Genomic DNA, 57,671 nt, shown 5'->3' with positions numbered 1-57,671 from the left:
TTTTCTTTCGCATAATCTGCGACGTGGCTCCAGACCTGAGTAATGATTTCAGCCTCTGCCTCCGTTAAAGGATCTCCTGAGAAAACACCGATTCCGCCGTGCAGAACACCGCTCAGGAAATCGGTTTCCAGTTCGGAAGTTTTATCGACCGCCTGCTTTATCAGACTTTCAGCGGTTTCCGGATAGAATGCAATATGTGCTTCTTTAGGAAGGTTCAGTGAGCAAACTACGTCAAGCTGATTGTTTTTAAGCTGCTGCTTTACTTCTTTGGTATTAAATTCCATGGAAGGCGGAAGCAGAATCTCAATAAGGTCGAATCCTGCATTTGCCGTTTTTTCAATGGCGTATTTTCCGGCCTCGGGATTCCACACCGGTGTCATCCAGGAAAGTAGTGATGCTCCAAATTTTATCTTCATATCTTCAATTATTTATTCTAAAATACCCACCATTCTGCTCTTACGCCGAGATAAGTTCCGAACCTTTTGGCTCCGGACTGCTGCAGGAAGGGCGAATACAGGCTGTTCATGGCATGATCGTTATATCTTGAAACCTCTGCAATAAACCGGATGTGCGGCCTTGCCCAGACACTTCTTTCCGCTGTCGGAACAATCGTAGGAGCCAGTACCAGCTTTACCATGGAAGAAGGATCCTGGTTCCCGTCTTTTCGCTGGGCATAATGTAGTTCGGTAACGATATGGAACCAGTTGTTGAAATAATAAGTAGCTCTTACCCCGGTATTAAACTCAGACTTTTTATTAAAAATTTCCCTTTTATAGTAGTCCATGGCTTTATCGCTGTCTGCTCCGCCTTTACTCCGGGTATACACGGCATAACCGTTTAAAGACCAGCGGCCGGAAAGGTTCAGTAAAATATGTTCAACTGCTGTCAGGGAATAAGCGCCGTTATAAGTTCCTTTCGATTCATGTGGAGCACCATAGGTTCTCCAGGTCTGGGTATTTCCGCTGTCCCCGCCATTGGCAATCCCTGATCCGTAGCGGAGGGAAATCTGGTTAAAAGAACCGGGCAATCCGGTCTTAAGTGTTGAACTTAATTTTGCGCCCAGCACCCAACCGTGATCCGCAGGGTACCGCTCTATCGAATTTTTCCCGGATTTATCTACGGTATGGAATTCAGCCAGCAATTTTACCTTATGATTAGTGTTCTTAAATGGAATGGTCTGTTCCAGTACGAATACTTCCCGTTGCCTGTAAATCAGGTTTTTTCCTCCGCTGATAACGTTGGTATAAGAATAAGGGGTTGAATTGCTCGCTGCCGTATCGATGGCTGCTGGAAAAAACATGGAAAACCGGGTGTTCTTATGACGTACGCCCCAGCCTGTTGCCGAATGGTCGTCAAAATAAAAATAGTCTGCAATATGCACATCATCGAAGCGAAGCCAGCGTGATCCTGCCCACACGTCCCAGTCGCTGCCCATAATATTCCGGGCTTCTACAAAAGCTTCAGGCAAAGCCACGATCATGCCCTGATTCGATTTGGTATCCACATTCCCCAGGAATGTACCGCCAGAGTAGAAGCTCAGCCTGGCCTGCATATCAATCCTGGTCTTTTTAGCACTGTCGCCTATCACCGGTGTAAAATGAAATGCCGGCAGGAAGTCTACATAATCGCCCTGATCCATCCGTCCGCCTAATGAACCCTGGTTATTCAGATTTAATTGCCTACCTGTTCTGCCGTCTGCATTCGGGGAATAGCCTGCCCCGATTCTCCCTGTGGTCCCGAATGAAAACTTCTGGTTGGTAATGACAATCTGTGCAAAGGCTGCTTTACCGAACATCATCATCACAAGCAGGCAGCCTTTTAAATATATTTTTCTGATCATTTAATTTTACTTTAAAGTTTTAGGCTTGTAAAATTTCACGGCGAATGAAATAATGATGGCATAGCAGATAATCGGTAAGAGATACGCATGGGCAACATCCGTTTCGGCAATCTTACCCATGATCGGCGTGAAAAATGCACCGCCGAACATCGCCATCACAAGGAATGAAGAAGCCTGATGCACCTTCCCGCCCAGTTTTTTTAAACCTAAGCTGAAAATGGTAGGATACATCACACTCAGGAATAAATTAAGCAGGATTAAACTGATGAAGGAAACCCATCCGAAACTTTGGGAAATAATCAGGCAGAGTACGATATTACAGGCCGTAAAAATAGCAAGGACTTTATTCGGAGCGATATACCGCATCAGAAAGGTCCCGATGAATCTTCCTACCATCATCATGGCCATACTCAGTGAGAAGTAATAAGAAGCCTGTGTTTCCTGGAGATGCATTTTTTCCACTCCGTAATTGATGAAGAATGCCCACGTACCGCCTTGCGCCGCAATATTGAAAAACTGTGCGATTACGGCAAATACAAAATGTCTCTGCTTCCAAAGCGGTGCATTCGTGTTTACCTGGTCATCATGATGGTCTTCGCCGGTGGCATGTTCAAGGATTTCCGTTTCTTCGGCATGCGGGTCTTTCAGGTCCGGCACCTTGATGAATGCGAAAACAACCACCAATACCAGCACCACAATTCCGATCCAGGTATAAAGGGTTTTTACAGAATCCAGCGACTGATCTCCTCCGGTTCCGCTGAAGATGAAAAACCCGCCCAGTAAAGGTCCCATAATGGCACCCAGACCATTGAAAGACTGAGCAAAGTTTACCCGTTGGTCGCTTGTTCTTTCGTCACCTAATGACGCAACAAAAGGGTGTGCTACGGTTTCCAAAGTGGCCATTCCTAAAGCAAGAATGAATAAAGCGACTCTGAAAAAGCCAAAGGAAGCGGTATCGGCTGCCGGAACAAACAGGAAGCATCCTGCTGCAAATAAAGCAAGGCCCAGAATAACGCCCATTTTATACCCGAACTTTTTCATGAAAAGCCCTGCGGGAATTCCCATTAGCGCATAAGCTCCGAAAATGGAAAGCTGTACCAATCCTGATTCGGATTTGGAGATATGCAGGACATTCTGGAAATGTTTGTTCAGAACGTCCCCCATCGTAAGGGCGATGGCCCAGAAAAAAAACAATGAAGTTACAAAAGCCAGTACCACAAGGTATTTCTTTTCGGTAAATTTTGCCGATTGCATAAGTATGTTTTTACAGATTAAATTATAATTATTATAGATAATAAGGTTCCGGTAAAGCATAAGATGACCTGTCCCTGCTTTTGCAGGAAGCAGGAAAGATGAAAACTGAAATTTTTCTTATGCGGATGCTACCGCTTATTAAACGGTATGCTGAAGTTTGAAATCATTAAATTCAGACGGTTCATAATCCGGGCATGCCCCGGATTTGGAAGTGATGAATGCACCTAAGGAGATAGCCTGGTTCATGATTTCCAGAGGAGTTTCCCCTTTTATTCTCTTCGAAATAAACCCTGAAAGAAAAGCATCTCCGCTTCCTACCGTATCCGCAATGGTAATGGGAACTGCCGAAAATCCGTAATTCTGGTTTCCGACAAAATACCGGGCTCCTTTGCTTCCTTTGGTCAGTACAATTTCCCCGATATTAAAATGATCCTGAATAAATGCTGCACTTTCGTCTTCGCTTCTGTACTCTTCACCGAAATAAGCCATAATCTCCCGCATTTCCGCTTTATTCATCTTCACGATATCTGCTTTGTGCAGAAGGGTTTTAATTAATTCAACATCAATAAAAGGCGGTCTGAAATTCACATCAAAAACCTTCAATTTTGCATATTCCAGCAATTGGAGAAGCGTCTCTCTGGTTCTATTGTTTCTTGCAGAGAGGCTTCCAAAAACAAATGCTTCAGCATTAGAGACCAATTCTTTATGTTCCGGCAGCAGTTCGATATAATCCCACGCCACATGATTGATGATCTCATATGTCGCTTCATTATGCTGATCGATTTTTGCCAACACGGTACCGGTTGGTTTTTCGTCATCAGTCTGGATATACTCCGTAGTAATGCCCCAGCTTCTGATCTGATCATCAAGTTTACGTCCGAGTTCATCGTTTCCTATCCTGCTCAGCATTTTCACATCGGTACCCATTTTATGGATATTGTAAGCAGCATTGAAGGGTGCTCCTCCTGCCCTGGAACCTTCGGGAAAAATATCCCAAAGTACTTCTCCGAAACACACGACATACGGTTCTTTATTATTTATCATAAGGTTAAACGTTTAATTAAAGTTTTAAAATTTTTTTATTGTACGGAATTGCGCTCCATGTATTTTGCCTGGAGCGTAATTCTTTCTCCGTTGGGCCTGTAATGATTGATCTGATTGTCCAGCAGCTTCACCGCTTCTTTCGCCATATCGATCAGTGGCTGTTGTACGAAACTGATATCAGTCGGAAACAGATGATAGGCTTCTGTTTCATCAAATGCAATTACAGAAACCTGTTCAGGGACACGGATCTGATGATCGTTCAGGTATCGCAGTCCGGCAATCCCGAGCTTATTGCTGGAAAAATAAATGGCGGTCCTTTTTGTCAGGTCGAGGCTGTTGTTGAGCTTTTCATTTACTTCTTCCGTAATATCCTGGATGCCAATCAGAACTCTTTTTATGGGAGTTCTGGATTTTTTTATTCTCTTTTCAAAGCCTTCCTGCCGATCGAGCAAATGCGGAAGTTCGGTTTCGTAGCCTACATAAATAATTTCATGAAACTTCTTTACGGTCAGCTGATCACAGACGTGGGCCGAAATTTCAGCATTGTTGATCATCACACCGGGAAGGCTTACGTTTTTCAGGTAACGGTCGATGGTGATGATCGGATATTCTTCGGCAATCAGCTTTTTGATGGCTTCATCGGAATTCACTACCGGGGCAACGATCATTCCGTCTACCTGCTGTTCGGAAAAAAGTTCCGTCAATTTTTTAAATTTTTCAGGATTTTCATCACAGCTCCCGATAAGAAGGGTGTAACCGAGCTTCATCGCCTCGTCTTCGATGTTACGGGCAATGTTGGAGTAAAAATCATTGGAAATATCTGCAACGATAAGACCGATCAGTTTACTCTTGCTCATTTTTAGGCTTTTGGCAATTTTGTTGGGCGTATAGTTGATGGACTTGGCGACTTCAAGAATTTTCTCTTTAGTAGCGTCGCTGATCCGGCTTCCTTCTTTTTTGTTCAGGACATAGGATACGGTTGCCACGGAAACACCGGCAATTCTGGCTATGTCTTTTATAGAAGCTCTTTTCATACAGTTATTTTCAGCAACAAAAATATTTCATAAAAACCTTATAAAACAATAGCCGGATTTTTTGGGCTGATATGAAAATTATTGTATTTTCGCACATTTTTAAATTGATGTTAAAATAATATTTAAAATATTAATTACCAAACACTTAAATAAATTTAATTTGCTGATTTAAATATAGTGTTAATTTAATATGAACAAGCAATCAACATTTATGGCATATTTTGGTTAAACGTTTATCCTTAAATATTTTAATAATTTTTAAAATAAATCGAATATTGATCTCCTATTGTTTGAGATAATGGTAGAAAACTGATATTTTTGATTTTTTGACTGACTGAATATGACCCTTGACAAAATTCTTGACCGCATCTGCCCTCTTCCCGATTCATCGAAAGCAAGCCTTAAACGATCGATTGAGGAAGTTTCATTTCCCAGGAACTTCTGCCTGATGGAAGCTGATAAAGTGATCCCATTTGTTTACTTTATTAAAAAAGGAATTGTCCGTGCTTATGCTTCCGGGGAAGATAAAGATATTACGTTCTGGTTCGGAAGTGAAGGCGAACCGGTTGTTTCTATGAAAAGTTATGTGGAGAACAACCCGGGTTATGAAAACATAGAATTGCTGGAGCCCTGCGAATTGTATAAGCTGAAAACCGCAGATCTGAAACGGTTGTATAACGAAGATATCCATATAGCCAACTGGGGCAGGAAATTTGCCGAACGTGAACTCGTGAAAACGGAGGAACTGATTATTTCAAGACAGTTTAAAACCGCACTGGAACGGTATAAAGATCTGATGCGCGAAAAACCCGACCTTCTAAAGCGGGTTCAGCTGGGACATATTGCTTCTTATCTCGGAATTGCACAGGTGAGCCTGAGCAGGATCCGGGCGGAGATCAAATGAATTGAAAGATGTGAGGATATAATGGATTTTATGCTGGTCTCTTTTCTTTTTTAACAATTGTAAAATTTTAATCTTTTTTAAATCCTGAACTTTGCCGGAGAAATATCAGTAAAAATGAATTGGATCATCCTGGTTATTGCAGGTTTATTTGAGGTCGCTTTTGCGTCATGTCTTGGAAAGGTAAAAGAAACCAACGGAACCGCCATGTATTTCTGGTTTGCCGGATTTCTGATTTCCCTGACGGTGAGTATGCTTCTCCTGATCAAAGCGACCCAGACCTTGCCAATCGGAACCGCCTATGCGGTATGGACAGGAATCGGTGCGGTAGGAACAGCGCTGATCGGAATCTTTTTTTTCAAAGATCCCGTAACTTTCTGGAGAATCTTTTTCATCATTACGCTGATCGGTTCGGTAATCGGGCTGAAAGCGGTTTCTCCACATTAAACAAAACGGATAAATACCGTTATTACCTCTTAATTTAATCTTGTTAAATGCTTTATAGCGAGGCCGTTTTTCACCTGCTGAGAAACGGTTTTTTGTTTGTCTTAAATTCATATATTTATGAAAAATTAAAACCGTGGAAAAATTTCTATTTTTTTTATTTTCAGGAAGCATTTTATCAGCCCAGAGCCCAGAACTTTTCAGCAATAGTTGGTATATTTCCAAGATGGTAGTCAGTGGTCAAACCATTACCACTCCGCCAATGCAATTGGTTATAGGTACTTCTGTATTCACTGGCTCAGGACCAGCTTATGAATTACAGTCCAGATATTATAATTCAGTTGGTTCTACCATAACGTTTTCTCCCGCAGCAAACAATTTTACGAGACAGGGAGGCGGATGTACGCTGGCAGTTTACAGCGGCACCAATGCAGCGGCGGCGCAGGCCTATGATCAGAAAAACTGTGATTTTTATTTCAACTCTTCTACAAGCACTGTATTTGATTACGAGATTCTTACATCCGGCATGCTGAAGACGCTTATGATTACCAATTCCGCTACCGGTGACCAGATCTTTTACAACAATTCCGGCTTTCTCGGAATGAGTGAAAGCATCATCAAAAAACCGTTTTCCATCTACCCGAATCCTGTAAAAGACGAATTGAATCTGGAAGGGATACCGAGAGGGGTAAAGGTAAATATTTCCGATCTCTCCGGGAAAATTGTTCTGGAAGCTTACACTGAAAGTATAGAGCTGAAAATGAATGTGAGCTGGCTGACGAAAGGTATTTATATTATTCAACCCGAAAATATGCCGGCACAGAAGTTTATTAAAGAATAAACAATGAGCTTTTTATGCTTTTTATAGTTACGAAAGGCTTAAAGCATACAAGATCTATTAAATTTCAGACTCCTGCTCTGCGCATCTTTCTGTCGGGTTGCTGAACGGAGTCAAAGCTAGGGAAAAAAAGTTATAGTACATAAAAGATGCCTTCGATCTGAAAGCATCTTTTTTATTTTTTATATATCACAGGAAGGATTTCATTTTTCCTGAGACCGTATTTTTTGATTTCTTCTTCAGAAAAAGTCTGGGAATAAAAATTAATATCTGTTTTGAATCCCGCATTTTCCAGGCGTTCAAAGTAATCCATTCCGTACCAGCGGACATGGTCGTACTGCCCGAAATGTTTCTGGCGTTCTTTAGGATCCCGGATGGTAAAATCTTCATAGGTTTTTTCCAGCGAATTTTTCATCGGAACCTGTACAATCCCCCAGCCTCCCGGTCTCAGGATCCTGTACAGTTCGCTCATAGCCCTTGCATCATCTTCTATATGTTCCAGCACATGGTTGCAGAAAACCACATCAAAACTTTCGTCGGCAAAAGGAAGGTCCAGAATATCCGCTTTTACATCCACAATCGGCGAATACAGATCGGCGGAAATATAATCAAGATTCCTCATCCTTTTGAATTTACGTAAGAATTCCTGTTCAGGAGCGATGTGTAAAACTTTGTAATTTTTTATAAAAAAGTCGGTTTCGTTCTGGAGATACAGCCACATCTGGCGATGCCTTTCCAGGCTTAACGTTCCCGGAGACAGAGCATTTTCCCTCTGGCTGCCGTACCCATAAGGAAGAAATTTCCGGTAAGATTTTCCATCGATCGGATCAATAAATTTATTACCTTTAAAAAACTGGTAAATAAGCGGCCGCGCCCAGATGCTCATTTTGATCAGCATAGGACGGGGAATTTTATTGAGTAAAAGCTTGGTAACTTTTTTCATTTAAAAATCCAATTGGAACGCTTTTTCTTCATCGCTTGTAATCCCCAATGCCTCATAGACATACTGGAACGTTGAAAGGAGGACCGGTTTTCCGTTGATGACCGCCACATCATGCTCAAAATGGGCGGAAGGCTGATCATCCAGTGTTGTTACCGTCCATCCGTCATTATGGAATTTCACCTTTTCGGTACCCAGGTTGATCATCGGTTCGATGGCAATTGTCAGACCGTCTTTGATCACTTTTCCGCTTCCCTGTCTTCCGTAGTTGGGAACCTGCGGGTCTTCATGCATCTGTCGGCCTACGCCATGGCCTACGAGTTCTTTCACAACCCCGTATCCTTCTTTTTCGCAGTGCGACTGAATAGCATATGAGATATCACCGATTCTTTTTCCTCTTACACATTGCTCAATGCCCTTGTATAAAGATTCTTTGGCAACTTTCAGCAGTTTTTTGGTTGCCGGTTTTACTTCACCGATCTCGAAAGTATAGGCGTGGTCTCCGACAAAGCCGTTTAAGATCGCACCACAGTCAACAGAAAGAACATCGCCTTCCTTAATTTCTTCTTTGCTCGGAAAACCGTGTACTACCTGTTCATTCGGAGAAATACACAGGGAATATGGAAAACCTCCGTATCCCAGGAAGGCAGGTTCGGCACCGTGATCTTTGATGAAGTCGTGTGCCAATTTATCTAAATACAAAGTGGTGATCCCCGGCTTGATTTCCTTCGCCAACATTCCCAATGTTCTGGAAACCAATTGGGCACTCTGCTTCATAAGACGCAATTCGTCTATTGTTTTTAACTGAATCATAAAATAATATAACCATTTATAAATCTAGCAATGCAGCAATAACGAATTAAAAAATTGATATATTGTTACACCGATACATTATCAGACTATTCTTACCAGAACAATCCTTTTTTCTTTTCTTTCTTTAGCTTGGAATAGGCAAGGACTTCTTTTCCTTCAACCCTGAATTCGATCCTATCCTGAATGATATTATAGATTTCACCCCATCCCGGAAAGCCGCCCAGGTTTCTGTCGTCGATGAACCAATCCGCATCCAGCTTTCTCGACTGGGTTGCAGAATCAAAAACTTCTCCTTCAAAGCTTGAATTAACGGCATAAAATTCAATCCCGTTTTTTTTGCAGAATTCTACTGCTTCATCCAGGGTTTTGCCATGTCTGTACGTCCATAGAATTAGCCGGTATCCTTCGGACTGAAGTCTTTTTAATGTTTCAAAGGCGAAAATTTTCGGTTTGCCGATCGACGGATAAGCATCGTCAACAATTGTCCCATCAAAGTCTACAGCAATTTTCTTATTATTCATCATATTGAATATTTTTGAAATGCAAAGATACAAAAATAAAAGAGTGCTAAAATACTCAGCACTCCTAACTTTTTAGATAATTATATTTTAAAATCAGCTCTTCACCCAATTGAACTGGAACTGCAGATCGGGTGTCGAAATCCTGTCTGTAATTTTCTGAAGTCTTGCGGGAAGTTTCATCAGGTATTCCTGTGCTTTTTCCGCTTTTTCATTTAGTCCTTTTACGTGCTCGATCTTCCATTCATCCAGGAGCTCTTTCATAATGTTGATGTAATCCTGTCCGGTATATACCATGCAACGTTGTGCTGCATCCGAGAAATGCCCCCAAAGCTCTCCTGCTTTCTGCCCGGATTGTCTCATCATGTGAGCCGGCATAACGATTTTCTTACGCATCATGTCTTCAAAGGCAAGAATCATTTCCGAAGGATCGATTTCCAGAATTTTAGCTACGAAATGTTTGTATGCTTTTGCGTGTCTGGCTTCATCGGCAGCAATAACCCCGCACATTTTAGCCAGTTTTCCGTTTCCACACTGCTTGGCCAGGGTACCTACCCTTCTATGAGAGATATTGGTGGCCGTTTCCTGGAAGCTGGTATATACAAAGTTACGATACGGGTCCATGCTGGTCCCCAGATCGAAACCGTCGTTGATCAGATACTGGGTAGTAACTTCAACTTCACGCATGTTCACTCTTCCACACAGATAAAGGTATTTGCTTAAAAGATCTCCATGCCGGTTTTCTTCGGCCGTCCAGGCTCTTACCCAGTTGGCCCAGCCGATTTCTTTCTGCTCCTGGTCTACTCCGTCTACGCCCATTAACCATGATTCGTAAGAAGGTAAAGCTTCTTCCGTGATACAGTCGCCGATAAGGGTGACGAAAAGATCATAAGGCATTTCTCTTGCGAAAGTCTGGATTTCTTCTAAATCGTATTTGAAGTTCTCGCTGGAAGGATCCGGAAGATAATCGGAAGGCTGCCAGATTTTTTCGATCGGCGTTAAAAATTTATCCAGAAAAGAACCGACTTCCTTTTCCAAAATTCCCATTACTTCTTTTCTTACGAGCTGCTGATACATTTTTAGAATTTAGATTAAATGACAAAGTTAAAGTTTTCTTTACTATTTGAAACATAATATTATGTTAATTCTTCTGATATTCGTCATAAAAATTGCCGCTGTGAAAATCATAACGGCAACTGTGGTATTATTCTATTAAATTCTTAGCTAATTAAAACATCTCCTGTCATAACTTCAGGAATTTCAACCCCCATTACTTTAAGAATTGTCGGAGCGACGTCTCCCAGTTTCCCGGGTTTCAGATTCCAGGTCTGATCTTTATCCATCACAATAAAAGGAACCAGGTTTGTAGAATGCTGCGTATTCGGCGACCCGTCCGGGTTAACCATTACATCGGAGTTTCCGTGGTCGGCCAGGATAAAAACGGCATATCCGTGTTCATAAGCGGTTTCCGCTACTTTTTGAATACATTGATCTACAGTTTCCGCTGCTTTTACCGCTGCTTCAAAAACACCTGTATGTCCTACCATATCGGTATTGGCAAAATTCAGGCAGATGAAATCTGCCGTTTCATGCTCCAGTTCCGGTATAATGGCATTTGTAATATCGTATGCAGACATTTCAGGCTTCAGGTCATAAGTAGGAACGTCCTTCGGACTAGGACAAAGCAATCTCTTTTCTCCATTGAAAGGTTCTTCCCTTCCTCCGGAAAAGAAGAAGGTAACGTGAGGATATTTTTCCGTTTCCGCAATCCTGATCTGCGTCTTATGGTTTCTTTCCAGAATTTCTCCCATGGTCTCGTGAAGAACTTCTTCATCAAAAACCACATGGATATTTTCAAAGGTTTTATCATAATTGGTAAGCGTAATATAATACAACGGTAATTTTCTCATGAAATACTCTGGATTGTCATGCTGGGTAAGCACTTCAGTAATTTCACGGCCTCTGTCCGTACGGAAATTGAAGCAGATGACCACATCATGATCATTTATTTTTGCTACCGGAACTACATTCCCGATGGCCGTAGAATCAATCATAATAATCGGCTTCATAAACTCATCGGTTATATTCTCATCATATGACTTCTGAATTTCCAGCAACGCGTTTGTAGTCTGTGCACCTACGCCTTCCACCATTGCATCAAAAGCAATTTTTACCCGTTCCCATCTTTTGTCACGATCCATCGCATAGTATCTTCCGACTACTGAGGCCAGTTTTCCAACGGTTTTCTCCATGTGCTCCTGAAGGTCTTCAATGAATCCCTTCCCCGAACGCGGATCACAGTCGCGGCCGTCCGTAAAAGCATGAACAAAAACATTTTCGTTAAGCCCGGATTCATGAGCGGCTGTTAAAAGCCCCTTTAAATGATTGATATGGGAATGTACGCCCCCATCAGAAACCAAGCCGATAAAATGTACTTTTTTATTTTCTTTTTTAGCATAAGCAAAAGCATCCTGAATGACTTTCTGCTGGCCTAAAGACCCGTTTTCCACCGCCATATTCAGCTTTACCAGGTTCTGGTACACCACTCTTCCCGCTCCGAGGTTCATGTGCCCCACCTCGGAATTTCCCATTTGTCCGGCGGGAAGTCCTACTGCAAGCCCGCTGGCTTCCAGCGTGGTGTTCGGAAAATTTTTAAGGCAGCTATCTATAAAAGGAGTGTTTGCTTTATCCAGTGCTGAAACATTAGGATTGATGCCCAATCCCCATCCGTCAAGGATCGCCAATATTGCTTTTTTCGACATTTTGTATAAACTTTTGTATTACAAATTTATTTATTTTGAAATAAAACGAAGAACCTGCCGGCTTAAAATTTATTTAAATTTGCTTTATTTGCAGGGATTGCCTGTATTTTCTGATTGCCTACATGTATTTACCATCAGAAATATCTGATGATTATGTTTAACTAAAAAAGGATAAACGAAAATTTCATTTATCCTTTGATCTCATATAAAAACAATGTTCTTATTATCCTCCGTAGTTGTTCAGGTAATCTTCCTGAGAAGCCTGGATTACTTTTTTAGCATGTTCTGCGCCATACACTTCCTGGATTCTGCATTTTGCAGGTTCATCCGGCAGGTTTTTGTATGTCAGGAAATAATGCATTAATCGTTTCACTTCCGCTTCCGGCAATTCTGAGATATCCCTGAAATGTCCGAAAGCATGATCACCGATCATCACTGCCACAATTTTATCGTCCGCTTCTCCTCCGTCGATCATTTTAAAGCCCCCGATCGGAATAGCCTCCATCAGTAAACCACCGGCGTGGATATTGTGTGAGCTCAGTACGCAAATATCCAACGGATCATGGTCTCCCATGCTAACGTCTGTTGCACCTCTTTCAATAGCAAGGTTCATCACAGCGGTATCACAATAGGTTCTTGGAACAAAACCGTATAATGCGGGGATGATATTGGAAAATTTCTGCGGGCGGTCTACTTTCAAAAATCCCGTTTCTTTATCTACTTCGTATTTAATAGTGTCTGAAGGAACGATCTCCACGAAAACATTTACAACATTCGGCGCATCTTCTCCTGCAGAAATTCCGTGCCATGGATGTGCTTTAAAATTTGGAATCATTTATTTAAATTTTTATTTTTTTAGTTAAGCTATTATTATAATTTCTTTTCTCAGATCTTCGATGGTTATAGAAATATAATCTTCTCCTTCCATATAATTCATCAGGAGAATGGTTTTGAATTCGTCAAGATTAATATTTCCATTGCTCTCGTTATAGGTTTTATGAAGAAGCGCAATCACAGCATTTTTAGAATCAACGATATTCTGCCAGGAACTTTTGGTAATGTACAGCTGTTGGGAAGCATTGTAGTCGAATTCTTCGTTGATGGATTTTTCAGTAAGGAAGATAAATTCATGTACAGCAAGGCCTTTATCGAATCGCTGGATCAGGTTGGAAGGTTTCAGCCTTTCCATAAACAACGTCATCCTTTCATAAGACTGGGTTTTATTTTCTGAATTCGATTTTACGGAAAGCAGCCGGATTTCCTGTTCTTTAAGTCTAATGTATGTAAATACAAATTGCCGGAGCAACACCAAAAAAGGAATCGCAATAATCAATGCAAAAGCATAGGGTAAATATCCTGAAAAACTAGCCATAATTTGAGGTAGCAAAATTACTAATATTTTCTTAATTTATCTATGAAAATTCGACAATAAAACTTTAAGTTCAGTTAAAAGAATTTTTTCAATATTTTATTTTCCCAAACCGGATATTCATTGAGCTCTGCACCAAAACTTTTAAAGAAAACCTCTATACCACGTATATTGCTTCCCATAAAATTAAATTTCTTTTCGTGGATGTAGAGGCTAAGGATTTTGTCAATGAGAAAAGACGATCCGTTTTCATCTTTATAACTCTCGTCATTGATAAGTCCCAGCAGAGAAAGCTGATTGTTTTCATTTATCAATACAGTGATATTGATCAACCTGTCTTCCAAGTAGGCACCTGCCAGTTTCAGGGCATTCCTTTTAGCGAGAAAACTTATATAATTTTTGTATTTCTCCACATCCCCCTCCTTACTTAAACCTTTGAAGTTCTTCTGCATGAACAAAAAATGCTCATCATTAAATTCGAGTTCTTTATAAATGAGGTGCTGAGCACATTTGGCAGTGGACTTTCTTCCTTTGAAATATTTTCTTCTTCTCAGAATGGTATAGTCAGAAACCGGAATAATGTAATTTTTCCTTTTTATTAAATTCTCAGAAAAGGAATTCTTATGATTGAATGCATACGAAAAAACAACATATCTTTTTTTGAGAAAATTTAAAAATCGGTCATTAATTGTTGCATGATCTTCTTTTGAAAAAATACCCAATTGCTGACAGAAAAGCGGCATCACCACCAGACTCAAACCGTATTTCTGCCTGATGGAAATTGGCATTACCGCCTCATAATCTCCATCTAGCAGAATATGCCAGTTCCCGGAAAGCTGGTCCAGTACCTCTTTACGGGCATACCAGTTCTTCTGCTCCGAATTTTCAAGACATGCCGTATATTTATCGAAATCGATTTCATGATATTTCAATCTTCTAATCATAACAATCCGTCGTCTGAGAAACTAAAATAGGAATTTTGTGTAACAATGAGATGGTCCAGAAGCTGAATATTCAGCATTTTTCCGGCTTCTTTAATTCTCTGGGTAATGTCGAGGTCTTCCTTACTGGGCTTAAGATTTCCGGAAGGATGGTTATGTGCGATAATAATTGCAGTAGCATAATGATCCAATGCCGTTTTAAACAAAACCCTGATATCCACAATCGATTGATTGATCCCACCCTGCGTAAGCTGCGAAAAATGGAGCACCTTGTTGCTTTGATTCAGGAATATGGCCCAGAATTCTTCGGTCCTTAAATCCGACAAATATTTCCTGAGGATCTGATACCCGTCATTGCTGCTCGTAATGAGTGATTTTTCCGGTACCTCCTGAGCTGCCCGCCGCCTGCCTATTTCGAGCGCTGTGGCAATAGCAATGGCTTTTACCTCGCCTACTCCTTTGAATTTCATCAGATCCTTTACGGAAAGCAGACTCAGCTGATGCCAGCTGTGATTTACCGAATTCAGGATTTTCCGTGCCAGCTCGATGGCCGTTTCTTCCCGGCTGCCGCTTCTCAGAATGATGGCCAGCAATTCGGAGTCTGAAAGTGAATTGATCCCTTTCAGTAAAAACTTTTCCCTGGGTCTGTCGTCTTCAGCTAAAAATTTAATGGCCATAGCAGTAAGAAATTAAATTTTGATCATGGTTTAGTAAAATGCATACAACAGAATGGTCTTCGGTGAATGGTCGATGTATTTTGCCGTTTCGTTAAATGCCTTCTTTGAAAGCATCGGACACCCGAAACTCAGACACACTGGCTGCACAGATTCTTTATCCGGGATACAATAATAGGAATGAAGAACAATCGCTCTCGATCGGGCATTGCTGTTGGTTTTGTCCAGACCGTCCAGCCGATAAGCTTTTCCAAACTTTCCGGAATAGCTTTCCTTAATTTCATATTTTCCTAAAGACGACTGATGTGAACCATCAACATTGCTGAAGCTTAAGGCTGATGAATTTTTAGTGACCGAACCGTCACCATGGGCAACAATGGCTTTCTGTAGTATTTTATTGTTTTTCAGGTCATACAAAAAATACCTGTATTTTCCGGAATGGATTCTGAAATTAATAAAAACCGCAAGGTCCTGATTGTAATTTTTAGCTTTAATGAAATCTTTAATTTCCGAAATTTTCGATTTTGGCAAATCAATACCTGAATCCGAACTCTGAGATTCAAATTTGGAGCATGAAATAAAAAGCAAAAGAAAAAAAATAAAGGGTTTCATCATTTGTGCTGTTTTTATTCGATAATCAATCCGTCTTTCATTACTAATTTACGGTCTGTGATTTCTGCGAGATTGGGGTTATGCGTTACAATCACAAAAGTCTGGTTGTATTTATCCCTGAGGTCAAAGAACAGCCGGTGAAGATCATCTGCATTTTTGGAATCTAGGTTTCCCGTCGGCTCATCCGCAAAAATAATTTTAGGGGAATTGATTAAAGCCCTGGCCACAGCCACCCGTTGCGCCTCCCCGCCAGAAAGCTGATTGGGCTTATGATGAAGCCTTTGTTCGATTTTCAGGTCTTCAAATAATGAGTAGGCTTTTTCAACCGCTTCCTTTTCATTCGCTCCTGCGATTTTAGTCGGAAGCAAAACATTTTCCAGTGCGGTGAATTCAGGGAGCAGCTGATGAAACTGAAATACGAAACCGATATTCTGGTTTCTGAATTTGGAAAGCTGTTTATCATTCATATTGATAAAGGATTCTCCCGCAATGGAAATTTCCGTATCGAATTTACCGGAAGTCGTGGGCTGATCCAGAGTTCCCAGAATCTGCAGAAGCGTGGATTTACCTGCTCCGGATTCCCCTACAATGGATACCACTTCACCCATTTTGATATGGATATTAACCCCTTTCAGTACTTCTAAATTCCCATAAAATTTATGGATATTTCTCGCTTTAATCATGATTCAAAAATAGTGAATTGATTTAAATCTGAAAAGCAATCAATAGGTATTTTCAAGGATTATATTTCTGCAGTGCGCGAATGTTTCTCGATCCTGTTAGCCAGCCAGCTTACATAGAACAGCTGGAAACTGTGGTAGATCATCACCGGCAGCAGAAAAAGCACCTTCTGATCTTCAGGAATTCCGAGGACCATGACAAAGAGGCTTCCGTGAACCAATGATTTTTTGGAGCCGCAAAACGTTGTGGTAATGACATCTTCTCTTTTAAAGTGTAATTTTTTAGAGATCATCTTTAAAATTTCGTACACTAAAAAAAACAGGCCGATAACACTAACAGCAATAATAAAAAAAACCGTTGGCGGAACCGATGCAAAAACATTCTGTACAAAAGCGTCCGAGAAACTTTCGTAAACAATGAGTAGGATAATCAGCTTGTCGAATTCTGCAATCACCTTGCTGTATCTGGCGACTAAATTTTTGAAAACAGGATTTAAAAGCAGTCCTAAAATAATCGGCAGCAGTACTTTCAGCAACAGCTGCTGGATAATCTCGGTATTGTTGACATTTCCCTGATCCGGCTGAATAAAAAAGCTCATGAGCAGAGGCGTCATAACAATACCGATGATTCCTGAAATCGAAGCATTGAAAATCGCAGAAGTAACGTTTCCTTTGGCAATGGAAACCATGACCACCGAAGAGGATACCGTGGAAGGAAGACTGGCCAGAAAGAATATCGAAAGCCAGGTGATAAAATAAGCCGAATCCTTTACAAAACCATAAAAAGGAATGACCAGCAAAGGAAAAATCACGAATGTTCCCAGCTGGACCAGGAGGTGAAGCTTCCAGTTGGAAATGTCCTTTACAATTTCTTTAATGTTCAGCTTTAATCCATACAACAGGAAAATGGCAGCAATTCCCCAGTCTATAAATGCGGACAGATTGATATATTGATTGTATTCTTCCTTAAACGGGATCAGTTTGCCGGCAATAACCATTGTGACCAGTAACAGCAGAAAGATATTCTGCTTATCCATTTTCAGTGTTCCTATCTTCATCATTTAAAGATAAGAAGGATTTCCCGATTATTCGTTATTCTATGGCCAAAATCAGTTGTAAACAACAATAAGAAACAAAAAAGTTTACCGGAATCCGGTAAACTTTTTTATTGGTTAAAACGTTGATCAGAAATTACAGTAACAAAGTTAACGGGCTTTCCAGATACGTTTTTAAAGTCTGTAAGAACTGGGCACCGGTAGCACCGTCCACTACCCTGTGGTCACACGCCAGGGAAAGCTTCATGATGTTTCCGACTACGATCTGTCCGTTTTTCACTACCGGCTTCTCAATTATGGCTCCTACTGAAAGAATAGCCGCATTAGGCTGATTGATGATGCTGGTAAAGGTTTCGATTCCGAACATTCCCAGGTTGGAAATAGAGAATGTAGAACCTTCCATTTCATTGGCTTTAAGACCTTTGTTTTTCGCTCTTCCGGCCATATCTTTCACCGCTGCAGAAATCTGGGTATAGTTCATCTGGTCTGTATTCTTAAGTACAGGAACAACCAGTCCGTCAGGAATAGCTACTGCCACCCCGATGTTGATATTCCCTCTGTGGATGATCTTATCACCTGCCCAGCTTGAATTCACCTGCGGGTGTTTTCTCAATGCAACAGCCGTTGCCTTGATGATCATATCGTTGAAAGAAATTCGGGTATCCGGTAAAGAGTTGATTTCTTTTCTCGCCTCGATGGCCTTATCCATATTGATCTCTACCATCAGATAGTAGTGAGGCGCAGAGAATTTGCTCTCGGAAAGACGTTTGGCAATTACATTTCTTACCTGAGAGTTCTGGGTTTCCGTATCCTCTCTTTGTACGAAGCTTAAAGCTGCCTGAGCTGCCGCAGGACTTGCCGACGGAGCCGAAGCTTCCTGCTTCGCAACAGAAGGCTGATAATTTTCAATATCTTTTTTAACGATTCTTCCGTTCTCTCCTGAACCCTGGATGCTGTTGATATCTACACCTTTATCCTGGGCCATTTTCTTAGCCAGCGGAGAAATTGCTATCCGGTCTGAAGATGAAGCATCAATTGCAGGAGCTGCTTTTTCCTCTTCTTTTTTAGGTTCGGATTTTTGTTCGGGCTGTTTTTCTGAAGATGAGCCTGTTGCCTTTGGAACACCTACGGCGGAAATATCGGTACCTTGAGGGCCGATAATGGCTAAAACAGAATCAACCGGAGCAGCACCGCCTTCTTCAACGCCTTGCTTCAGAAGCACGCCGTTGAATTCAGATTCAAAATCCTGAACGGCTTTATCGGTTTCGATTTCTGCCAGAAGATCTCCTTCTTTTACGGTATCCCCTACATTTTTGTGCCATTTCGCCACCTTCCCTTCCGTCATCGTGTCGGAAAGTCTAGGCATGGTAATTACCTCCACGCCTGCCGGAACTTCGGCATCAGCCTGTTCTATGCTTGTCGCGTTATTTTCCGTTTTATGGTCTTCCTCAGATTTTTTCTCTTCGGAATCGTTGGATTTAGGAGCTTCACCGCCGGTTAATCCGGAAATATCCTCGCCTTCTTTCCCGATAATCGCCAATACAGAATCTACTGCAGCAGCATTGCCTTCCTCTACTCCTACGTATAAAAGGGTTCCTTCTATTTCAGATTCGAAGTCCTGAACGGCTTTATCGGTTTCAATTTCTGCTAAAATATCACCTTCCTTTACTTTATCTCCTACTTTTTTATGCCATTTAGCCACTTTCCCTTCCGTCATTGTATCGGAAAGACGTGGCATTGTAATTACTTCTGCCATAATTTATTTTAATTTGAAAATTTGGTAATTTGTTAATTTGAAAATTAAAAAAGGATGTATGGATCTCATTTTCAAATTTTCAGATTCCCAAATTGACTCATTATTTTTTTAGTTTTCTAATTTGTCTAAGAACGGATAATCTTCCTGAGCATACACATACTCGTAGATTTTCTCCGGATCAGGATATGGGGAATTTTCCATGAACTCGATGCACTCTTCCACAAAATCCCTTGATTTGTTGTCCATTGCTTCCAATTCTTCTTCAGTTGCCCAGCTGTTTGCCAGAATTCTCTGTTTGATCAGCTCGATCGGGTCATCGTTTTTGTGGATGGCCACTTCTTCCTTAGACCGGTAAGGTTCTGCATCAGACATGGAGTGTCCTCTGTAACGGTAAGTTCTGGCTTCAATGAAGGTAGGCCCGTCGCCTCTTCTTGCTCTTTCGATCGCTTCGTAAGCAGCTTCAGCCACTTTTTCAGGATCCATGGCATCTACGGCAAGACAAGGCATTTCATAACCTAATCCCAGCTTATAGATGTCTTCGTGGTTGGCGGTTCTTTTTACAGAAGTTCCCATGGCGTACTGGTTGTTTTCCACTACGAAAATTACCGGAAGTTTCCAGTTCATCGCCATGTTAAACGTTTCATGTAATGAACCCTGTCTTGCAGCACCGTCTCCGAAGAAACAGATATTTACGGCTTTTCTATCGTAATATTTATCTGCAAAGGCAATCCCGGCTCCTAAAGGAATCTGTCCTCCTACAATACCGTGACCTCCGTAAAATCTGTGCTCCTTGCTGAAAATGTGCATAGATCCACCCATACCTCCTGACGTTCCTGTAGCTTTGCCACAAAGTTCGGCCATAATTCTTTTCGGATCTACTCCCATCGCCATCGGATGGATGTGGCATCTGTAAGCGGTGATCATACTATCTTTGGTTAAATCCATTGCATGGGTAAACCCTGCAGGAATCGCTTCCTGACCGTTGTACAAATGTAAAAAACCTCTGATTTTTTGTTTTAGATAAAGAGAACGGCATTTGTCTTCAAACCTTCTCCACATTGTCATATCTTCATACCACTTCAGGTATACCTCTTTAGAAAATTCTTTCATGTGTTAGCCTTTGCTTAATTATGATGAAATAGTTGAGCAAAATTATAAAAAAAACTTTGTTTTTATTGTATACCTACCCATTGTTTTTTTAGTTATAATATTATATTTACACCGTCAAACTTAAATATGGAAGAAAATCAGTCTCCGTTACTCCGGAAAATATCAAAAATCATCTCCGATTTTTTCAATCCTTTGCTTTCTTTATTCCTCTTTTTCGTTTATATGAGTTTTATGAAATACTCGCTGAAGAATTCAGCAATATACTTCCTTCCCATCCTGCTGATCATCATTGCTCCGGTAATGGCCTGGCTGGTTTGGAATGTAAAAACCGGACGGTATACGAATATGGATGTTTCCGACAGGATACAACGGAAAAGCCTGTATGTATTCATCGCTACGTGCGTGGTTTTTTATATTGCTTATAATTATTTTAAAAACGGCTACGTAGATCTGGTGATGCTTTTTATATTGATTCTGCTTTTTGCCCTGCAGATCAGTAATTTTTACATTAAAAGTTCCATGCATACGGCTTTTAATGTATTTGTGGCAGCTTTATTTTTTGCGCTAAGTCCAGCAATGGGATTGTTATGGCTGGCTATTGCCATCTTGGTAGGAATTACCCGCATTATCCTGAAGCGGCACACCCCAAAGGAAGTATTCATGGGCGCCGGAATTGCTTTTATGGTATCTTTTCTTTACCTTTATTGCAATATTCAATTTCAACATTAAGCATTCACTATGAAAATCAACCATCTTACCTCTGCGGAAGAAAATTTAATGAGGCTGTTCTGGAAGTTGGAATCCTTTTACCTGAAGGATGTTATGGAACAGCATCCTGAGCCTAAACCGCATCAGAATACCGTTTCTACCTATCTTAAAATATTAGTTGAAAAAGGATATCTCGCTACCGAAAAAGAAGGGAGAATCTTCAGATACAGGGTAGTTTTGCCTATGGATGAATACCGGAAATTCCTGCTGAAGGAGCTGGTGCATCATTTTTTCCATGATTCGGGGAAGGAAATTGTGAACTTTTTACTTCATGAACAAATCATCTCCAAGGAAGACCTGAAAGAGTTTAATCCGGTGGTTGAAATCAAGCCTTTAAAAGTAATTGAAGAATTTAAATACGCCGAAGAAATCCTGAATCCGAAAAAGGATAAAAAGAAAAATAAGGATAAGGACAAAGAGAAAAAGAAGAAAAAGAAGAAGGAAAAATAGAATAATTTATAGAAGATCAGGTGGATAGGACAGAACGAGGGATGCCGGAAGTTTTCTGTCATTATTATTGCTGATAATTTTAAATATCAAATCATATTTGTTAACCAATTTAAGAAAATACTCTGCATATTGGTTTCTATACGCTATTTTTTAAATTACCGGAATAAATTAAATATCACCTAATTCATTAACTCAAATTAAAGAAATGAAAGCCTGTCTCTCACGACAGGCTTTATTCTTGACGACTTTCAGTAGTATGACCTATCCTGAAAGTCATAAAAAAAGCGGCTCTAAAGAGCCGCCGTATTTTTTACCAACGTTTTCCACCGCCGCCGTTTCCGCCACGATCTCCACCGCCGTAGCCTCCACTACCGCCGCCGCTTCTGTTTCCGCCGCCGTAGCCACCGCCACCGCTTCTGTTTCCGCCGCCGTAACCACCGCCACCGGTTCTTCCACCTCCTGCGCTGTTACCGAAAGTTCTTCTTGGTTTTTCTTCTCTTGGCTTAGCTTCTGAAACATTAAGGGTTTTCCCGTTGAAATCTTTCTGATTAAGAGCCTCAATAGCTTGCTGTCCTTCTGCGTCCTCCATTTCGACAAATCCGAAACCTCTTGAACGTCCGGTTTCTTTATCTGTAATGATTTTTACAGAAGAAACCTCTCCAAATTCTGAAAATAAATCCTGCAACTCATAATCTTTAGTTGCGTAGTTGATGTTTGAAACAAAAATGTTCATCTTGATTAATAAAATTAAATAAGTTAAAAATGATTTGGTTTATAAAGGAAAAACAACATAAAGAATGAACAAATATTGATTCCAGCTATAATACAGGTGCAAGATACGATTATTAATTTCATGACCAAGTTTTTTTTGAAATTATTTTAATAAAATTTTCAACTAAAATATTATTTCGTTAAAAAGTATTAATTTATCGTTAAATATCGATGAATAATTACTAAAACAGTGGTATGTGTAAATTTATCAGGCAAAATTACACCTCGATTTAAAGAAATTATTTAAAGTTTCAAGCAAAAATAAGATAATGTGCGATTCGTAATTCCTAAAATCAGCGCAGTAAATAGTAGTAAATACCAGACATTTTATAATTTTAAATGGATTATTGAACATATAAATAATGCTTTTTTATATTACCCGGTCACGATTTTTTGAGAAACAGGATTTTAAAGTTAAATTTGCAGCATAAAATTTCAACAATGAATTATCATACCAGAAAATGGGTAAAACCTGAAGACCTCAATCCCAACCAATCTCTTTTCGGAGGCCGGCTGCTCCAGTGGATCGACGAAGAAGCGGCCTTGTATGCTGTTATTCAGCTTGAAAATAAAAAAGTAGTTACTAAATTCATTTCCGAAATCAATTTTGTCAGTTCGGCGAAGCAGGGCGACATCATTGAAATCGGTATCGAAGTTTCAGCTTTCGGATCCACTTCTATTACCTTAAGATGCGAAGTGCGGAACAAAATGACCCATCAGACCATCATTACCGTAGACAAAATTGTCATGGTAAATCTGGATGAAAGCGGAAATCCGGCCTCTCACGGTAAAACAAAGGTGGAATTCGTAAAAGACCGGTTAAGCAACCAAGGCCCTTTATGAAGATTTTCATCAAAAATATGGTTTGCGGCAGATGCATTTCTGCAGTGCAGGCCATTTTTAATGAGGCCGGCATTCCGTTGAAATCCGTTATCCTGGGTGAAACGGAAACCGGATCTGAACTTTCCGGAAAACAACTGGAGATGCTGGAGCAGAAGCTGAAAGAAACAGGTTTTGAAAGGATAAAAGATTCGGCCCGTCAGCAGACTGAAAAAATCAAAAACCTGATCATCGCTGAAATCAGCGCACTGGATATTGCAGAAGACTTTCTGCTGTCTGAGTTTTTAGTCTCGGTATTCCATAAAGATTACAGTGCGCTCTCCAAAGCATTTTCACAAAATGAAAATATTACGCTTGAACAGTTTTTTATCCTTCAGAAAATTGAAAAAGTAAAGGAACTGCTCCTTTATAATGAATTCACACTAACGGAAATTGCGGGAAAACTGGGCTATAAAAGCGTCCAGCATCTGTCTTCCCAATTCAGAAATGTTACAGGCTTCACTCCTACCGAATTTAAAAAGCTGAAAGTCCATAACCGGAAACCACTGGATCAGGTTTGAGGGTTTTAGGATTTTAGCGTTGCAGAGTATAAGAGTTTGAGGGTTTATAAATGAGAGAGCATTTTTTAATCAAAATTTGAGTTTATCTGAACCTAGTTAGTCTCTTAAATCATAAAAGATTATAGTTAGAGTATCAGACGCCATATGCTATTATTTCCAATCCTGATACTCTAATATTGTACTATTATCCAACCCTTAACACTATCACCTCCCACCCTATAACTCTCCAACTCACCCGCACTTGTTGCCCCAAAACTTAGAAAAGACACTTAATTTTATACATATTATCCTTAAATTTATAACAGGCTTCCGGCCATGTACCGGAAATTTGTACGATAAATCAGAAGGATCATGAAAAAGCAATATACCGTTACCGGAATGAGCTGCTCAGGCTGTCAGAAAAAGATTTCTGAGAAGCTGAACAGGATAGAAGGCATAGAAGCCGACGTCAATCTGGAAACCCATACCGCAACCATTACCTCCGGTCAGCAGCCAGACCTCAATACTTTAAATAAAGCCCTTGAAGAAGCCGGGAATTACAGGCTTGAAGACCCGGATCTTCCCCAAAGAGAATTTGTAAAACCCCAGGACCGCATTTCTCCGTCTTCGGTATATTACTGCCCGATGGAATGTGAAGGCGATAAAGTGTATTTCCAGCAGGGAAAAAGATGCCCGGTCTGTAATATGTACCTGGTTCCTATTGAGGAAAAACAGGCAAAAGATCCGAATTTCAAACCGGCTTATTCCAAAACCCATCTTCCCGAAAATTTTAAGGATCATATCGGAGGCTATTACTGCCCGATGTTTTGTGAAGGAGATGAAGTATATCAGGAAAAAGGAGATTGCCCGGTCTGCCACATGCATCTGGAAGAAATTACGGAAGAGCTGCTCAGCAGTTTCGGAATGCATACCCATCAGCACCAACCTCATCAGGAAATACCAAAAGTCAGCGATGAAATGGCGGGAAAATACTATTGCCCAATGTATTGTGAAGGGAACAAAGTGTATGACAGCAATGTAGGCTGTCCGGTCTGCGGAATGGATCTGGTAAAATATCCGGAAAAGAAAGCAGCCCAATATACCTGCCCGATGCATCCTGAAATCATCCGGGATGAACCGGGCGACTGCCCGATCTGCGGGATGGACCTGGTAAAAATGCCGGATAAAGAGCAGAATGAACATGATGAAACCTACAATATTCTGAAAAGAAAGCTGATTATCTCACTGGCTTTTACTATTCCGGTGTTTATCCTTTCCATGGGTGGAATGCTGATTGATTTTCCGTTTTCCCATCAGAGCCAGGGCCTTGTCGAGCTGATCCTTTCGCTGCCCGTTATTTTTTACTCCGGCTGGTTCCTGATGAAAAGAGGCTGGGTTTCATTTAAAACCCGGAACTTAAATATGTTCAGCCTCATCGTGCTTGGGGTTGCGGCAGCATTTCTTTTCAGTCTTACCGCTTTAATTTTCCCTGATCTTATTCCTCATGAAATCAGGGGGCATAATCATGAAATTCCCCTGTACTTTGAGGCGGTATGTGTCATCTTAACGCTGGTAATCCTGGGACAGCTGATGGAAGCTGCCGCTCATAAGAAAACGGGAAATGCCATCCGTGAGCTGATGAACCTCTCCCCTGACGAAGCCCATCTCATCGTCGGCGGACAGGAAAAGAAAGTCCTGCTTTCACAGGTAAAGGAAGGTGATTTCCTTAGGGTAAAACCTGGTGAAAAAATTCCGGTGGACGGAAAGATCACGGAAGGAAATTCGGTGGTCGATGAAAGCATGATTACAGGCGAACCGGTTCCTGTTGAAAAAAAGGTTGATGATCAGGTAACGTCCGGAACCATTAACGGAAACCAGACCTTCGTCATGAAAGCGGAAAAAGTAGGCGATCAAACCCTTCTGTCCCAGATCATCAAGATGGTGAATGAAGCCAGCCGCAGCAAAGCCCCGATCCAGAAGCTGACGGATCAAGTTTCTAAAGTCTTTGTTCCGACGGTAATCGGTATTGCGGTTCTTACTTTTGTCTTATGGCAACTATTCGGTCCGGAAGGCCAGCGGACCTTATTTGCTTTCGTCAATGCCGTTGCCGTTTTAATTGTTGCCTGTCCGTGTGCATTGGGCCTTGCTACACCAATGTCACTGATGGTAGGAATCGGGAAAGGCGCTAAAAACGGGATTTTAATTAAAAATGCAGAAGCCCTTGAACATATGAATAAAGTGAATGTCCTGATTACCGATAAAACAGGAACCTTAACAGAAGGGAAACCATCGGTTGAACATATTGAAGCTTTGGACAATAATCAGGATCAGATAATAAAGCTGGCTTACTCACTGAACCAGAATTCGGAACACCCTTTGTCGAATGCCGTTATTCAAAAAGCAAAAGACCAAAATATTTCCGCAGAAAAGATACAGGATTTTGAGAATATTTCCGGGAAGGGTGTGAAAGGAAATTACAATGGAAAAATAATCTACCTTGGAAATGAAAGCCTGCTGACGTCATACCAGATTCAGATCCCGGAAAGCCTGAAGCGCAAAGCCGTTGATGTTCAGTCTAAAGCACACACGATTTCCTATGTTGCCCAGGATCAGGAAGTGCTAGGTTTCATAAGCTTTACCGATAAGATCAAAGAAAGTTCCAAAAGAGCGGTTCAGCAGCTGATGGCCGAAGGGATTGATATAATTATGATGACAGGCGATAATGAACATGCCGCCAAAGCCGTAGCTGATGCATTGGGAATTAAGCGTTTTAGAGCCAGCTGCCTGCCGGAAGATAAATTAAATGAAGTAAATAAACTGCAGCAGCAGGGAAAAGTCGTCGCAATGACCGGCGACGGTATCAACGATGCTCCTGCCCTGGCCCAGGCCAACATCGGAATTGCGATGGGAACCGGGACGGATGCTGCTATTGAAAGCGCGGAAATTACCTTGCTGAAAGGCGATATCCTCGGTGTGGCCAAAGCGAAACTTCTTAGTGAAAATCTGCTGAAAAATATTAAAGAAAATCTATTCTTTGCCTTTATTTACAACGTGCTGGGCGTGCCCGTTGCGGCAGGATTATTGTACCCGTTTTTCGGGATCCTGTTATCACCGATGATTGCAGCTGCGGCCATGAGCTTCAGTTCTTTATCGGTAATCTTAAATTCCTTAAGGCTAAATTCGGTTGATTTAAGTATTAAATCCATTAGATAAATGGCATACATTTTTATTTAACCCCTTTGCGCATAAGTCACATCAAATTTAGATATTCCCATAATGCGCGTATTTTAGATTACAAAAGAAAAGAATCGATAAATTTTGGATACCGTCAGGTAAACGCTGTATTTGTCATTTGCATGGATTTTAACTTACAGAAATATTCATCGTCATTTTGAACATACGTGGAAATCAATGGAAGAATTTAAACATTAAAAAAGAAAAATATGGAAAAAGAAAATCTTTATATCGGCTGTTCGGGGTTCTATAACAATGACTGGAAGGGTTCGCTGTATCCTGAGGATGCCAAGAGCAAGGACTTTCTTACACTGTATTCCCAAGCTTTTAACTGTGTGGAAATCAATTCGACGTTTTACAGGAAACCCACGGCCAAAACCTTACAGAAATGGACAGATGAGACAGCGGAGGATTTCAGGTTTTTTATTAAAATCCCAAAGACTATTTCACACGAAAAAAGGCTGAAAGATTGCCGGGAGGAAATCTCCGAATTTTGTCAACATATTCAAAATAATTTAAAGGAAAAACTCTCAGGATTTCTGTACCAGTTCCCGCCATCGTTTAAAAACAGCCCTGAAAATATTGATTTGATTTTGAACAATCTGGATTTCAGCCATGTCAACGTCATTGAATTTCGTCACGAATCCTGGTGGCGGGATGAAATATTCAAACTGCTCAAAGAAAATCATGTCATTTTTTCCGGTGTGAGTTTTCCGGGAAATCTGCCGGAAGATGTTATTGTCAGTCATGCGGACATTCTCTACTACAGGCTCCATGGAAAACCCGTTCTTTACAAATCGGAATACAGTGAAGAATTCATTAAAAATCTGGCTGAAAAAATCCGGAATTTTAAACATAAATCGTTTATCTTTTTCAATAATACCTGGGGAACGGCGGCAATCAAAAATTCTCTGTATTTAAAAGAACTGCTGGAAAAATAACAGTCTGAAAATAAATTATTAAAATCACCTTAAAAGTAATTTCAAAGCTAAAATCGGCATGTTTTTTGTTAAGAAATATTTGGAAAAATTAACAATTTTTAACAACAAAAATTCCATTAAACTTTATGACAAAAACTTTTGCGGAAAGGTCTCTAAAAAAGACTTTTCTGGGGATGTTTGCATTGATGAGTGCAACTTCAATTTTATTTAACAGCTGTAATCAGAAAAAAGACAAAAAAGAATCATTAAACACGGTTCCTGAAGACCATCCCGTCGCAAAAATTGTCCCCAAACCCGATGATGAAAAAGTTCCTGCCGGCAAAAGGGTAATTTACCTTACCTTCGACGACGGCCCCAACCGCGGAACGGAAAATCTCCTGAAAATTCTACATAAAAGAAACGTTTGTGCTACGGCTTTCCTGGTCGGCAAACATGTGTACGGGAGCAAGAAACAACAGCAGGATCTTGAACTCCTTAGAAAAGACCGGTTGGTAGAACTGGCTAACCACAGCTTTACGCATGCCCACAACAAGTACACCGGTTTTTATAAAAATCCGGCAGCCGTAGTTCATGATTTTGATACCGCAAAAGACAGCTTACGGCTGTACGACCAGATCGCCAGAACTCCGGGAAGGAATATCTGGAGGCTGAACAACATCACCGTAACCGACCTTAAAAGTTCCAAGGAAGCCGCGGACCAGCTGAAACAGGCCGGCTATAAGGTGGTTGGCTGGGACCTGGAATGGAAACCCACCCACACAATGGCACTGAAAGGAAAACATGAGGAAATGCTGAAAAAAGTAGACAGTATATTCTTCAATGATCTTGAAAAAACATCCAGACACCTTGTTTTTCTTACGCATGACCAATATTTAACCGATGGAGATTCCATCAACGAACTGGATCTTTTCATTGAAAAACTTCAGAAAAGCAACCGGTTTGTATTCAGGAAAATTTCTGAATATCCGAAGATCAATGAGGTGCTGAATTAAATGTTTTTTAGCCGGGAATCTGAATACTGCAATAAAAAACAGCTGTCCGAAAGTTTGGACAGCTGTTTTTTTAGCAAAACCTATGAGGTTTACTGGTCTTTTTAAAAGAGAATCAATTAATACATCAAAGTAATTCCGGCGCCCCAGCCCGTTTCATTATCATAATTGCCGGACAATGAAAACCATTTCTGAACAATGTAGCGGAGGCCGGTTGAAAATTCCCCGTCGGAGTTCAGTGTGAAATTCCCCCTTAATCTTCTTGAGATCGGGATATCTTCTCTCTGAAACTCCAGCAGGACTTTCCCGTGCTGGTCGATGCTTGCATCAGCGGTAATCAACATCGGCAACACATATTGTACTCCGACGATCAAGGCGCCTTTGGTCTTTGAAGCTTTCTGCTGACCGAACCATGTTTTCCTGCCGTGAAAATCCATACCCACTGCTTCTGCCATCTGCCGTTCCATGATCTCATGGTTGTTCCGGATCCTGAATCCTGCATAAGGCAGCGCCCACTGGAATTTTCCTAAAAATCTTCCTGCTTTGAAATTTCCGTCAAAGTGGTTGAAATCCCAGTTGGAGTGGAACTCATTCAGGCTGACCCATCTCGGTCCGAACATCGTCATGGTTTCCGCGTGAAGCTTATTTGAATTGACGTCCAGCATGGCCATGGAGCTGATCATCCGGTTGTCTTTCATAAAGCTTTTCCAGGCCAGCTTCCTATTCGGCAGTTCCGGATTGGGCTTTGAATCTTTATAGCTGAACACCCTTCCCATTCCGGCCATCATGTGGTACAGGATGTGGCAGTGGAAGAACCAATCACCATCCTGGTTGGCGGCAAACTCAATGGTATCGGTTTCCATCGGCATAATATCCACGACATTTTTCAATGGCGAATATTCCCCTTTTGCATTAACCAGACGGAAATCATGGCCATGAAGGTGCATCGGATGGCGCATCATCGAATTGTTGTACACCGTAATTCTCAGAATTTCCCCTTTCTTCACCAGAATCTTATCGGTTTCAGTAACGGTTTTATTATCCAGTGTCCACAAATAATGGTTCATATTCCCTTCCAGCGTAAATTTCAGCTCCCGTACATTTTCTGAAGGCAGGATTGTTTTCTCTGGAGATTTCAGCATGTTATAGGATAATCTTTTAATGGATTTTTCTTCGGACATATCCATTTGCTGATGCTGTGAATGTCTTTCATCTTCACTCTCCTTTTCTTGGCCTATCATTTCGTTCATATGCTTCATAGTCATTTCCCTCTGGTTTTCGGAAAGTTCGGGATACATCACTTCATTCATGTCCATCATCTGGTTGCCCATCGTCATGTTCATCGGTTTCATGTTTCCGCTGATGCTCATCATGGCGTTCATCATTTTCATTCCTTCAAAGAGCATGAGCCGTGGCAGATCAGGAGCATTCACTTTGTGTCCCGATCCGAGCCAGAGCGAAGCATGTCCGACCCGGTCTTCAGACGTAGCGCGGAATTCAAAGCTTTTATTTTCAGGAATGGTGACCTCAATATCGTAGGTTTCAGAAACCCCGACGATCAGACGGTCGACCTCTACCGGAACTACTTCATTACCATCATTCGCCACCACTTTTATTTTCCCGCCTCCGAAATTCAGCCAGAAATAGGTAGAAGAGCCGCCGTTGGCAACCCTTAACAGCACTTTATCCCCTGCTTTTAAGTCTGCATAATCTGAACCCGGCTGCCCGTTGATAAGAAACCGGTCGTAATAAACATCACTTACATCCATGGCTTCCATTCTTTTCCATTCGTTCAGCAGCTTGGTACCGAAATTTCCTGACTTAAAAGCTTCACCATAACTCTGTACCGTATTTTTCCGGATGGCATACCAGTCGGTGTTGGCCATATGGAGCCGCCGCGCAATCTGCTTCGGATTTTCATCAGTCCATTCTCCCAGCAATACAGGGATTTCACGGGTGTAATTCGTCCCGGGATTCCCTTCTCTTTTCCTGAAAACCAGAATCCCATTCATGCCGATCTGCTCCTGAAGGCTTTCATGGGAATGGTACCAATAGGTTCCATTCTGAGAAACCCTGAATTTATACAGATGGGTTTCTCCCGGTTTTACCGGTTTGGTGGTCAGGTAAGGGACACCGTCGAATTCATTCGGTAAAATAACTCCGTGCCAATGGAAACCCGTATTTTCTTTCAGTCTGTTGTGAAGGTAAATTTCAGCGGTATCGCCTTCCGTAAAATACAACGTCGGGGCCTGAAGCTTTCCGTTGACTGCAATGGCGCGACGGTTTTTTCCGGTAAAATTGACGATGGTATCTTTTACATATAAATCATAACGGACCGTTCTGCCGCCAAAGCTTAGTTTTCCATTTGCCGTATTCTTTTTTAATGCAGAATTATTGGTTTCTGATTCAGGATATGATTCAGTCTGATCTTTGGCCTCCACTAAATCCATTCCGCATCTGGGACATTTCCCCGGTTTGCCGGAAATCACTTCCGGATGCATCGGGCAGGTATATTTTTTCTGATGCCGAGCATGAATCTGAGGTTCAGTCTTTGATCCCGATGATGTTTCCTTACGGATTTTATCTTTCGGATCAGCAGCCTTTTTGCCGAAAACTTCTTTTTTCACTGCCGGTTTTTCAGCCGTTTTCTTTTTAATTTCCGTTGTTTTTATTTCTGTTTTCGGAGCCGGTCTGGCCTTTGGTTTTATTACCGTTTTGGGTTTAACTACAGCCGTCTTTTTAACCAGTGTCATGCCGCATTTCGGGCAGTCTCCCGGTTTTGATGACACGACATCCGCATGCATCGGACAGGTAAAATGGGTTTTTGCAGTTTGTGAAAAGCTGAAAACAGAAAATAAGAGCAGCAGAAATAAGATGAATTTTTTCATAATATTCTGTGACTTTTTATATTTAACTGCAAAAGAAATAAAAGACAATCATGCTGGTTAAGTACAAATGAGCATATTTATAATTCAAAAAAGCTATATCCAGTCTTTTGGAATTGTAATCATCCAGATTTGCGATTTGCAATTAAATAAGTTTAAGAAATGTTGTAAAGTTTGAATGTATAAGAATTAAAAATTAAATTCTGTTTCAAAGCATGCGGTTTAGCAAAGATATTTATCCTTAACTGCAAACCCATTCCCGTTCAAACTTTACAACTCTTTTATTCTAAATAAAACACAAATCTTATTTAATGGTTGACTTCACATTCCCACACGTAAGCATGGATTTCCCATAATACGGGTTGGCAATTTTTGTTTCGTTGCTCAGCCAGCTTCCATCGGCCATCGGGCAATACTGAACATACACGGGGCTCTCGGAAACTTTGAACTCTTTAGTTAAAGCAATCATGTTGTCCGAAAGATTCATAAAAGTTTCCCGCTGGCTGCTGATGTTCCGGGCTTCAGAAATCGCTGTCGCATCTTTTCTAAGCGTATTCAGGTTTCCTTCCGAGATTTTTTTGTAATCAATAGCTGAAGCGGTTTTAATGAATTCGGTTGCCGCTTTTGAAGTTTTTTCAGCATCATCAGAGGACAAAGCCGATTTTATGGCAATGTAATTCTGATAGAGTCTGGAAATCTGCGCATCTTTTTTAGACTGTGCTGAAATGGAAATAATTGAAAATAAAGAGAATATTGCAGTGATGATATATTTTTTCATTGTCTTAAATTTTAGGATCATTTTTAATAATGGCTTAAAAATCGCATAACGCGACAGAGCGTGTCGTTTTTTAATAATGCCCTGATAGTACGATCTTCACAGATGATGTGTGGCTTCGAGTGCCTCAGCCACCGGGTAGCCGTTCCTTAGGATCGTGGGACTAGAGATCAAAGATTTTAAAACTTATGTGTTTTAAAATATGCATAAAATTTATCTTTAAATCTTATATTTCTAATGTGCTCAGAGCTTTTGTGACTTTTGTGATAAATCTCCCCACATATGGCAAAGAGGACGCTGTTTTAGCAGATCATTTAACGACTGACGGATTCTAAATCCTAAAATGACAATGGGTAATAAAGATGGGGACGGGCCGGATTTCAGGCGGCGCGTTGATCCTGATCCGGGTAAATTTAGAGCTGGAAAAAGACAGGTCGGTAACAAAAAACCTCTGACGGGAAACTTGCAGAATTTGTTTTAAAAGATCAATTTTAAGGAAATCCGATTTTTGGGAATCATCAACTTTCACAACTCTGATCTCGGTTTTGCAGCAGTCTTTTTTGGTTTTAACGCCGCATTTGCTGCAAACGTCTTTCGTATTACGGCTTACCGATGCCAATTCATTCATGCAATAATGAACATTGAAGACTGCCCCGGAAGAAAACCCGAAGTAGAAAACAGAGAACACTATAGCAAGAATCTTTTTCACTGGAACAAAGTTAAAAATTATCTGTGGTATCTATGTTATAAAATTATGTATTGTTGTTATAAAATCCGGAAAAATAAAAAACTCCTGAATATTTCAGGAGCTTATTTCTTATCTGTTAAAACTGACAGAACAATCCGCCAGCTATGTTTATTTAATTCTGAATTCAAGTTTTACATTGAAAAAACGTCCGGTCAGACGAACCGGAACCGGATACATCAGGTTGGTGTTGGCATCCGTGATCCATTGGTTGGCTACCGTATTCCTGATATTAAAAGCGTTGAAAACCTGTACGCCAAGCGTCAGTTCGTCAAAATTTCCCCAAAAACCGTAAGCGGTATTTTTTTCTTTCGGTTCTATAAATGCATAAGACAGTCCCAAATCCACTCTTTTGTAAGAAGGCAGCGTTTTCTGATAGGAATATCCTGCGAAATAATCGATTTTCCGGTTTTCATCCAGTACAATGGGAGATCCGGTAGGCAGTCCCATTGCATAAACAAGGGTTAAGTTCACCCGCATTTTAGGGAACTTCGGCATATAATCCTGATAAAACATGGCGAAACGGAGTCTCTGGTCGGTGGGTCTCGGGATATCCCCTCTTCCGTCAATATTTTCATATACCCGGGCATAACTTGCCGACAACCAGGAATCAACACCCGGAACAAATTCCCCGAACAAACGGGTATCGATCCCATAGGCCGATCCGGTTGCATTGTTTTTACCGGAATATCGGATCCTTACGTTATCCATAAAGTATGGAATAAGGTCGTCCATTTTCTTGTAATACAATTCCGTAGTCAGCTTAAACGGCCGGTCGTACATTCGGAACTCATAATCATTGGCCAGGATCGCCTGGATGGAACCCTGGGATTTGATATTTGAATTAAAATTCCCGTCAAGATCTTTGATTTCCTTGTAGAACGGTGCCTGGTAATAGATCCCTCCCGAAAGCCTGAAGAGCATATCGGAATTCCAATCCGGCTTGATGGCAAACTGGGCCCGCGGAGAGAAAATGGTTTCATTATTAAAGCTCCAATGCGCGACCCTCGCCCCTGCATTTACAAAGACTTTGTTGCTGCCCCAAAAGAATTTCTGGGAAAACTGGGCGTAAGCAGACATTCTGGTCGGCTGGATATCATTTTTTCCTGAAATGTTATAGTATAAATCCAGATTCGGCGGATTTCTAGGATCAAGAAGTGCAGAAATCGGCGTGCTGTATCCTGCCGAATCTACAAGTTTCCATTCATTGGTCAGGTCTTTCAGGCTTTCTTTTTCATATTTAAAACCTACTTCGATGTCGGTATTTACGTTTGGTGAAAACCTGGCTCTGGCCTGGGTTCCGTATGTTTTTACAAAAAGGTCGTTCCGGGCATGCTCGATCTGGCCGCCGGTATCGTAGGACGTAACGGGCGCTCCTGTAACCGGATCAAAAGTCTGCAGTACATAAGCTGAAGCAATGGAATAATATTCCCGCTCCCGGTTCTGGTAGGCAAAAGCATCCAGCGTAAACCTCCATTTATCCGAAGGCTTGAAATTCAGGGAAAACGTTCCCATCATATTTTTATACTTGTCATCCTCACGGCCGCCGTAATTTACGGTAAGGTTGATTGGCTGCTGTAAGGAACCGAAGTCAATGCTTCTCTCTTTCGGAATCATCTCATAATCGTTCTTCGAATAATACCCGATGAACGACATGGTCAACTTCGGGCTAAAATGATAATTAAGATACGTCTGGAAATCCATATACTTCGGATTGAAGTCCGTATCTTCTTTTAATGTATTGAGGACAAGATTGGTATTTCGGTATCTTCCGGAAAACAACGCGGTAAATTTCCGGTTTCCTTCACCGTCTTTTCCTGCGGCAAAGCCGGTCGTCAGCCTTCCTCCGATTAAGCTGCCTTCGCCGGCCACCTCAAATTTTTCCGGTTCGCGGTAATAGATATTCAGTGCCGAAGACATTTTATCGCCGTATCTCGGCTCAAAACCTCCAACTGAAAAGTTTACGGTAGAAACCATGTCCGGATTGATGATGCTCAAACCTTCCTGCTGAGAATTCCGGATCAGGAAAGGCCGGTAAATTTCAATATCATTGATGTAGATCAGGTTTTCGTCATAGTTTCCGCCACGAACCATGTATTGTGAAGAAAGCTCCGTATTGGAGTTTACGGAAGGCAGGGTCTTCAGGATTCCTTCAATCCCTCCGGAGATACTCGCCACATTCCTTGCATCTTTAGCCGAAATTTTCACAGCTGTCATATCGTTGGTGCTTCCCGTTACTTTTTTCTGGAAAACAACTTCTTCGATGCTTGCGGTTTTCAGCGTATCCTTCTTCTTTCTTACCTGAGAGAATACTAATGCGGGAACCAGAAGGCTCAATGGTAAAACTAGTTTTTTCAAAAGAAATGTTTTAAAATTTCAAACGTGAATATATAAATTTTATTTTAACTTATTTAAACTTTCTTTAACATTCATAATCATCAATTTTCAGCAGTATATCCCGTATTTTCATGATTATTGAATCGGAAAACACTGTTATAGATTCAAACCGGTGTTAAAATTCAGATAAGCTTTTTTAATAGCGAAGAAACTAAAGAATAGCTTCTCTTACCCGGGTTAATTTTTGTAACAGGTCTTCCAGCAAATCAAGTCGCAGCATGTTGGCACCGTCGGATAAAGCAGTTTCAGGAGTCGGGTGCGTTTCAATGAAAATTCCGTCCGCTCCAACGGCGATTCCTGCTTTGGCAACGGTTTCGATCAGGTCCGGTCTTCCTCCGGTTACCCCTGAGCTCTGGTTCGGCTGCTGTAAAGAATGGGTAACATCCAGAATCACCGGCGCATAATTCCTCATCGTCGGAATTCCCCTGTAATCCACAATTAGATCCGTGTATCCGAAAGAATTTCCCCTTTCGATTATGGCTACTTTCGGGTTATCGGAATCCGTAATTTTCTGAACGGCGAATTTCATAGATTCCGGGGAAAGAAACTGTCCTTTTTTCAGGGAAACACATTTCCCGGTTTGGGCTGCAGCCACCAGAAGATCGGTCTGGCGAACCAGAAACGCCGGAATCTGAAGCACGTCCACGTATTGCGCTGCCAAAGCGGCATGCTCATTTTCATGAATATCCGTTGTGGTGGGAATATTAAAAGTCTCTCCTACTTTTTTAAGGATTTCAAGCGATTTTTCTTCACCGATGGTCGTAAACGAATCTACCCGGCTCCGGTTGGCTTTCTTGAAGCTTCCTTTGAAAATATAGGGAATGTTATATTTGTTGGTGAGTTCTACCACTTTTTCAGCGATCTTCAATGCCATGTCTTCGCCTTCGATGATACACGGTCCGGCAATAAGGAAAAAGTTTTTTGAATCTTTGTGGTGGATGTTATCTAAATACTGGATCATTTTATGGTAATTAAAAGTTCAGTAAAAATACTGAGAAAGTTCGTAAATGCGAAATTATTTACCGATCATCTTATTTAGTCATGCAGATTCAGCAGATGAAAGTTATTTAGCGAATGACTTCATCTGGTCATTAACATCTTTAATCGTAATACTGACAAAAGGAACTTCCACTATCCAGCTTTCCTTTTGCGGCTGTAAGACCCTCAGATTAAAATTTCTTCAGGATTTTTTCAAATGTATTTACATTACGGCTGGTGAATTGGTCTTTGAGGGATTTCTTTCCGAGAATTTTTCCAAATCCGGAATCAAGAGTATTTCCCTTCGGAACCTGCCAGTAAAAAGTATCATCTACAATTCTGGCGGTTTCTCTTTCAGCTTTTGAAGCATTTTCAAACTCCTGCATTAAGATTTTTTCTACCCTATTGTCTCCCACAAAAATATATGAATGCAGATCTTCATTTTTTTCAAAAGGATTATTGTCGAGGTAAGTCTGTACTTCTTCATGCAATCTTACGAAAAGAAAGGCTTGATACGAGAAATGCTTGGACATCGCTTCTTCAAGAATCTTTTTTAGGGCATCCGCATTCTGATCTGAGGAAAAAATAATGTTCCCGGAAGCAAGCACCGAGGATACTTCAACCATCCCGGCTACCTTGAACACCTGGCAGACTTCTGCCATTTTCATGTTGGTTCCTTTTACATTGACACCACGGAGAAAAGCACAGTACTTCATAGAATTGGTTTAAAATTTAAGATTCAAAATTCAAGGTTAATGTTAGGGTTCTACCCTTTCGTACAGGTTGTAATCTGTTCCGGAAGGTTTCAGGATATAGATCTTTTCCAGAATCCTGTTGTCGCTTTTCAGATGGTCTTTTACCCGGAATTCTTTGATCAGCCTATAATGGGCTTTTATGTATTCCGCATTTTTTGTGTTAAAAAGGTCATCGTAGGAAAGCAGGTATTTCGGCTTCCTGTTCTTTACAGTATTGATCCAGAAATTCGGTTTGTCCTTTTTAATTTCTTCCTGTACTTTTTTATCCACCAAGCCAACTTCGTCGATGGTTTTTAAGCCTGAAAAATACGGCACATAACCGGCAGGTTCCAGGAAGATCCACTGGTTTTTATCTTTTTCGTACCCGTTTAAAAATAAACCGATGGTCCTGCGGTAATTCCATTCTCCGTTTCCGGTCGCAATAGAATGTATGGTCTGAAAAGCCAGCATCGGAACAATATATATCACCATCAGTAAAGAAAGCCAAAGATTTCTTTTTTCTCTCTGCTCCAGAACAAAGATCAGGACCGGAACAAAAAGAAGGATCTGCGGCACCCAGTAATACCAGTCGAAAAGGCTTTTCTGCGAAAGGAAAATCAATTGTTTTACCCATCCGAAAATAAAGATTGTCCAGAGAAAAACGTTTCTTTTATTTCTCTGCCGGATCAGATAAACAAAACACAGCACCTCGAAGATCAGGACAACAGTGGTTATCGGGTTAAAGTCTCCCGGCAGCTTCAGCATTCCCCAGAAATTCCCAAAATTTAACCTGAAATAATCAAGGTTCTGCTCAAAGGTAAAATCTTTACTGTAGGCTAATTTTTTAGCGACAATGGTATTGTTGACAAGCTCACCGAAATACAGCCAGTTAAATGCGAGTGTTGCTGCAATCCCGGCAACGCCTCCCAAAATATAAATCCATCTCATTTTTCTGGTCCGGAACAAATCCACCAAAAACACGATCCCCAGAAAGATTACCGTATCGATCCTGGTAAACAGGATCAGGACCGGAAATAAAAACAGCGCCCATTTTTTACCTTTAAAAAAGCCGTAATACAGCAGAGCCATTTCCAGAAAGAAAAGAATGCCATATTCCATTCCAAGAATTGAAACTTTAATCGCAGGCGGTAAAATGCCTATTAAAAAAATAAAGATGGCTTTGTGCCAATTATTCTTCAGTAAAAGATGCGACAGGAATAAGCTTCCGATGGTAAAAAGAACCGAATTAAAAATAAGCAGCGGAACAATAAAGTTCTCTTTCCCGAAAATAACATTGAACAGGTAAGAAACAAAAACATACAGATGTGTGGTGGAGGCAGAGATTTTTTCCGGTCCGTTAAAACCGATCACGCCGTAATCCATCATGTTCTGGGCAACCCTCCAGGTAATAAAAGCATCCTCCTGAATGTAATTCGTAAGTAAAAATAAAAGTTTAAAGACAACTGTAATGAGTACAGCATATACCGGGAACCTGCTATTTTTCGTTTCTGACATTGTGCTTCGTTAATCAGGCAAATATAATCTTAAAATTCCTCAAATCCCAACACAAAAAAAACGGAACCGAAGTTCCGTTTTAAATTTTAATTTAACGCAAGGCCCGCAAAGTTTTAAACTTATTGGGTTGCTTTGATGATCGAGTTGGTGATCTGCGTTTCCTTCTCTTTCGAATAAGTGGAATCAAAAGGTTCCATCACATCGAATAAATACTGGTAAAACGGCGTGATTTTCTGTACCTGTTCCGATTCCTTCATCGCTTTTTCCTTACCCATTTCTTTAAGGTTTTCAATAAACCCGTTGAATTTCTTGTCGATCGGTTCAATGGATTTTACCAGGTAATCGTAGGCTTTATCTTTCTTCCCGATTTTTGTATAAGCGTCAGTAACTGCTGAAACCACTAATGAATATTCCATCGGTTTCGTTCTGATCTGTCTTCTTAAATAGTTCTGATCGGCTCTGCTCAGGCTCATGTAATAATCGTACTCGTCAAAGACTCCTTTCTTCAGCACTTCTGCCAGCTGTAATCCTTTTTTCTCCTGTCCGGAAACGATATAGCCATATACCATAGAGCTTAAAGAACGCAGATCGTTGTATTTCTGAGCCGGGATTTCTTTGGAAGCCAGATCCAGTAATTCGGAGGCTTTGGCATTTTGACCCATGGTTGCCAGAGTAGCGGCGGCTCTGCTTGCAGCAGCCCTGTAGCTCATAATGTTGGACGTTGCCGTTTCATCGAAATGGGTATCAAGATCCTTGAAATTCCCCCATCTGAAGTTTTTCACTACATTATATAAAGAGTTTCCGTCCACTCTTCCCATATCTCCGTTCTGCGTCTGAGGCGTGTGAACCGGAACCAATCGATAACTGAACCCGTCAAACTGAAGGTATTCATCCAGGTAAAAAATATTTTCGCTGTCGTAGATTCCTCCTGAAGAGAAGCTGATCGGCCTTTTCCAGTCGAAGTTCGCCAGCACATCAAGCATGATCAGGTTATTTTTATATAAGGTATTTCCTTTATAGGTAATCATGATCTGGTTTACGGTATCCGGAAGATCGGCTGCCTTGATAATTCCTGCTTTTACGGCATTTTCTTTATTTACCGGCAGGATGAATTTATTTACCGGTAAAATATTGTATTTTTCATATTTCTCCTCACCGAAATACATTTTTAACAATTCGTTCTTTGCCGGAGAAGTATATTTAAGAAAGCTGATGGCCTGTTTCATCGTCATGGAATCCTGAGTAAGATATTTTCTGAATTCCGCAAATTCCGTAGGCGGCGCGCCCTGCTCTTTAAGCATAGAGAACAGACCTTCCCAATCCGATTTCTTCATCATATAGATCTGGTCATTTACACCGTCTCTATAATCCTCATGAGTCAATACACCCGGAACCGGTGCTGCATTATAGGTTCTTCTTTTAATCTGATCGATATTCCAAGGGGTTGAAGCCAAGGTAAAGTTTACTACTTTTACATCGTCTCTGAACTGCTCCGTCTCCTGGATGGCCCAGACCGGATAGGTATCGTTGTCTCCGTATACAAACAGAATATCTTCTTTGGGTAAAGATTTCAGAACGGAGTATCCGTAATCATAGGAAGTATACCGGTTATGTCTGTTGTGAACATTATAGTTCTGGAAGCCCATCATAAAAGGAACCCCTAAAAGAACAATACCTGCCACCAGGTTGGCTGCATTTGCTTTTATTTTAGACTGCAGGAACCAAAGAATTGCTCCTGCTCCCAATCCGATCCAGATGGCAAAAACGTAGAATGAGCCTACCATTGCATAATCTCTTTCTCTAGGTTCAAACGGTTTTACACCAGTATAGAAAATAATCCCGACACTCATCAATACAAAGATCGACAGCATCGCATAGAATCTTCCGAAGTCCCTGTTCAGCTGGAAAAAGAATCCGATCAATCCTAAAATTAGAGGCAAAAAGAAAAATTTGACTGTACTTTCATTCCTGAATTTGGAAGGCATCTTGTCCTGATTCCCCCATAAAGCATTATCGATAAAAGGAATACCGGAGATCCAGTTTCCTCTTGTGCTTTCCATATTTCCTTCAAGGTCGTTCTGACGGCCTACATAATTCCACATTAAATAACGAACGAAATAATACCCGTTCTGGAATGTAATGAAATAATCAAGGTTCTGCGCCAAAGAAGGCTTCTGAACGTTGATCAGGTTATACGGTCTAACTTTCAGATAGTCTCCAGCAGTAATCGATCCGTCTTCATATTTTTTTCTAAGTTCATCGAAAATCTGCTTTGCTTCAGGGTTGTCTGCTACATCTTCATTAGCATAATTGAAGGTAAAATCCGGCGCTCCGTACATGGAGATGTAGTTGGCCATCACATCTTTGTCTTCATTGAACATTCTGGGCATAAAGCCGACATGCGCCTTGTTGAAAACATAGTTGAAACGGTCTCCTGTTTTGATGTATCTTCCTGTTTTGTCATTTTTTTCATAGATTTCGCCCGTTTTCTGGGTCTTGAAACTTCCATCTTCATTTTTATCAATTCCGTTGGCATCAAGGAAAGCCGTATAGTTCTGTCCATAAATGGTCGGCCAGTCACCGTATTGCTCCCTGTTGTAATAATCTAGCATGCCGATTGCATTATCCGGATCATTAAGGTTCATCGGAGGATTGGCGTTGGCCCTGATCGGAATCACCATCCAGCAGGAAAAACCGATCATCATGAAAACCACTGATAAGGCAATGGTCTGAAACATATTCTTCTTCATTCTTCTGGCATAGGAAATCAGGAAATAACAGATTCCTATCATCAATACAAATGCTACGATCGTTCCTGAATGGAAAGGAAGCGATAACCCGTTAACGAAGAAAATCTCAAGCTTCCCGAACATCGTCATGATAAAAGGGAAAATCCCTTTGAAGACAATGGCCAGAATTAATAAAGTAATTACGTTTGCCCAAAGAAAGTTCTTCCAGGTAAATTGATAGCTTCTTGCATAATACACAAAACATACTGCAGGAATCGCCAGCATACACATCATGTGAACTCCGACAGAAAGCCCAAGGATAAAGAATATCAAAATAATCCATCTTTCATTGTCAGCCGCCTTATATTCATTTTCCCATTTGGTAATCAGCCAGACCAAAAGTGCAATAAACATGGATGCCATCGAGTATACTTCCCCTTCTACCGCAGAGAACCAGAAGGTATCTGAAAAAGTAAAGCACAAGGCACCTACGATCCCTGCAAAAAGAATAGAAATTTCCTGATGCTTTGTAATTTCTTCAAAATCTTTGTGCAGAAGCCTTCTTACAAAGTGGGTGATGGTCCAGAACAGAAACAGAATGGTAAATGCACTGAACAAGGCTGACATCGCGTTGATAACGATAGAATAATTTTCGCCTTTTCCCAAAGCAAAAATGGCTGCCACGGCACCCACAATCTGGAATAATGCTGCTCCGGGCGCATGCGTTACTTCAAGTTTTACTGCTGAGGAAATGTACTCGCCACAATCCCAGAAACTGAAATTCGGTTCTATGGTGGACAAGTACGTAATAAATGCAATGGCGAAAACTACCCATCCGAGAAGGGTGTTCCATTGCCTAAAAGTCCAATTTTTCATATTATTAAATCAATTACGCGAAAATAAGGCTTTTATATGATTTTAGAGGGTTTTTAACAAAATTTAAAGGTTTTGGCTCACTTTTTGAAAAGTTTCATCATTGGATAATAAATACAAAATAAATTTTACGTAGCGTAGATTTCAGAAATCAAACAAAAGTTTAGAAATTGAATTTATTTTTTTGTATTTTTGCCGACAGATTTTTATTGAAAAATAACAAATAATGAGTAATGTTTACGATAATATACTTGGCCTAATAGGAAACACTCCTATGGTGAAGCTTAACACTGTGACGAAAGATATTCCTGCAACCGTTTACGCCAAGTTAGAATCATATAATCCTGGACATTCCACTAAAGACAGAATCGCACTTCACATTATAGAAAACGCTGAAAGAAAAGGTTTATTAAAAGAAGATTCCATCGTTGTAGAAACGACTTCCGGAAATACAGGATTCTCTATTGCCATGGTCTGCATTATCAAAGGATACAAATGCATTCTGGCCGTAAGTGACAAAACAAAACCTGAAAAGATTGCGTATCTTAAAGCATTGGGTGCTACTGTTTATATCTGTCCGGCGAATGTTCCGGCAAATGACCCGAGATCATATTATGAAGTAGCCAAGAGAATAGCTGCAGAAACCCCTAATTCCATATACATCAACCAATATTTCAACGAACTGAATATTGATGCCCATTATCAGACGACAGGTCCTGAAATCTGGGAGCAGACGCAAGGCAGGATTACCCATCTTTTTGCATGTACGGGGACCGGCGGTACATTGTCCGGTTCAGCTAAATTTCTAAAAGAAAAAAATCCCTCTGTCAAGATTATCGGTGTGGATGCAGATGGATCTATCCTGAAAAGCTATCATGAAACCGGAGAGATCCATAAGGAAGACGTTCATCCATACCAGATCGAAGGAATGGGAAAAAACTTAATTCCTTCTGCTCTTCTGTTCGACAAAGTGGAGGAATTTGTACGGGTAAATGACGAAATGTCCGCCTATAGAACCCGTGAGATCGCTTTGAAAGAAGCCATCATGGGAGGATATACTACCGGGGCAGTTACCCAGGCCTTAATGCAGTATGCTCAGTCTCACGAATTTTCCGAAAATGACGTAGTGGTTCTGATTTATCCTGATCACGGTTCAAGGTACATTACCAAAGTGTACAGTGATAAATGGATGGCGGAACAGGGTTTCATCAACAATTGTGTTCACAATTATGATGAAGTCTTCAAAACGGAATTCATCAAGTAAGGAGCGAAAAAATTTATACAAACCAAGCCTTTTTGTAACCACGAAAGGCTTTTTTACTTAAAATATTAATAAAATGTTGGATATTTTTGACAGAATAAAAGAAAATCCAGGACCTCTTGGACAATTTGCAGATTATGCAGAAGGCTATTTTGTTTTCCCGAAACTGGAAGGCCCTATTGGTCCGAGAATGAAATTTCAAGGTAAAGATGTAATTTTCTGGAGTGCCAATGATTATCTTGGGCTTTGCAACCACCCGGAAGTACTGGAAGCCGATGCAAAAGCGGCTGCAGAATTCGGAATGTTTTATCCGATGGGTGCGAGAGCAATGTCCGGAGAAACACAACAGCACCAGCAATTGGAAAAAGAACTGGCAGAATTTACCCAGAAAGAAGCTGCTTATTTATTGAATTTCGGTTATCAGGGAATGGTTTCGGCGATAGACGCATTGGTTACAAGACATGATGTTATCGTTTATGATGCGGATTCTCATGCCTGTATTGTAGATGGAGTTCGTCTGCACATGGGGAAAAGTTTTACATTCAAACATAATGATATTGCAAGTTTAGAAAAGAACTTAGCGAGAGCAACTAAGGTAGCAGAGGAAAACGGAGGCGGAATTTTAGTGATTACTGAAGGGGTTTTCGGAATGAGGGGTATGCAGGGAAAGCTGAAAGAAATTTGTGATTTAAAATCAAAATTCAATTTCAGGCTTCTGGTTGATGATGCACACGGTTTCGGAACATTAGGCAAAACAGGAGCCGGCGCAGGTGAAGAACAGGGCTGTCAGGATCAGATTGATGTTTATTTTTCAACTTTTGCCAAATCGATGGCCGGTTTCGGAGCATTTCTTTCAGGAGATGAAACCATCATAAGGTTCTTAAAATACAATCTCCGTTCTCAGATTTTTGCTAAATCTTTAACAATGCCTATGGTAATCGGAGGTTTAAAACGACTGGAATTGCTAAGGACACGTCCGGAAATTAAGGATAAATTATGGGAAAATGTAAATAAGCTTCAAAACGGATTAAAGGAAAGAGGTTTCAATCTCGGAAATACAAATACGTGTGTAACTCCTGTTTTTATTGAAGGCACTACTATTGAAGCAACACTTCTGGCAAAGGATCTAAGAGAAAATTACGGAGTTTTTACTTCTGTAGTGGTATATCCCGTAATTCCGAAAGGAATGATTTTACTGAGATTAATTCCTACTGCCTCTCATACAGATTCTGAAATTAACGAAACACTTGCTGCTTTTGAAGGTATCCGCGAAAAGCTGGTTTCAGGACAATACGCTGAAATGGAAAAACAAATGAATATCGAGTACAAGCAAATGTAATCTGATTTTCATCAAAATAAGAAAACCATCAGGATATATTCTGATGGTTTTTATTTTTGAAATCAATTTTACCACTATCCTTCTTTAATTTCAGCAAACCTAAATTAAGGTCCACAGAAATTGTAAAAATTAATTATTTGAAATAACTTTGCAAAAAATTTCTGTTGAAAGATCTGCTTCTTATCACCCCACCCTTTACGCAACTTAATACTCCTTATCCAGCTACGGCTTACATTAAAGGTTTTCTGAATACCAAAAATATTTCAAGCCATCAGACAGATTTGGGGATCGAGGTCATTCTGGCATTATTCTCCAGAGAAGGACTCCGGAAAATTTTTGATAAGAATATTGATCTTTCTGATGTTTCGGAAAATGCCCAACGGATATTTACTTTAAGAAATGAATATATCAAAACCATAGATCAGGTCATCCGTTTTCTTCAGGGAAAAACACCAACCCTGGCCCGGCAGATCTGCTCAATGAATTTTCTTCCGGAAGCTTCCCGCTTCAACCAACTGGATGATATGGAATTCGCCTTTGGAAATATGGGATTGCAGGATAAGGCCAAGCATCTGGCCACCTTATATCTGGAAGATCTTTCCGACTATATTGTGGAAAATATAGATCCCGATTTCGGATTCAGCCGTTATGCAGAGCGGTTGGGAAAAAGTGCCAACTCGTTTGACGAACTCTATGCTAAAATACTTGGCAATTTAACATTTATCGATCATTTTACTTTACAGCTGCTTCAGGAAAAACTGGAACTCGTACAGCCGAAGCTGGTTTGTTTTTCAATACCTTTTCCGGGGAATCTGTATGCAGCTTTCCGTTGTGCCAAATTCATCAAAGAGAACTATCCCCATATCAGAACCGCTATGGGCGGCGGTTTTCCGAATACGGAATTACGGGAAATAAAAGACCAAAGGGTATTTGACTTTTTTGACTTCATTACCCTTGATGACGGAGAACTTCCTCTTGAATTGCTGTATGAAAACACTCTCCAAGCCAAACAAAATCAGAACGAAGCACTGCAGTTCAAAAGAACTTTTTTGATGGAAAACGGTGAAGTAGTTTATAAAAACAATTCGGTACGGCATGATTATAAGCAGGCGGATATCGGAACTCCTGACTACAGCGATTTGAAACTGGACCAATATATTTCCGTGATCGAAATTGCCAATCCGATGCACAGTCTCTGGAGCGACGGAAGATGGAACAAGCTGACAATGGCACATGGCTGCTATTGGGGAAAATGCACGTTCTGCGATATTTCCCTGGACTACATCAAAATCTACGAACCGATTTCAGCAAGAATCCTGGTCGACCGGATGGAAGAACTGATCGAATCGACGGGAGAAACAGGATTTCATTTTGTGGATGAAGCAGCACCGCCTGCCCTTATGCGGGAAGTGGCCCTGGAAATCCTGAGAAGAAATCTGGTAGTCACCTGGTGGACCAATATCCGTTTTGAAAAAAGCTTCACGAAAGATCTCTGTTTTCTTTTAAAACTTTCGGGCTGTGTTGCGGTTTCCGGCGGACTGGAAGTAGCGAGCGACCGTTTGTTAAAATTAATCGATAAAGGTATTTCCATTGAGCAGGTCGCCAAAGTCACCCGGAATTTTACGGAAGCCGGGATTATGATCCATGCTTACTTAATGTATGGCTACCCGACGCAGACGATTCAGGAAACGGTGGATTCTCTGGAGATGGTCCGGCAGCTTTTCGAGATGGGAATTTTACAAAGTGCCTTCTGGCATCAGTTTGCCATGACGGCCCACTCACCGGTCGGACTGAATCCCGAAGCATTTGGCGTCACTCCAATGAAGCAGGAAATTTTCTTTGCCAACAACGATATTGATTTTATTGACAAGACCGGAATCGATCATGGGAAATTTAGTTTCGGACTGAAAAAATCCCTGTTCAATTATATGCACGGAATTAATTTTGAAATTCCGCTTCAGGAATGGTTTGACTTTAAAATTCCGAGAACAACCATTCATCCGGATTATATTCATGACTGCCTTCTGGAAGATGATGATTTTAAATTTAAAGGCAGCTCAAAAATCATCTTTTTAACACAAAATGTAATCGCTGAGAATCGTATAAAAACAAAAAAGAAGTCCGTTTACCCGTACACAAAAATTACAGCGCACTTAAAAACCAATATTGTCAGCGTAGATCTGGAACAGGAACAGGCAGAATGGCTGATGTATGCATTTAAGGAAAATGCCATTGAAAATCAGAAAAAGCCTACGCTTCAGCAACTTAAAGAGAATTTTGAACAAAGCATAGAAGATTTTGAGTTGTTCTGGTTCTCCAAACCGATGCAGCAACTAAAGGAAAACGGGGTGATTTTGAGCTTATAGTTTTTATTGAATTTTCAGCGGGATTTTTAAAAATCTATAAATTGTACTTTAATTTCATATTTTTAAATGATTCTTCATGAGACTTTGTCTTATCAAATCTTAAAAACCGAGATTTGGTATTAAGGAAAAATAATTTGGAAAGATTAGGATTTGGGATTCCTACGGATGACAAGCTTTGTGTTTATTGGCAGTATTACTTCTTACGCAATGATAAGCTTTATGTTTGATTATTCTACTTTATATCCTCTTGTATAGTTTTTCAACATTACGTTTGTCATTCCGTAAGAATCTAAGCATAGAATCAGCGATCAGTTTAAAAGCAAATTGTAAAATGTGGATGCTATTATATGTTCAGATATAAAACAATTACTTCTGCACCCCATCTTTCGTCACCTCTCCTACAATGACTTTTTCCTGGATCTTGATAAAACTGGGATCCATGATGGCCATTCTTTCGGCAATGGCTTTGTAGGTAGGGAACTTCAGGATTGATGCCCGTCCGGACATTTCCCGGTAAAGCGTAAATGTTTTACCCCCTGCCGATTTCAGCTGCTTCGTGGTGGTAATGTATTTACCGATGTATTTGCTGTTGGCATCATAGATTTCGATGTCAACAAAGGTTTTATCCGTAACGGTATCGTCCGCTCCGAAACTTACCGGAAGATTGGTAAAGTAACCGACCGGTTTCCCATTGCTTAAAATTTCCCCGACATTGTTGACGGTGATATTTAATTTATCAATTTTGGTTCTTGTGGTATAAGCCTCTTTGGTTTTCGTATCAAGTTTTCGCTTAGGGGAATTTTTAAAAAGTTCATCCAGATTTTTAATATTGATGCCCCGTTCATCAATAATTTTCAGGCTTTTCACTGAAGTATAGGCCGCTGATTTTTCTTCTCCGGAAAATGCGGACGGCGAAATGTAATCCATTTCCAATGTTTTGTCCTGGTTGTAGATCCTTCTGATTTTGATATAGCTGTCACGAACCGAATCCACGATGCTTTTATCCTCAAATTCCATGGTGTAGATGGGCGTTTCCTTAAGATCCATAACAGTATACAGGCTCCCTTTATTTGAAATTTTGGCTACAGGAATTCCTTCAAGATGTACAATTCCTCTTTTTATTTTGACGGTCTGTGCCTGAAAAAAGACACTGAAAACTGTACATAAAATGATTAAACTTCTTAGCATAAAACCGGATTCTTACTACATAAAAAAAAGTGTAACAAAGTTACACTTTCTTGAAAATATATTTAGCTTTTCATTTAATTATTCACAAAGGATAATTCCTTTATTATGATTAAATTCTACAACACCGCTTTTGATAGGATAAGAAAAGACCGAATCTTTCTCATTTTCTTTGGTAAAATATTTTGCATACGGCTCATCAATAGACTTAGCATACAAATTCACTTTACCACCAATTAAAGAAGAAACAATTCCTGCGTGGTTCTGCATGATGTGGAATTCACCATTTTTTCCCGGCAGCAATACAGAGTCTACTTCTCCTTCAAAAACTACGTATTCTGGTGTTAAAATTTTTATATTCATTTTAATTGCTTTTGGCTTTTGGCTAATAGCGATCGGCTATCAGCAATTAGCATTATTATGCGTTATCAGCTAACATTTTTTGTCCGGCTTCGATCGCTTCCTCGATAGTTCCTTTCAGGTTGAAAGCAGCTTCCGGTAAGTGATCCAGTTCACCATCGATGATCATGTTGAAACCTTTGATGGTATCTTTGATGTCTACCAATGATCCCGGGATTCCTGTAAACTGTTCTGCTACGTGGAAAGGCTGAGACAAGAATCTCTGAACTTTTCTCGCACGGTAAACTACGGATTTATCTTCTTCGGAAAGCTCTTCCATACCCAAGATGGCGATGATATCCTGAAGTGCTTTGTATCTCTGAAGGATTTCTTTTACTCTCTGTGCACAGTTGTAGTGTTCTTCACCGATAATTTCCGGAGCAAGGATTCTTGAAGTGGAAGCCAAAGGATCTACTGCTGGATAGATACCCAATGAAGCAATTTTTCTGTCCAGTACCGTCGTTGCATCCAAGTGGGCAAACGTTGTTGCCGGAGCCGGGTCAGTTAAGTCATCCGCAGGTACGTAAACCGCCTGTACGGAAGTAATGGAACCGTTTTTCGTAGAAGTAATTCTTTCCTGCATCGCTCCCATCTCAGAAGCAAGGGTCGGTTGGTAACCTACCGCCGATGGCATACGTCCAAGAAGTGCAGACACCTCAGAACCGGCCTGTGTAAAACGGAAGATGTTGTCTACGAAGAAAAGTACATCTCTACCCTGTCCGCTTTCTCCACCGTCTCTGTAGTACTCAGCCAAGGTAAGACCTGAAAGGGCTACTCTCGCTCTTGCACCTGGCGGCTCGTTCATCTGTCCGAAAACGAATGCGGCTTTAGAATCTTTCATCGCTTCCACATCCACTTTGGAAAGATCCCAACCTCCGTTTTCCATAGAGTGCATGAAATCGTCACCATACTTGATGATTCCCGATTCAAGCATCTCTCTCAAAAGGTCATTTCCTTCTCTCGTTCTTTCCCCTACACCGGCGAAAACCGAAAGACCTCCATGTCCTTTTGCAATATTGTTGATCAACTCCTGTATCAATACCGTTTTACCTACACCGGCACCACCGAACAAACCGATCTTACCTCCTTTTGCGTAAGGCTCAACCAGGTCGATTACTTTAATCCCTGTAAATAAAACTTCTGCAGAAGTTGAAAGCTGATCAAATTTCGGAGCCGGTCTGTGAATTGGAAGACCACCCTCCTTAGATATATTTTGAAGTCCGTCGATAGCATCACCAACTACGTTGAAAAGTCTTCCGTTTACTGCCTCACCGATTGGCATCACGATAGGATTACCGTATCCTATTACGTCCTGCCCCCTTTTAAGACCGTCGGTAGCATCCATTGCGATACATCTTACCGTATCTTCTCCAATATGCTGTTCTACCTCCAAAACTACTTTTTCACCGTTTTCTTTTGTAATTTCCAACGCGTCATAGATTGCTGGAACTGCTTCCACATCACTGAAGACAACGTCGATTACCGGACCGATAATTTGAGAAATTTTACCTTTAATTTGGTTTGCCATTGCTAAATTTTTTCTTGGTGCAAATATAATGATTCTTCATTAACCCGCAATTGGTAAAAAACAGATTTTTATCATATCTTTTACTGAATATACCAATATATTGACTTAACCCTTTACCAATTAAATTACAGGTGATAGATAGAGTTGGCATTATCTGTCGTTAAATATGTGCATTGTTATATTGTTCCGTTAGTTTGCTTATATTTGCAGTCAAAATTTTTCCGGTTTGAAAGTTTTCAGGAATTTTAGCGAATACACTTCTCAAAAGCCCTTGGCATTGTCTCTGGGTATGTTCGACGGGGTTCATCTCGGCCATAAAAGCATTATCGGTGAACTGATAAAGGTAGGTGGAGAAAATCATCTGGAAACCGCAGTGCTCACGTTCTGGCCGCATCCGAGGTTTGTTTTCAACCCGTCTGAAAACCTGAAGCTGCTGAATACCCTGGAAGAGAAAACGTTTTTGATGGAAAAATACAACATTGAAAACCTGTTCCTGAAAGAATTCGATGAAGAATTCAGAAACCTGACCGGTGAAGAATTTGTACGGCAGATCCTGGTGGACAAACTGCATGTAAAATACCTGATTATCGGATACGACCATTCTTTCGGGAAAAACAAAAGCGGGAACTTCGAACTGCTGCAAAAGCTTTCACGGGAACTTGATTTTGAAGTGGAACAGATGGAAGCCATCAATATCCATGAAAACAACATCAGCTCTACCAAAATCCGGAAAGCCCTTCTGGACGGAAATATCCGCGAAGCCAACGAAATGCTGGGTTACTCCTACTCCGTCTCCGGAACCGTAGTACATGGAAAAAAAATCGGAAGAACTATCGGTTATCCAACCGCCAATATCGAAACGGATTCTATCAAGCTTCTACCGAAAAAAGGGGCTTATATTGTTGAAGTTTTAATTAAAAATCAACAGTACAAAGGAATGCTGAGCATCGGCACTAATCCCACGGTCAACGGTGAAAAATTAACGGTAGAAGTTTATATCCTCGATTTTAACAATGATATCTACGACGAAAAAATCACTGTGAAATTCCGGGATTTCCTTCATGATGAAATTAAGTTTGAAGGACTTGAAAAACTGATTGAAAGACTGGATGAGGATAAAAGACTGACGAAAGAGTTTATTTTCTAAGGCTTAAAACCTGTTAAATTTACCTTTTATATTTTAACATTAAGAATTTAAGGTTTATTTAGCTTAAAAAATCAATGTATCGGTTGTCCGGTGATATTCATTTAAATCAATTGAAATCATCGTATTAAAGTGAAGAATAAACAAGGTTTATTTAATTCAGAAAATTAAGCGAAATGACCGAAAGTTTGCTGAATCAAAAATTTAGACAGGCTCTTATTGGGGGCATCAGTTCGAGTGGATTTACAAATTTCTCATTTTCTTCTCTTTCTTTTTCCCTTTGTCTCAGAATTTCCTGTCCTTTGATAATGGTAGTTTAAACATTTTGGGCATCAGTTTAATACTTCAAAGTGAAATAAAAATATGGTATTCATAATATGATTACTCACTTTTTATTGAAAATTTTGTATTAAATAACTATATTACAATGAATTATAAACAGTTGTTTAATTAGAATTAATAATTTGCAACTTGGTATTTTACGGAAAATTTATTCTGTGAATTCTGTATTTTTGCCTACTTATAGAAATTAAAGGCTGATTCTTCAGATCGATAAACAGAGATAAAATCTATAAATCAAAGTATAATTATGAAAAACTTATTAGGAACTATTCGATTTAAAAATTCTTATTCACTCCTAAAACCAAATGACGCGGAATCAATCTTTGTGTATACAGGCTCTCGCTGATATTGGATATCGAATATCTCCGGATGCTGTCTGAGTTCAGAAGATTGTTTCCCTGAATGAAGACATTCATATTATATTTTTTCAAGATATAATTCGCTTTGACATCCCAAAACTGGGTGGTTTTCTGGCCTGTGTTCCCAAATTTATAATATTCCACAAAAGATTCTATTTTGAATTGTGTACCCATGGTTAAATAAAGGTTGAAAAAACCTTTCTGATCCATATAAGAGTTGGAATTTACCGGAGAATAGATTTTATTGAATGTCCATTCATAACCCAGTTCATAATTGATAAACCTGGTCCATCCGGATTTCATTTCAAAACCTGTTTTCCAATTCGTGAACTGTGTTTTTATCAACGGCTGATTATTAACGCTGTTTTCATAATCCGAAAACAGGTAAGAGCCCAGAATACTCAATCTCGATTTTACAAATTTCAGGTATTTTCTCAATTCCAAATTTGAAGACAGATTGCTGTTGTTTTTTACCAGGATGGTTTGGTTAAAAGTATAATTGGGATTTACAATCATATGGTTAGAAAGATAATCCTCGCTTCTTATAAAGTTGATATTAAAATCCAGATATTGGGACATCTTTTCACCGATCGTGTAACTGAGGCCTGCATTATAATCGGGCAAAACTGTAAATTCCGTATGGTTTTGCCTGAAATTCCTGTTTCCCTGGTAAATATAGTTGGTATAAACATCATTAATTGAAATAGTGGAAAACTTTCTTCCTGCATTAATACTAAAATTTCCCGCTTTGATGCTTTGATAGCTGATGTTGGCTGACGGGGAAACATAAAACCCGGTTTCTTTGTTGTTATTTAAATCTGAATAAATCATCTGGTTTAAAACCGTAAACCCGTAATTCCATCTTTTGGATTTTTTTCCGTATTTCAATTGCCCGAAAACAGTATTCAAAAGATAATCTGTATGATTAACGAAGCCGGATCGGTCAAAATATATGGTCTGACTGTCCGCATTCAAAGCCTGGAGATTTGAATGTAACTTATCTTTTCTGAACTCATCCCCCAACTGCAATTCCAGGAAGTGTTCTTCCGAATACTTTTTAAGATATGATATTTTCACCCCTCCGAAATTCATTCTGGAATCTATACTCTGACTTATTTTTTGTGCTTCAGGAATATTCAGAATGGAGGAAAACACATTGTTTTCCTCGGTAAAGTGATAAGGCCGGTTCTGAAAGATATATCTTGCTACTGTTACCCAGGCTTTGGAGGAATCTATCTTTTTGGTATACGTCAACCGGTTTTCATTGGCAAAAAGTTCATTTTTTCCTATCTGGTTATTAAGCTGTTGATTAAAAATGAAAATATTGTTGTTTTTTTCATTTAAAGAAGAGATTTTATTGTAAAACTGAACGTTGGAATTATTTTTAAAATCTTTTGAGAGTTCTAATTTTCCTACAATATTCCTGTTGTTTTGTTTCCATGTTTTATCTTCATTATTAATGAAACTTAAACCATCAAAATTAAATTTATAATAAGAGCTGATATAATTCCTATTTTCTGTCCCGTTGAAAATGGTAACAAATTTCAGTTTCCAGTCGGTTTTAAAATTATAAATGTAATTCACTGAAAGCAATCTGTCGTTATTAAAATTTGTACGCCTGTCATCAAACTGAAAATTTTTCTGGTGAAGATTAACCGTTGAAAGGGTATTGATGTTCGTTCCGACATTTTCAACATCATTTTCTGAACCCGGACTGATCAGGTAGTCTACTCCTTTCATTTCATTCAGCCCCAGATTATTGGCATTAAATAAAAAATATACCTTTTTTCTTTTGGTAAAATTCATCATATTGAGCTTACCCTGGTGCCTATTTTCTTTATAGCTTGTAGAAGCCAGCAATATATTGCCGAACCACTTTCCTTTGGCATCTTTTTTTAAAGTAAGGTTTAAAGCTATACTTTCTGAATCTTCAATATTCTTAAGGAGTTTGTTTTTGGAATAATTTTTAAGTACCTGAATCTTATCCAACGGTTTCGAAGGCATATTTTGGGTAAGTGTCTGATAGCCTTTCTCAAATAAATCATCATTTTCTATCATCACTCTGGAAACTTCCTTGTTCCCGAATTTTATTTTACCATCATTCAGAATGGTAATTCCCGGAAGTTTTTTCAAAAGATCTTCTACATTTTGCTCTGTCCCGTTCGAAAAGTTCAGGGCGGTATATTCTATGGTATCTTTCTTTATCTTAACAGCTTTGCTGCGTGTAATAACTATTTCCTTTATTTCTTTTCCTTTGTCGGTTTCTATGTTTACCTTTTTCAGGTCGATTACCGTATTTTTTTTAATGAAGGAAACCGGAATGTTTTTTTTGTATATCCTGATGCTGAAATCTGCAGAATAAATTCACCGAACTTATCGGTATTCAATAGAAAACTTCCGTCTTTATTGCTAAAGACGAAAGTAATAATATGGTCTTTTGAATCTATAAGGATCACATTGGCTCTTGAAACCGGCTGGTTGTTTTCCGATATTATAAATCCTTTAATCTCTGTCTGCGCAGAGACTTTTAAGAATAATAAAATAAAAAGTAAGCATAGATGTTTCATTATGGCTTTTGAGTTGCTTCCCATTCAAAAGACACTTCTTTCATTTCACTTCGTAAAGGTGAAGCTTTAAAAGAAGTTCCGGCAGGAAAAGATGCCATTATTTTATTCAAATTATTCTGTAATTTATCATTTTCCAGAGTCACCGCATCTTTGAAAGGTATAGCTTTTGCCATCTCATTATCTACATATGCTACAGCATTTTCAGGAATCCATAAATCCGTATTTAAATTCAAACTTTTTATCACATATTTATAAGCGTTGTTTGAATCAGATACTTCCAGAATCAGTCCCGGTAAGCCATTTAATTTCCAGGGACCATAATGGCTCATGATTTCCATGGTAAACCAGGCTGTATACCTTCGTCCCCGGAATTCTGTAACCGCTTTCCTGGCATTATATCCCAGAATTTCTTTACGTTCATCCGTAATTTGCCATTTTACCTCCGGAATATCTTCCATTGCATAAAATACCTTTGCTGGAAAACTGAATCGACTGTAGGTTTTATTATTCTTATTGACAACAGACGCTGAAAATTTTTTTATATTGAAATTTTTGCTGACTGTACTATAATCGGTTCTATCAGTTTTATCAAAAGCACCTCCATGAATGAAGAAATAAGACTCTTCCTGATTGAACGCTAAATATTCAGAATATTGCTTTTCATCATAATGGAAAAACTCATATTCTGCTATATTGTTTTGTGAATAAGCAAAGTTAAAACAAGCCTACCAGAATAATGAAAATTTTTAACTTCATCTGAGATCTAATTTACATCCGTTGAAATTTCCTGTACCTGCTTATGAAACCTTACGGAAACAGTTCCGTCCGCATCTCCATCTCTACAAGGACCTGCAGAACCAAAGCTAAGGGATTCTACCAGATTCCCCTGGCTGTCATACGTATCGTACCGTTGACCATACCAGCAATCAAACAACTTCTCCGCTTTGTCCAAGATCTTCACAATTTCGCATTTTTGTTTAAGATCATTTAATTTGATCTCCTGATTATTGGACTGATTTTCGGCTAATGCCATTCCTGAAACTCCTACTGTTAAAAACAGGCTTAAAATAATTTTTTTCATGTTAAAAATTTTTAAAAGTTAATAATCTCTTTGTTCAACTGATTACACAATTAGTTTCAACACTTCAAAGTAAAATAAAAAATGTGGTATACGCAATAAGTTTAATCACTTTTTATTGAAAAATTTATTATGTTAAATAGATATACTACAGCTAATTATAAAAAATTATTTAATAAAATTTAATTATTTCCAGGCTTATTTTTTATGAAAAATTTATTTTAAGAATTTCCGATTTCTTCTTTCGCTTTTTTCGTCAGTGATTTGTAAATGAGTTCATATGAATGATCGATCATTTCAAAAATCAACTTTCATTTTAAGCCGTCCGGCCATACGGAATTTCAGTTCTAAAATAAAAAACCGTATCAAGCCATACGGTTTTTTGTGACGGTTCAATCCTGCGATTTTAAGCTATTGATATTTCAATCTTCTAACTCAATAGGATTATGTCCTTTTTTTTCGGTACTAACTGCTTTTTGTCTTTCTTTTTGATTTTGGGAAAACACGGTACCCATACTTTCCAATTGATATCTGGCATTTTCTCTAAAATTTGTTCTTGCCTGAGATAACTCTTTTTTAGTAACATTCTTAGAGTTCTTATAGTACCTTTCACTTACGGTTACCACCTTACCTTTTAATTCAGAACTTGAGGTCGATTTTACCAACTCAAAATCATAATCTCCGGTTTTATCTGTAATTTTTACAATTAATCCGGGAAGGCCACTGAATTTATAGGGACCAAAAGGAAAAGGAATCTCAGTTGCATACCAGGCGGTCCAGTCTCTTCCCTTATAACGGACCTCCGCCTTCTTACAAAGAATGGAATTAATTACCTTTGTATCATTAATAAGTTTCCAATTATCAGCAGCGGGGCTATCATAGGATAACAAAGTCATTCCTACCGACTCATAAAATTGTGAATGATTACTTGCTTGGATAATCAAAAAATTAGATTTTGAAACCGGGATATCGCTCAAATCAATAACGTCCTTATTCTTATTGTATTTTGCCATGAAGAGAGAGTCAAATTTCAATGCATTTTCACTGATAAAAAAAGCACGGTTATTGCCTATTTGTAATGAATAGAGTTCCTGATTTACATAGTCCTGATTGAGAGTATTAGGCTTATACCTAAGTAAATAGGTAAATTCTCCTCTTAATGAATCCTTGTTGACAGTCTGAGAAAATACAAAAGAGAAAATAAATAAGAATACAATGTTTAAAAATTGGCTTTTACTAATTCTGAGATGATGTTGGGTAAATTCATTGGATGGTATTTTAAATTAAATTCAGTCTTAGATACAGAAAACTTCATAAGAATAGTGGAAAGTTTTGTCTCCTGACCTGGCATGATG

The 57,671-nt window shown here is 39.9% G+C and carries 50 protein-coding genes (1 of these 50 running past the window's edge); 14 read left to right on the top strand and 36 right to left on the bottom strand.

All coding sequences use genetic code 11. From position 1 onward, the window contains the following. The 5 genes from FY557_RS02435 to FY557_RS02415 all read right to left on the bottom strand — a co-directional run. Nucleotides 1–416: the 5' end (the start) of a sugar phosphate isomerase/epimerase family protein gene (locus tag FY557_RS02435; RefSeq protein ID WP_149245703.1), read on the bottom strand. It extends 424 nt beyond the left edge of the window; 416 of the gene's 840 nt are visible here — the first part of the coding sequence; its start codon is at nucleotides 414–416; its stop codon lies beyond the left edge, outside the window. A 17-nt stretch (nucleotides 417–433) separates the two neighbouring features. Beyond that, a complete protein-coding gene (locus FY557_RS02430) occupies nucleotides 434–1,840 on the bottom strand; it encodes a carbohydrate porin (RefSeq protein WP_149245702.1) in 1,407 nt (468 codons plus the stop codon). Between the two features lie 6 nt (nucleotides 1,841–1,846). Then, the gene (locus FY557_RS02425) at nucleotides 1,847–3,094 is read right to left on the bottom strand and encodes a sugar MFS transporter (protein WP_149245701.1); all 1,248 of its coding nucleotides are present in this window, start codon (nucleotides 3,092–3,094) and stop codon (nucleotides 1,847–1,849) included. Nucleotides 3,095–3,232: 138 nt separating this feature from the next. After that, on the bottom strand, nucleotides 3,233–4,138 hold the full coding sequence (locus FY557_RS02420) for a carbohydrate kinase family protein (RefSeq protein ID WP_149245700.1): 906 nt from the start codon (nucleotides 4,136–4,138) through the stop codon (nucleotides 3,233–3,235). 35 nt (nucleotides 4,139–4,173) lie between these two features. Continuing rightward, nucleotides 4,174–5,172, bottom strand: coding sequence for a LacI family DNA-binding transcriptional regulator (locus tag FY557_RS02415; protein WP_149245699.1), 999 nt, complete (start codon nucleotides 5,170–5,172; stop codon nucleotides 4,174–4,176). Between the two features lie 340 nt (nucleotides 5,173–5,512). Here FY557_RS02415 and FY557_RS02410 point away from each other — a divergent pair, with 340 nt between their 5' ends. From FY557_RS02410 to FY557_RS02400, 3 genes are all read left to right on the top strand, one after another. Beyond that, complete coding sequence (locus FY557_RS02410) at nucleotides 5,513–6,076, top strand: Crp/Fnr family transcriptional regulator (RefSeq protein WP_149245698.1); 564 nt, start codon at nucleotides 5,513–5,515, stop codon at nucleotides 6,074–6,076. A gap of 114 nt (nucleotides 6,077–6,190) precedes the next feature. After that, entirely contained in the window at nucleotides 6,191–6,520 is a 330-nt protein-coding gene (locus FY557_RS02405; protein WP_149245697.1) for a DMT family transporter, read from the top strand. 133 nt (nucleotides 6,521–6,653) lie between these two features. Further along, entirely contained in the window at nucleotides 6,654–7,358 is a 705-nt protein-coding gene (locus FY557_RS02400) for a T9SS type A sorting domain-containing protein (RefSeq protein ID WP_149245696.1), read from the top strand. 172 nt (nucleotides 7,359–7,530) lie between these two features. Here FY557_RS02400 and FY557_RS02395 read toward each other — a convergent pair whose 3' ends face one another. From FY557_RS02395 to pdhA, 14 genes are all read right to left on the bottom strand, one after another. Further along, nucleotides 7,531–8,298 carry a class I SAM-dependent methyltransferase gene (locus FY557_RS02395; protein WP_149245695.1) on the bottom strand — a complete coding sequence of 256 codons (768 nt, stop codon included), beginning with the start codon at nucleotides 8,296–8,298 and terminating at the stop codon, nucleotides 7,531–7,533. Then, on the bottom strand, nucleotides 8,299–9,108 hold the full coding sequence (map, locus tag FY557_RS02390) for a type I methionyl aminopeptidase (protein WP_149245694.1): 810 nt from the start codon (nucleotides 9,106–9,108) through the stop codon (nucleotides 8,299–8,301). Between the two features lie 92 nt (nucleotides 9,109–9,200). Further along, entirely contained in the window at nucleotides 9,201–9,632 is a 432-nt protein-coding gene (locus FY557_RS02385; protein ID WP_149245693.1) for a BT0820 family HAD-type phosphatase, read from the bottom strand. 90 nt (nucleotides 9,633–9,722) lie between these two features. Continuing rightward, nucleotides 9,723–10,703 (bottom strand): acyl-ACP desaturase, encoded by a 981-nt coding sequence (locus tag FY557_RS02380; RefSeq protein WP_149245692.1) that lies wholly within the window; start codon nucleotides 10,701–10,703, stop codon nucleotides 9,723–9,725. A gap of 143 nt (nucleotides 10,704–10,846) precedes the next feature. Then, complete coding sequence (gpmI, locus tag FY557_RS02375) at nucleotides 10,847–12,388, bottom strand: 2,3-bisphosphoglycerate-independent phosphoglycerate mutase (protein ID WP_149245691.1); 1,542 nt, start codon at nucleotides 12,386–12,388, stop codon at nucleotides 10,847–10,849. 223 nt (nucleotides 12,389–12,611) lie between these two features. After that, on the bottom strand, nucleotides 12,612–13,223 hold the full coding sequence (locus FY557_RS02370; RefSeq protein WP_149245690.1) for an inorganic pyrophosphatase: 612 nt from the start codon (nucleotides 13,221–13,223) through the stop codon (nucleotides 12,612–12,614). Nucleotides 13,224–13,247: 24 nt separating this feature from the next. Further along, on the bottom strand, nucleotides 13,248–13,760 hold the full coding sequence (locus FY557_RS02365; RefSeq protein WP_149245689.1) for a hypothetical protein: 513 nt from the start codon (nucleotides 13,758–13,760) through the stop codon (nucleotides 13,248–13,250). A 74-nt stretch (nucleotides 13,761–13,834) separates the two neighbouring features. Next, nucleotides 13,835–14,701, bottom strand: a complete 867-nt coding sequence (locus tag FY557_RS02360; protein WP_149245688.1) for a hypothetical protein — start codon at nucleotides 14,699–14,701, stop codon at nucleotides 13,835–13,837. Further along, on the bottom strand, nucleotides 14,698–15,375 hold the full coding sequence (gene radC, locus FY557_RS02355; RefSeq protein ID WP_149245687.1) for a RadC family protein: 678 nt from the start codon (nucleotides 15,373–15,375) through the stop codon (nucleotides 14,698–14,700). Before radC ends, FY557_RS02360 begins: the two co-directional genes overlap by 4 nt. A 30-nt stretch (nucleotides 15,376–15,405) precedes the next feature. After that, a complete protein-coding gene (locus tag FY557_RS02350; RefSeq protein ID WP_149245686.1) occupies nucleotides 15,406–15,987 on the bottom strand; it encodes a murein L,D-transpeptidase catalytic domain-containing protein in 582 nt (193 codons plus the stop codon). 11 nt (nucleotides 15,988–15,998) lie between these two features. Continuing rightward, nucleotides 15,999–16,667 (bottom strand): ABC transporter ATP-binding protein, encoded by a 669-nt coding sequence (locus FY557_RS02345; RefSeq protein WP_149245685.1) that lies wholly within the window; start codon nucleotides 16,665–16,667, stop codon nucleotides 15,999–16,001. 59 nt (nucleotides 16,668–16,726) lie between these two features. Next, the gene (locus FY557_RS02340) at nucleotides 16,727–17,725 is read right to left on the bottom strand and encodes a bile acid:sodium symporter (protein ID WP_228451674.1); all 999 of its coding nucleotides are present in this window, start codon (nucleotides 17,723–17,725) and stop codon (nucleotides 16,727–16,729) included. 130 nt (nucleotides 17,726–17,855) lie between these two features. Further along, nucleotides 17,856–19,475: a pyruvate dehydrogenase complex dihydrolipoamide acetyltransferase gene (locus FY557_RS02335; RefSeq protein WP_149245684.1), complete on the bottom strand. Its 1,620-nt coding sequence runs from the start codon at nucleotides 19,473–19,475 to the stop codon at nucleotides 17,856–17,858. A gap of 108 nt (nucleotides 19,476–19,583) precedes the next feature. Beyond that, nucleotides 19,584–20,585, bottom strand: coding sequence for a pyruvate dehydrogenase (acetyl-transferring) E1 component subunit alpha (gene pdhA, locus FY557_RS02330; RefSeq protein ID WP_149245683.1), 1,002 nt, complete (start codon nucleotides 20,583–20,585; stop codon nucleotides 19,584–19,586). A gap of 126 nt (nucleotides 20,586–20,711) precedes the next feature. On the opposite strand from pdhA, the gene FY557_RS02325 reads away from it, so the two are divergent. Together FY557_RS02325 and FY557_RS02320 are read left to right on the top strand one after the other, a co-directional pair. Further along, nucleotides 20,712–21,314, top strand: coding sequence for a phosphatase PAP2 family protein (locus FY557_RS02325; protein WP_149245682.1), 603 nt, complete (start codon nucleotides 20,712–20,714; stop codon nucleotides 21,312–21,314). A gap of 9 nt (nucleotides 21,315–21,323) precedes the next feature. After that, nucleotides 21,324–21,803: a BlaI/MecI/CopY family transcriptional regulator gene (locus FY557_RS02320; RefSeq protein WP_149245681.1), complete on the top strand. Its 480-nt coding sequence runs from the start codon at nucleotides 21,324–21,326 to the stop codon at nucleotides 21,801–21,803. A gap of 310 nt (nucleotides 21,804–22,113) precedes the next feature. On the opposite strand, the gene FY557_RS02315 is transcribed toward FY557_RS02320, so the two are convergent. Then, entirely contained in the window at nucleotides 22,114–22,536 is a 423-nt protein-coding gene (locus FY557_RS02315; protein WP_149245680.1) for an RNA recognition motif domain-containing protein, read from the bottom strand. Nucleotides 22,537–23,015: 479 nt separating this feature from the next. Between FY557_RS02315 and FY557_RS02310 the strand changes: the two genes are divergently transcribed. From FY557_RS02310 to FY557_RS02290, 5 genes are all read left to right on the top strand, one after another. Then, on the top strand, nucleotides 23,016–23,417 hold the full coding sequence (locus FY557_RS02310) for an acyl-CoA thioesterase (RefSeq protein ID WP_149245679.1): 402 nt from the start codon (nucleotides 23,016–23,018) through the stop codon (nucleotides 23,415–23,417). Beyond that, nucleotides 23,414–23,974, top strand: coding sequence for a helix-turn-helix domain-containing protein (locus FY557_RS02305; protein ID WP_149245678.1), 561 nt, complete (start codon nucleotides 23,414–23,416; stop codon nucleotides 23,972–23,974). The genes FY557_RS02310 and FY557_RS02305 overlap by 4 nt, the downstream gene beginning before the upstream one ends. A gap of 351 nt (nucleotides 23,975–24,325) precedes the next feature. Further along, nucleotides 24,326–27,166 (top strand): heavy metal translocating P-type ATPase, encoded by a 2,841-nt coding sequence (locus FY557_RS02300; RefSeq protein WP_149245677.1) that lies wholly within the window; start codon nucleotides 24,326–24,328, stop codon nucleotides 27,164–27,166. A 230-nt stretch (nucleotides 27,167–27,396) separates the two neighbouring features. After that, the gene (locus FY557_RS02295) at nucleotides 27,397–28,128 is read left to right on the top strand and encodes a DUF72 domain-containing protein (RefSeq protein ID WP_149245676.1); all 732 of its coding nucleotides are present in this window, start codon (nucleotides 27,397–27,399) and stop codon (nucleotides 28,126–28,128) included. 125 nt (nucleotides 28,129–28,253) lie between these two features. Then, nucleotides 28,254–29,120: a polysaccharide deacetylase family protein gene (locus tag FY557_RS02290; RefSeq protein WP_149245675.1), complete on the top strand. Its 867-nt coding sequence runs from the start codon at nucleotides 28,254–28,256 to the stop codon at nucleotides 29,118–29,120. Nucleotides 29,121–29,236: 116 nt separating this feature from the next. Here the strand turns inward: FY557_RS02290 and FY557_RS02285 are convergent, their stop codons facing one another. From FY557_RS02285 to FY557_RS02250, 8 genes are all read right to left on the bottom strand, one after another. Then, nucleotides 29,237–32,005, bottom strand: a complete 2,769-nt coding sequence (locus FY557_RS02285) for a multicopper oxidase domain-containing protein (RefSeq protein WP_149245674.1) — start codon at nucleotides 32,003–32,005, stop codon at nucleotides 29,237–29,239. 301 nt (nucleotides 32,006–32,306) lie between these two features. Next, a complete protein-coding gene (locus FY557_RS02280; protein WP_149245673.1) occupies nucleotides 32,307–32,780 on the bottom strand; it encodes a DUF3347 domain-containing protein in 474 nt (157 codons plus the stop codon). 328 nt (nucleotides 32,781–33,108) lie between these two features. Continuing rightward, complete coding sequence (locus FY557_RS02275; protein ID WP_149245672.1) at nucleotides 33,109–33,486, bottom strand: HYC_CC_PP family protein; 378 nt, start codon at nucleotides 33,484–33,486, stop codon at nucleotides 33,109–33,111. 147 nt (nucleotides 33,487–33,633) lie between these two features. Further along, nucleotides 33,634–35,880 carry a TonB-dependent receptor plug domain-containing protein gene (locus FY557_RS02270; protein WP_149245671.1) on the bottom strand — a complete coding sequence of 749 codons (2,247 nt, stop codon included), beginning with the start codon at nucleotides 35,878–35,880 and terminating at the stop codon, nucleotides 33,634–33,636. 190 nt (nucleotides 35,881–36,070) lie between these two features. Continuing rightward, nucleotides 36,071–36,880: a 3-deoxy-8-phosphooctulonate synthase gene (gene kdsA, locus FY557_RS02265; protein ID WP_149245670.1), complete on the bottom strand. Its 810-nt coding sequence runs from the start codon at nucleotides 36,878–36,880 to the stop codon at nucleotides 36,071–36,073. 208 nt (nucleotides 36,881–37,088) lie between these two features. After that, the gene (locus FY557_RS02260; RefSeq protein WP_149245669.1) at nucleotides 37,089–37,613 is read right to left on the bottom strand and encodes a DUF1697 domain-containing protein; all 525 of its coding nucleotides are present in this window, start codon (nucleotides 37,611–37,613) and stop codon (nucleotides 37,089–37,091) included. 42 nt (nucleotides 37,614–37,655) lie between these two features. Then, a complete protein-coding gene (locus FY557_RS02255) occupies nucleotides 37,656–39,146 on the bottom strand; it encodes a hypothetical protein (protein ID WP_149245668.1) in 1,491 nt (496 codons plus the stop codon). A 119-nt stretch (nucleotides 39,147–39,265) separates the two neighbouring features. Then, nucleotides 39,266–42,751 carry a DUF2723 domain-containing protein gene (locus FY557_RS02250; protein ID WP_149245667.1) on the bottom strand — a complete coding sequence of 1,162 codons (3,486 nt, stop codon included), beginning with the start codon at nucleotides 42,749–42,751 and terminating at the stop codon, nucleotides 39,266–39,268. A gap of 223 nt (nucleotides 42,752–42,974) precedes the next feature. Between FY557_RS02250 and FY557_RS02245 the strand changes: the two genes are divergently transcribed. The 3 genes from FY557_RS02245 (at nucleotide 42,975) to FY557_RS02235 (ending at nucleotide 47,714) form a co-directional block, all read left to right on the top strand. After that, the gene (locus FY557_RS02245; RefSeq protein WP_149245666.1) at nucleotides 42,975–44,012 is read left to right on the top strand and encodes a PLP-dependent cysteine synthase family protein; all 1,038 of its coding nucleotides are present in this window, start codon (nucleotides 42,975–42,977) and stop codon (nucleotides 44,010–44,012) included. Between the two features lie 76 nt (nucleotides 44,013–44,088). Further along, nucleotides 44,089–45,348: an aminotransferase class I/II-fold pyridoxal phosphate-dependent enzyme gene (locus FY557_RS02240; RefSeq protein ID WP_185151636.1), complete on the top strand. Its 1,260-nt coding sequence runs from the start codon at nucleotides 44,089–44,091 to the stop codon at nucleotides 45,346–45,348. A 164-nt stretch (nucleotides 45,349–45,512) separates the two neighbouring features. Beyond that, complete coding sequence (locus FY557_RS02235) at nucleotides 45,513–47,714, top strand: B12-binding domain-containing radical SAM protein (RefSeq protein ID WP_149245664.1); 2,202 nt, start codon at nucleotides 45,513–45,515, stop codon at nucleotides 47,712–47,714. A gap of 366 nt (nucleotides 47,715–48,080) precedes the next feature. Here FY557_RS02235 and FY557_RS02230 read toward each other — a convergent pair whose 3' ends face one another. The 3 genes from FY557_RS02230 to atpD form a co-directional block, all read right to left on the bottom strand. Further along, nucleotides 48,081–48,902 carry a hypothetical protein gene (locus tag FY557_RS02230; protein ID WP_149245663.1) on the bottom strand — a complete coding sequence of 274 codons (822 nt, stop codon included), beginning with the start codon at nucleotides 48,900–48,902 and terminating at the stop codon, nucleotides 48,081–48,083. Between the two features lie 78 nt (nucleotides 48,903–48,980). Further along, on the bottom strand, nucleotides 48,981–49,262 hold the full coding sequence (locus FY557_RS02225; protein ID WP_149245662.1) for a FoF1 ATP synthase subunit delta/epsilon: 282 nt from the start codon (nucleotides 49,260–49,262) through the stop codon (nucleotides 48,981–48,983). Between the two features lie 55 nt (nucleotides 49,263–49,317). Beyond that, a complete protein-coding gene (atpD, locus tag FY557_RS02220) occupies nucleotides 49,318–50,826 on the bottom strand; it encodes a F0F1 ATP synthase subunit beta (RefSeq protein ID WP_149245661.1) in 1,509 nt (502 codons plus the stop codon). Between the two features lie 226 nt (nucleotides 50,827–51,052). Here atpD and FY557_RS02215 point away from each other — a divergent pair, with 226 nt between their 5' ends. Further along, nucleotides 51,053–51,973, top strand: a complete 921-nt coding sequence (locus FY557_RS02215; protein ID WP_149245660.1) for a bifunctional riboflavin kinase/FAD synthetase — start codon at nucleotides 51,053–51,055, stop codon at nucleotides 51,971–51,973. Nucleotides 51,974–52,587: 614 nt separating this feature from the next. On the opposite strand, the gene FY557_RS02210 is transcribed toward FY557_RS02215, so the two are convergent. From FY557_RS02210 to FY557_RS02185, 5 genes are all read right to left on the bottom strand, one after another. Further along, complete coding sequence (locus tag FY557_RS02210) at nucleotides 52,588–54,804, bottom strand: hypothetical protein (protein WP_149245659.1); 2,217 nt, start codon at nucleotides 54,802–54,804, stop codon at nucleotides 52,588–52,590. 155 nt (nucleotides 54,805–54,959) lie between these two features. Continuing rightward, complete coding sequence (locus FY557_RS02205) at nucleotides 54,960–55,238, bottom strand: carboxypeptidase-like regulatory domain-containing protein (RefSeq protein ID WP_185151631.1); 279 nt, start codon at nucleotides 55,236–55,238, stop codon at nucleotides 54,960–54,962. After that, on the bottom strand, nucleotides 55,238–55,930 hold the full coding sequence (locus FY557_RS02200) for a GLPGLI family protein (RefSeq protein WP_149245657.1): 693 nt from the start codon (nucleotides 55,928–55,930) through the stop codon (nucleotides 55,238–55,240). The genes FY557_RS02205 and FY557_RS02200 overlap by 1 nt, the downstream gene beginning before the upstream one ends. A 71-nt stretch (nucleotides 55,931–56,001) precedes the next feature. Beyond that, nucleotides 56,002–56,319, bottom strand: a complete 318-nt coding sequence (locus FY557_RS02195; protein WP_149245656.1) for a hypothetical protein — start codon at nucleotides 56,317–56,319, stop codon at nucleotides 56,002–56,004. 419 nt (nucleotides 56,320–56,738) lie between these two features. After that, complete coding sequence (locus tag FY557_RS02185; protein WP_410495637.1) at nucleotides 56,739–57,518, bottom strand: GLPGLI family protein; 780 nt, start codon at nucleotides 57,516–57,518, stop codon at nucleotides 56,739–56,741. Between the last annotated feature and the right edge of the window lie 153 nt (nucleotides 57,519–57,671).

This window comes from Chryseobacterium sp. SN22, from assembly GCF_008329705.1.
Lineage (GTDB): Bacteria > Bacteroidota > Bacteroidia > Flavobacteriales > Weeksellaceae > Chryseobacterium.
This window is presented reverse-complemented; position numbering and strand designations above follow the sequence as displayed.

What these genes read in the sequence shown, in the direction of transcription:
- FY557_RS02430 (WP_149245702.1), bottom strand. Translation starts at nt 1,840, where the DNA reads ATGATCAGAAAAATATATTTAAAAGGCTGCCTGCTTGTGATGATGATG.
- FY557_RS02425 (WP_149245701.1), bottom strand. Translation starts at nt 3,094, where the DNA reads ATGCAATCGGCAAAATTTACCGAAAAGAAATACCTTGTGGTACTGGCT.
- FY557_RS02420 (WP_149245700.1), bottom strand. Translation starts at nt 4,138, where the DNA reads ATGATAAATAATAAAGAACCGTATGTCGTGTGTTTCGGAGAAGTACTT.
- FY557_RS02415 (WP_149245699.1), bottom strand. Translation starts at nt 5,172, where the DNA reads ATGAAAAGAGCTTCTATAAAAGACATAGCCAGAATTGCCGGTGTTTCC.
- FY557_RS02410 (WP_149245698.1), top strand. Translation starts at nt 5,513, where the DNA reads ATGACCCTTGACAAAATTCTTGACCGCATCTGCCCTCTTCCCGATTCA.
- FY557_RS02405 (WP_149245697.1), top strand. Translation starts at nt 6,191, where the DNA reads ATGAATTGGATCATCCTGGTTATTGCAGGTTTATTTGAGGTCGCTTTT.
- FY557_RS02395 (WP_149245695.1), bottom strand. Translation starts at nt 8,298, where the DNA reads ATGAAAAAAGTTACCAAGCTTTTACTCAATAAAATTCCCCGTCCTATG.
- map (WP_149245694.1), bottom strand. Translation starts at nt 9,108, where the DNA reads ATGATTCAGTTAAAAACAATAGACGAATTGCGTCTTATGAAGCAGAGT.
- FY557_RS02385 (WP_149245693.1), bottom strand. Translation starts at nt 9,632, where the DNA reads ATGATGAATAATAAGAAAATTGCTGTAGACTTTGATGGGACAATTGTT.
- FY557_RS02380 (WP_149245692.1), bottom strand. Translation starts at nt 10,703, where the DNA reads ATGTATCAGCAGCTCGTAAGAAAAGAAGTAATGGGAATTTTGGAAAAG.
- gpmI (WP_149245691.1), bottom strand. Translation starts at nt 12,388, where the DNA reads ATGTCGAAAAAAGCAATATTGGCGATCCTTGACGGATGGGGATTGGGC.
- FY557_RS02370 (WP_149245690.1), bottom strand. Translation starts at nt 13,223, where the DNA reads ATGATTCCAAATTTTAAAGCACATCCATGGCACGGAATTTCTGCAGGA.
- FY557_RS02365 (WP_149245689.1), bottom strand. Translation starts at nt 13,760, where the DNA reads ATGGCTAGTTTTTCAGGATATTTACCCTATGCTTTTGCATTGATTATT.
- FY557_RS02360 (WP_149245688.1), bottom strand. Translation starts at nt 14,701, where the DNA reads ATGATTAGAAGATTGAAATATCATGAAATCGATTTCGATAAATATACG.
- radC (WP_149245687.1), bottom strand. Translation starts at nt 15,375, where the DNA reads ATGGCCATTAAATTTTTAGCTGAAGACGACAGACCCAGGGAAAAGTTT.
- FY557_RS02350 (WP_149245686.1), bottom strand. Translation starts at nt 15,987, where the DNA reads ATGATGAAACCCTTTATTTTTTTTCTTTTGCTTTTTATTTCATGCTCC.
- FY557_RS02345 (WP_149245685.1), bottom strand. Translation starts at nt 16,667, where the DNA reads ATGATTAAAGCGAGAAATATCCATAAATTTTATGGGAATTTAGAAGTA.
- FY557_RS02340 (WP_228451674.1), bottom strand. Translation starts at nt 17,725, where the DNA reads ATGATGAAGATAGGAACACTGAAAATGGATAAGCAGAATATCTTTCTG.
- FY557_RS02335 (WP_149245684.1), bottom strand. Translation starts at nt 19,475, where the DNA reads ATGGCAGAAGTAATTACAATGCCACGTCTTTCCGATACAATGACGGAA.
- pdhA (WP_149245683.1), bottom strand. Translation starts at nt 20,585, where the DNA reads ATGAAAGAATTTTCTAAAGAGGTATACCTGAAGTGGTATGAAGATATG.
- FY557_RS02325 (WP_149245682.1), top strand. Translation starts at nt 20,712, where the DNA reads ATGGAAGAAAATCAGTCTCCGTTACTCCGGAAAATATCAAAAATCATC.
- FY557_RS02320 (WP_149245681.1), top strand. Translation starts at nt 21,324, where the DNA reads ATGAAAATCAACCATCTTACCTCTGCGGAAGAAAATTTAATGAGGCTG.
- FY557_RS02315 (WP_149245680.1), bottom strand. Translation starts at nt 22,536, where the DNA reads ATGAACATTTTTGTTTCAAACATCAACTACGCAACTAAAGATTATGAG.
- FY557_RS02310 (WP_149245679.1), top strand. Translation starts at nt 23,016, where the DNA reads ATGAATTATCATACCAGAAAATGGGTAAAACCTGAAGACCTCAATCCC.
- FY557_RS02305 (WP_149245678.1), top strand. Translation starts at nt 23,414, where the DNA reads ATGAAGATTTTCATCAAAAATATGGTTTGCGGCAGATGCATTTCTGCA.
- FY557_RS02300 (WP_149245677.1), top strand. Translation starts at nt 24,326, where the DNA reads ATGAAAAAGCAATATACCGTTACCGGAATGAGCTGCTCAGGCTGTCAG.
- FY557_RS02295 (WP_149245676.1), top strand. Translation starts at nt 27,397, where the DNA reads ATGGAAAAAGAAAATCTTTATATCGGCTGTTCGGGGTTCTATAACAAT.
- FY557_RS02290 (WP_149245675.1), top strand. Translation starts at nt 28,254, where the DNA reads ATGACAAAAACTTTTGCGGAAAGGTCTCTAAAAAAGACTTTTCTGGGG.
- FY557_RS02285 (WP_149245674.1), bottom strand. Translation starts at nt 32,005, where the DNA reads ATGAAAAAATTCATCTTATTTCTGCTGCTCTTATTTTCTGTTTTCAGC.
- FY557_RS02280 (WP_149245673.1), bottom strand. Translation starts at nt 32,780, where the DNA reads ATGAAAAAATATATCATCACTGCAATATTCTCTTTATTTTCAATTATT.
- kdsA (WP_149245670.1), bottom strand. Translation starts at nt 36,880, where the DNA reads ATGATCCAGTATTTAGATAACATCCACCACAAAGATTCAAAAAACTTT.
- FY557_RS02260 (WP_149245669.1), bottom strand. Translation starts at nt 37,613, where the DNA reads ATGAAGTACTGTGCTTTTCTCCGTGGTGTCAATGTAAAAGGAACCAAC.
- FY557_RS02255 (WP_149245668.1), bottom strand. Translation starts at nt 39,146, where the DNA reads ATGTCAGAAACGAAAAATAGCAGGTTCCCGGTATATGCTGTACTCATT.
- FY557_RS02250 (WP_149245667.1), bottom strand. Translation starts at nt 42,751, where the DNA reads ATGAAAAATTGGACTTTTAGGCAATGGAACACCCTTCTCGGATGGGTA.
- FY557_RS02245 (WP_149245666.1), top strand. Translation starts at nt 42,975, where the DNA reads ATGAGTAATGTTTACGATAATATACTTGGCCTAATAGGAAACACTCCT.
- FY557_RS02230 (WP_149245663.1), bottom strand. Translation starts at nt 48,902, where the DNA reads ATGCTAAGAAGTTTAATCATTTTATGTACAGTTTTCAGTGTCTTTTTT.
- FY557_RS02225 (WP_149245662.1), bottom strand. Translation starts at nt 49,262, where the DNA reads ATGAATATAAAAATTTTAACACCAGAATACGTAGTTTTTGAAGGAGAA.
- atpD (WP_149245661.1), bottom strand. Translation starts at nt 50,826, where the DNA reads ATGGCAAACCAAATTAAAGGTAAAATTTCTCAAATTATCGGTCCGGTA.
- FY557_RS02205 (WP_185151631.1), bottom strand. Translation starts at nt 55,238, where the DNA reads ATGAAACATCTATGCTTACTTTTTATTTTATTATTCTTAAAAGTCTCT.
- FY557_RS02195 (WP_149245656.1), bottom strand. Translation starts at nt 56,319, where the DNA reads ATGAAAAAAATTATTTTAAGCCTGTTTTTAACAGTAGGAGTTTCAGGA.